At 68.8% G+C, this 45689-nt stretch carries 28 protein-coding genes (1 of these 28 only partly in view); 15 read left to right on the plus strand and 13 right to left on the minus strand.

What is annotated here, in order from left to right:
- The 4 genes from VFK57_18015 to VFK57_18030 form a co-directional block, all read left to right on the plus strand.
- Window positions 1-809, plus strand: the 3' portion of a protein-coding gene (locus VFK57_18015; GenBank protein HET7697616.1) for an SMP-30/gluconolactonase/LRE family protein. The gene continues 148 nt to the left of window position 1, outside the view; only the last 809 of its 957 coding nucleotides appear in the window; its start codon lies beyond the left edge, outside the window; its stop codon occupies window positions 807-809.
- Between the two features lie 222 nt (window positions 810-1031).
- On the plus strand, window positions 1032-2549 hold the full coding sequence (locus tag VFK57_18020; GenBank protein ID HET7697617.1) for an alkaline phosphatase PhoX: 1518 nt from the start codon (window positions 1032-1034) through the stop codon (window positions 2547-2549).
- A 99-nt stretch (window positions 2550-2648) separates the two neighbouring features.
- Entirely contained in the window at window positions 2649-3056 is a 408-nt protein-coding gene (locus VFK57_18025) for a hypothetical protein (GenBank protein HET7697618.1), read from the plus strand.
- 27 nt (window positions 3057-3083) lie between these two features.
- Window positions 3084-5735 (plus strand): PAS domain S-box protein, encoded by a 2652-nt coding sequence (locus tag VFK57_18030; GenBank protein ID HET7697619.1) that lies wholly within the window; start codon window positions 3084-3086, stop codon window positions 5733-5735.
- Window positions 5736-5762: 27 nt separating this feature from the next.
- Here the strand turns inward: VFK57_18030 and VFK57_18035 are convergent, their stop codons facing one another.
- Window positions 5763-6287 (minus strand): hypothetical protein, encoded by a 525-nt coding sequence (locus tag VFK57_18035; protein ID HET7697620.1) that lies wholly within the window; start codon window positions 6285-6287, stop codon window positions 5763-5765.
- Window positions 6288-6524: 237 nt separating this feature from the next.
- On the opposite strand from VFK57_18035, the gene VFK57_18040 reads away from it, so the two are divergent.
- The 4 genes from VFK57_18040 (at window position 6525) to VFK57_18055 (ending at window position 15083) form a co-directional block, all read left to right on the plus strand.
- Complete coding sequence (locus tag VFK57_18040) at window positions 6525-7364, plus strand: OmpA family protein (GenBank protein ID HET7697621.1); 840 nt, start codon at window positions 6525-6527, stop codon at window positions 7362-7364.
- Between the two features lie 104 nt (window positions 7365-7468).
- The gene (locus VFK57_18045) at window positions 7469-10525 is read left to right on the plus strand and encodes a protein kinase (protein ID HET7697622.1); all 3057 of its coding nucleotides are present in this window, start codon (window positions 7469-7471) and stop codon (window positions 10523-10525) included.
- Window positions 10526-10628: 103 nt separating this feature from the next.
- Complete coding sequence (locus VFK57_18050) at window positions 10629-13274, plus strand: protein kinase (protein ID HET7697623.1); 2646 nt, start codon at window positions 10629-10631, stop codon at window positions 13272-13274.
- A 39-nt stretch (window positions 13275-13313) separates the two neighbouring features.
- Window positions 13314-15083, plus strand: a complete 1770-nt coding sequence (locus VFK57_18055; protein ID HET7697624.1) for a S8 family serine peptidase — start codon at window positions 13314-13316, stop codon at window positions 15081-15083.
- Between the two features lie 152 nt (window positions 15084-15235).
- Here the strand turns inward: VFK57_18055 and VFK57_18060 are convergent, their stop codons facing one another.
- The 10 genes from VFK57_18060 to VFK57_18105 all read right to left on the minus strand — a co-directional run bounded on the left by VFK57_18060 (window position 15236) and on the right by VFK57_18105 (window position 30295).
- Window positions 15236-16192 (minus strand): MBL fold metallo-hydrolase, encoded by a 957-nt coding sequence (locus VFK57_18060; GenBank protein ID HET7697625.1) that lies wholly within the window; start codon window positions 16190-16192, stop codon window positions 15236-15238.
- 39 nt (window positions 16193-16231) lie between these two features.
- Window positions 16232-17467, minus strand: a complete 1236-nt coding sequence (locus tag VFK57_18065) for a serine hydrolase domain-containing protein (GenBank protein ID HET7697626.1) — start codon at window positions 17465-17467, stop codon at window positions 16232-16234.
- Between the two features lie 5 nt (window positions 17468-17472).
- A complete protein-coding gene (locus tag VFK57_18070; GenBank protein ID HET7697627.1) occupies window positions 17473-19329 on the minus strand; it encodes a pyrroloquinoline quinone-dependent dehydrogenase in 1857 nt (618 codons plus the stop codon).
- Window position 19330: 1 nt separating this feature from the next.
- On the minus strand, window positions 19331-20671 hold the full coding sequence (locus VFK57_18075) for a Gfo/Idh/MocA family oxidoreductase (GenBank protein ID HET7697628.1): 1341 nt from the start codon (window positions 20669-20671) through the stop codon (window positions 19331-19333).
- Window positions 20668-22476 (minus strand): amidohydrolase, encoded by a 1809-nt coding sequence (locus tag VFK57_18080; GenBank protein HET7697629.1) that lies wholly within the window; start codon window positions 22474-22476, stop codon window positions 20668-20670. Before VFK57_18080 ends, VFK57_18075 begins: the two co-directional genes overlap by 4 nt.
- Window positions 22464-23543, minus strand: coding sequence for a hypothetical protein (locus VFK57_18085; protein ID HET7697630.1), 1080 nt, complete (start codon window positions 23541-23543; stop codon window positions 22464-22466). Before VFK57_18085 ends, VFK57_18080 begins: the two co-directional genes overlap by 13 nt.
- On the minus strand, window positions 23530-24570 hold the full coding sequence (locus tag VFK57_18090) for an NAD-dependent epimerase/dehydratase family protein (protein ID HET7697631.1): 1041 nt from the start codon (window positions 24568-24570) through the stop codon (window positions 23530-23532). The genes VFK57_18085 and VFK57_18090 overlap by 14 nt, the downstream gene beginning before the upstream one ends.
- Window positions 24571-24586: 16 nt before the next feature.
- Entirely contained in the window at window positions 24587-27982 is a 3396-nt protein-coding gene (locus VFK57_18095; GenBank protein HET7697632.1) for a TonB-dependent receptor, read from the minus strand.
- Window positions 27983-28111: 129 nt separating this feature from the next.
- Complete coding sequence (locus VFK57_18100) at window positions 28112-29413, minus strand: amidohydrolase family protein (protein ID HET7697633.1); 1302 nt, start codon at window positions 29411-29413, stop codon at window positions 28112-28114.
- A gap of 9 nt (window positions 29414-29422) precedes the next feature.
- Entirely contained in the window at window positions 29423-30295 is an 873-nt protein-coding gene (locus tag VFK57_18105) for a GNAT family N-acetyltransferase (GenBank protein HET7697634.1), read from the minus strand.
- 105 nt (window positions 30296-30400) lie between these two features.
- Here VFK57_18105 and VFK57_18110 point away from each other — a divergent pair, with 105 nt between their 5' ends.
- From VFK57_18110 to VFK57_18120, 3 genes are read left to right on the plus strand one after another with little or no spacing between them, the layout of a single operon-like run.
- Window positions 30401-33607: a DUF1553 domain-containing protein gene (locus VFK57_18110; GenBank protein ID HET7697635.1), complete on the plus strand. Its 3207-nt coding sequence runs from the start codon at window positions 30401-30403 to the stop codon at window positions 33605-33607.
- The gene (locus VFK57_18115; protein ID HET7697636.1) at window positions 33604-35049 is read left to right on the plus strand and encodes a DUF1501 domain-containing protein; all 1446 of its coding nucleotides are present in this window, start codon (window positions 33604-33606) and stop codon (window positions 35047-35049) included. Before VFK57_18110 ends, VFK57_18115 begins: the two co-directional genes overlap by 4 nt.
- A 45-nt stretch (window positions 35050-35094) precedes the next feature.
- Window positions 35095-35832: a sulfite exporter TauE/SafE family protein gene (locus VFK57_18120; GenBank protein ID HET7697637.1), complete on the plus strand. Its 738-nt coding sequence runs from the start codon at window positions 35095-35097 to the stop codon at window positions 35830-35832.
- 74 nt (window positions 35833-35906) lie between these two features.
- Here the strand turns inward: VFK57_18120 and VFK57_18125 are convergent, their stop codons facing one another.
- Entirely contained in the window at window positions 35907-37895 is a 1989-nt protein-coding gene (locus VFK57_18125; protein HET7697638.1) for a hypothetical protein, read from the minus strand.
- 124 nt (window positions 37896-38019) lie between these two features.
- Between VFK57_18125 and VFK57_18130 the strand changes: the two genes are divergently transcribed.
- The 4 genes from VFK57_18130 (at window position 38020) to VFK57_18145 (ending at window position 42778) form a co-directional block, all read left to right on the plus strand.
- Window positions 38020-38853, plus strand: coding sequence for a hypothetical protein (locus VFK57_18130; GenBank protein ID HET7697639.1), 834 nt, complete (start codon window positions 38020-38022; stop codon window positions 38851-38853).
- 59 nt (window positions 38854-38912) lie between these two features.
- Window positions 38913-39500 carry an ECF-type sigma factor gene (locus VFK57_18135; GenBank protein HET7697640.1) on the plus strand — a complete coding sequence of 196 codons (588 nt, stop codon included), beginning with the start codon at window positions 38913-38915 and terminating at the stop codon, window positions 39498-39500.
- The gene (locus tag VFK57_18140; protein HET7697641.1) at window positions 39497-41998 is read left to right on the plus strand and encodes a serine/threonine-protein kinase; all 2502 of its coding nucleotides are present in this window, start codon (window positions 39497-39499) and stop codon (window positions 41996-41998) included. The genes VFK57_18135 and VFK57_18140 overlap by 4 nt, the downstream gene beginning before the upstream one ends.
- A gap of 189 nt (window positions 41999-42187) precedes the next feature.
- Window positions 42188-42778 carry an FISUMP domain-containing protein gene (locus VFK57_18145; GenBank protein ID HET7697642.1) on the plus strand — a complete coding sequence of 197 codons (591 nt, stop codon included), beginning with the start codon at window positions 42188-42190 and terminating at the stop codon, window positions 42776-42778.
- 28 nt (window positions 42779-42806) lie between these two features.
- On the opposite strand, the gene VFK57_18150 is transcribed toward VFK57_18145, so the two are convergent.
- Window positions 42807-45485 (minus strand): protein kinase, encoded by a 2679-nt coding sequence (locus tag VFK57_18150; GenBank protein ID HET7697643.1) that lies wholly within the window; start codon window positions 45483-45485, stop codon window positions 42807-42809.
- Between the last annotated feature and the right edge of the window lie 204 nt (window positions 45486-45689).

Genomic DNA, 45689 nt, shown 5'->3' on the forward strand with positions numbered 1-45689 from the left:
GCGGCGAGCAAGGGCATCTGCTCTTCTCGGACGTGCCCGGCAACGCCATCTACAGCTGGGACGGCAAGCGGACGACGGCATTCCTGGCGCCGTCCGGCTATCAAGGCTTCCCGATCCCCGCCACGATCCGCGAGGCCGGCTCGAACGGCCTGGCGCTGGGCCGCGGCGGATTGCTGATCGCCGACAGCGGCACTCGGGCCCTGGCGCGCGTGGACCTGGCCACGCGTCAGAAGACGGTGTTCGCCCAGTCGTACCAAGGCAAGCGCTTCAACAGCCCGAACGATCTCGTGCTCGCGCGCGACGGTTCCGTCTACTTCACCGATCCGCCCTACGGGCTGACCGACGTGCAGAAGTCGCCGCTGCGCGAGCTGACCTTCACCGGCGTCTTCCGCGTGACGCCCGACAACCAGGTGCACCTGATTGCCGACAACCTGTTTCCGAACGGGATCGCGTTGTCGCCGGACAACCGCACGCTCTATTCGACCGACAATTCGGGCTGGGTGGCGATCGATCTCGATGCCTCGGGCAAGCCCACGGGGCAGCGGCCGTTCGTCCCCAGCGAACGCGTCGGCGGCGCGCGGGGTGACGGCATGAAGGCGGATTCGGCCGGCAACATCTGGGCGAGCGGCCGCGGCGGCATCTACGTCTTCTCACCGAAGGGGGAACACATCGGCTTTGCGCCGATCGCCGGTCGCGTGTCGAACTGTGCGTTCGGACCGGGGCGGTATCTCTACGTCACCAACGACACGCAGGTCGTGCGCGGCCGCATTCGCGCCGATTTTCCCGGAGGGTCGCCGATCCAGTACTGACCGCTGCTGACCGCCGTCACCGGTCGCGCCCGGCCGCTCACTCGGTGCTCCCCATCGCGCGGACGCACTTCCAGCTGCGGTAACCCCATTCGACCGCCCAGCCGTCCCAGAACGTCACGTCTCTGATCTCGCCTGCTTTCCGATTCGGCTTGATCGCGGACGCGGCGCTGAGCAGAATGCCTGCTCACGACGGCGGACCTTTCCACTCTCCAGGGAGGCCACATGCCAGCCAATCCGTTCGACCTCGATAGACGGCAGTTCTTCAAACGCTCCGCGCTTGCGGCCGGCGCCACGACGCTCGGCGGCGGCATCTTCGACGCGCTCGTCGCACGATCCGCGCATGCGGCGGGTGCCGGGGGCGGCCGCGGCGTCGGGTACGGTCCCCTGCGCCCGGCCGGCGACGATCTGTCGCTGCCTCCCGGATTCCAGTACCGCGTGATCAGCAACGAAGGGGACTTGATGGACGACGGGTTTCCCGCGCCCAAGGCCATGGACGGGATGGCAGCGTTCCCGCTGCCGAACGGCAACGTGCTGCTGATCCGCAATCACGAAGACAACGAGGCTCCCAGCCGTCTTCGTCCGCGGCCGTCTGGCAGCACGTCGACGACGGCCGGCATCCTGAACGGACTGCTGAACACGCACTACGGACCGCGCTCGTACGCCTACGATGCGTTCGCGGGCGGAGGTACGACGTCGATCGAAGTGGAGCCGCACGGCCAGCGGCGCGTCGTCGCGCAGCACTGGAGCCTCGTCGGGACGCTGCGGAATTGTGCCGGCGGCCCCACGCCCTGGGGCAGCTGGCTGTCGTGCGAGGAAACGCTGGAATCAGCGTCCGCGACGGGCTTTGCGCAGAATCACGGCTACATCTTCGAAGTGCCGATGGCGACGGCAGCGGGCGCGCCGGCTCCCGCCGTGCCGCTGAAGCACCTCGGGCGCTTCGCTCACGAAGCGGTTGCCGTCGACCCGGCCACGGGAATCGTCTACGAGACGGAGGATCAAGGCGACGTCTCGGGTTTCTACCGGTTCGTGCCGGCGACGAAGCCCACGAAGCCGGGCGATCTGGCGGCGACCAGCGGCGCCTTCGAGATGATGAGGATCGCGGGGCAATCACAATACGAGATCGCGATCAATCAAACGATCGGCGTGCCGCTCCCCGTCGCGTGGGTGCCGATCGGCAACCCCGATCCGGTGCCGGCCGGCGCAACCATCGACGGGGCGGCGGGGTCGGCAGTCTTCGCGCAGGGGTTCGCCGCCGGCGGTGTGCGCTTCCGGCGGCTGGAAGGATGCTGGTACGACAGGGGGCAGATCTTCTTCGTCTCGACGAACGGGGGCAACATGGGACTCGGGCAGGTGTTCGCCTACGACCCCGCCGCCGAGACGCTGACGCTCGTCGCCGAGTCGCCGGGCGTCGACGTCTTCGACGGGCCCGACAACATCTGCAGCACGCCGCACGGCGGATTGCTGGTGTGCGAGGACGCGGGGGCCGCGCAGTACCTGCGGGGGATCTCGCCGGCCGGCGAGATCTTCGATTTCGCGAGAAACCTGCGCAACACGATCGAGTTCGCGGGCGCCTGCTTCAGCCCGGACGGGCAAACGCTGTTCGTGAATCTGTACGGCCGCGCGACGGTGCGCACGGTGACGCCGTACAAGGCGCCGCTGCAGATCGTGGTCGGACCGGAGCAATTCGAGCGGGCGGCCACGGTCGCGATCTGGGGGCCGTGGACCGCAGGTCCGCTCTAAAGACGCGGGAGCGATGATGGGAGGGCGAGGCGCGTGGCGCGATTTCAGAGAGCCACGGTCACGCGAGCGTTCCGACACTCCGGAGCGCACTGTGGACCATTGGGCCGGCTGACGTCGTACACCGGCTGCCTCGTCACTTCCGTCGTCCGCGCCGGCGTCGTCACGCGAATGATGACGGTCGCGGGCGTGAAATCGGAGAAGGACACGAAACAGGTGCCGGTCGCCGAGGTGCAGGTCGAGCTTCTCGACGAGCCATCAGGAGCGCTGACGACAACCGTCACCGGACTCTGCGCCGGCGCACCGGTCACCTCCACGAGCAGGCCCGTACAGCCGATCAGCGTGCAGCTTGGCCCGACGGCGCCGCACCCCGAGGCCACGGCGCCGGCGAGCAGCAGCGCGATCGCCGAAACTGTGCGAGGGATCGTCACGGGTCGAATTCTAGCAGGTCGTTGCGGGCCGTGGTGTATCGCAGCCGTCGCGGTGTGGCGCAGCGATCGGCGCGATTGACCTGAAGTACAATCCTGTCACGCAGCCATGGGCGTGGAACTCTCCCCGGCGCGGCCCATCCTTCGTTTCCCTCCGGCGACGACGGCGGTGCTGACCGCGCTCGTGTGCCTGGGGATCGCGTTGGGGCTGCGGTACGTGCTGAACGAGACGATCGGCAGTGCGCTGCCCTTCGTCACCGTGTTCGCCGCCACCGCCGCGGCGCAGTGGCATGGCGGCCGGCATGCCGCGATTGCGGTCGCGCTGCTCGGCCTCGTCGGATGCGTGCTGATGCTGCCGACCGTCGACGGCCGGACCCGCGTGGACGAAGTGGGCGGCGTGCTCGGCATCGGCGCGTTCCTGTTCACCAGCGCCGTCATCATCGGATTCGGCGACGTCGCCCGCGCCGCCCAGATCGCCGCGCAGCACCGCAGCGCCACGCTGCGCGTCACGCTGCACAGCATCGGCGACGGGGTGATCACCACGGACACCCGCGGGCGCGTCACCGGCCTCAACGCGGTCGCGGAGTCGCTGACCGGCTGGACGCATGCCGACGCGGTCGGGCAGCCGCTCGACGCGGTGTTCCGGATCGTCAACGAGCACACCCGCCGGGCGGTCGAGAACCCGGCCGCCAGGGCGCTCCGTGAAGGCATCGTCGTCGGGCTCGCCAATCACACCCTGCTGGTCCGCCGCGACGGCGTCGAGCAGCCCATCGACGACAGCGCCGCGCCGATCCGGGACGCGGACGGCCAGGTCTCGGGCTGCGTGCTGGTGTTCAGGGACGTCACGCCGCAGCGCCAGATGGAGCGCGAACGCGCCGGTCAGCTGCAGACCGCGCGCACGCTCGCCGCGATTGTCGACTCCTCCGACGACGCGATCATCCGCAAGCGGCTCGATGGAACGATCGAAACCTGGAATGCCGGCGCGGAGCGGGTGTTCGGTCACCGCGCGGCCGAGGCGATCGGCAGACACATCTCGCTGGTGATTCCGCCCGAGCGCATGGCGGAAGAGGAACAGATCCTCGCGACGCTCAAAGCGGGACGGCGGGTCAGCCACTTCGAAACCGAGCGGATCCGCGCCGACGGCTCGCGGATCTGGGTGTCGTTGACGATCTCGCCGATTGCCGACGAGACGGGTGCGATCGTGGCCGCCTCGAAGATCGTCCGCGACGTCACCGCGCGCGTCAACGCCGAAGCGGAGCGCGAGCGGTTCGTCAAGCTGGTGGAGAACAGCCAGGACTTCATCGGGCTGTGCGATCTGCAGGGCGTGCCGTTCTTCGTCAATCGCGCCGGGCTGGAGATGGTGGGCCTGGAGAGCCTCGACCAGGCCAGGCACACGCCGGTGGCGGAGTTCTTCTTCCCGGAGGATCGAGCGCGCGTCCTCGACGAGTTCTTCCCGCGCGTGCTGCGCGAGGGGCAGGGAGAAATCGAGATTCGGTTCCGGCACTTCAAGACCGGCGCGGCGCGCTGGATGGCGTACAAGGTCCTGACGCTCACCGATCGCAGCGGCGCGCCCACCGGCTTCGCGACCGTGAGCCAGGACGTCACCGAGCGGAAGGCCCGGGCGGACGAGCTGATCGAAGCCGATCGGCGCAAGAACGAGTTCCTGGCGATGCTGGCGCACGAGCTGCGAAACCCGCTGGCGCCGCTCAGCAACGCGGTTCAAGCGATCCAGCGGCGCCGGCCCGGCGACGAACACACGGTTGCGGTCGCCGCCGACATTCTCGATCGGCAGATCCGGCAGATGTCGCGTCTGGTCAACGACCTCCTCGACGCCAGCCGCATTTCCCGCGGGAAGATCGAGCTGCGCCGCGAGCGGGTCGCGCTGCGGCCGATCCTCGAAGAGGCGATTGAAACCGTCCGGCCGCTGGTGGCCAGGCTCGAACACACGCTGACCACCTCGCTGCCGCCCGAGGCGCTCTACGTCGACGGCGACGCCGGCCGCCTGTCGCAGGCGATCGGCAACCTGCTGGCCAACGCCGCCAAGTTCACCGACAAGGGTGGCCACATCTGGCTGTCGGCGGGGCGCGAGGGGGACGAGGCGGTGATTCGTGTCCGGGACAGCGGCATCGGGATCGCGCCTGAGCACCTTCGAATGCTGTTCGACATGTTCGTGCAGGTCGACACGGCGATTGAACGGTCGCGGGACGGACTCGGCATCGGACTGGCGCTGGTGAAGCGGCTAGTGGAGCTGCACGGCGGAACCGTCGACGCGCACAGCGCGGGACCCGGCCGCGGCAGCGAGTTCACGGTGCGGCTCGCGGCACTGCCGGCCGCCGCCGCAGGACCGGCGCCGGAGCGGCGGGCCCCGCCGGCGGTCGAGTCGATGGCGCGGCGCGTGCTGGTCGTGGACGACAGCGCCGACGCCGCCGCGTCGCTCGCGATGCTGCTGGAGTTCGAAGGCCACGAGACCTACAAGGCCCACGACGGCGCGGATGCGGTGCGGACCGCCGAGCGGGTACGGCCCGACATCGTGCTGATGGACATCGGCCTGCCGGTCCTCAACGGCTACCAGGCGTGTCGGCGCATCCGCGATCATGCGTGGGGCGCGTCGATCGTGATGGTCGCGATCACCGGCTGGGGGCAGGAGGAGGATCGCGAACAGTCACACGCCGCCGGCTTCGACCTGCATTTCGTCAAACCGGTGGATTACGAGGAACTGCTCCGCGTCGTCGGATCGGCGCATCCGCGCGCCTCGGCCTGACGCCCCCGCCCCTCGACAGCGGCGCGGCTATTTTCTCGAAGCACCGCCGAAGGCAATGCCCTGGGCGACGCGGAACTGCTCCGACCCCTGTTTACCAAAGGATTTGAACCACCGGGCATCCGTGCGCAGCGCCAGGTTGTCGCGCATTGGCATCTTCACGCCGCCGCCGGCATTCACCGTTGCCGCCAGCCGCGACTGGGTGCCGATCGGAGAACCGGCGGCGGAAAACACCGGCGCCCCGTACTGCGACAACCCGGCTCCGGCGGCGGCATACGGTGTCGCTCGCCCGACCCGCGGGAGAAACACCAAGAGACTGCTGCTGGTGCTCAGCGCGTGGATGCGCCCCTCGCCGCGGCGATATGCCGCGTCCGTCTCGAGACCGAGCGTCGACGTGACGGGGAACGTCACCGCGGCGCCGACGGGGGACGCCCCGGCGGACCCGAGCCCCACATACGGCGTGACTTCGACGCCGCGCGCGTCCTGCGCCGCCGCCGGCAGTGCGGCAACAGCGAACGCGACGACTGCGAAGACAGTGGATCGGTAGACGCGCATCGACACCTCCTCAGCCGCTTGGACTGCGGCCGTCGGGCATTAAGACCGCCGAACGCCGGTCCTGGTCTTGATGACGCCGACCGTGGCTCGGTGATTTCATCTTTGTCGCTCGACTGCCGACCTCGTCAGCGCTTCCGCGGCGCAGCCGGAACGACTTCGCCAAGTTGGCGGAAATAGAGCACTTGCGAGGAGCGCCCGGAGGGCACGCCGGCTGCAAGGCAGCCGCCCATGTCCAGAATGGCGCGTCTATTCCCCGTTGGGGCCCTGATCGCGATCGCCCTGTGCGTCCCGGCCACATCGGCGGCGCAGGGGCGGATTCCTGCCCACGTTCGCGTGCTGACCAAGTCCGAGCGGATCATGCGCTGGCTTGGACCTCAGACCGACGTGATCCTCGTCGTCGATCAAGGCACGACGCTCGAGGTCCTCGATTTCGATCACGACAAGGGGTGGTACTGGGTCATTCTCCCGCCCGACCTGCACGGCACGCGCAAGGTCGGGTGGATTCGCGCGACCGCGGTCGAGCCGGCGGCGGCGCAGGCGTCCGACGCGGCGCAGCCGGCCCCGGACCTCGCCCCGCCCGCGCCTGCGAGCGAGCCGCAGCGTGACAGTGCTCCGGCGCAGGCGTCCGTGACACCGCCAACCGCCGCCCCGGCTCCGGCAGAGGAGAGAGTCACCATCAACGTCCGGCGCGACGCGCCGGCCGCGGGCGGCAGCGACGTCGCGGGCGCGAAAAAGTCCTACGCGTTCGAGGACGTGCACTTCGAGCGCGATCATTTTTCCATTCGCAGCGAGGACATCGAGAGACTGCGCGCCGCCGCGGCCGCGCTCAAAGCGGATCCGTCGCTGGTCGTGACGATCGAGGGGCACACCTGCAGTCTCGGCACGGGGTCGTACAACCTTGCGCTTGGTACCCGGCGCGCGAACGCGGTGAAGGACTATCTGGTCAGCGCGGGAGTGCCGGCCGAACGGCTGCTCACGGTGAGCCAGGGCGAGGGGCACGCCGAGTACGACAACTCGCGTGAAGAGACCCGGCGATTGAACCGCCGCGTCGCGCTCGTCCCCAGGATTCAGCGCTGATCGACCCTGCGGCAGTCGCGGCTCGCGCATTCGGTCTCTCACCGGGTGCCCGGCGGAGCAGCGTCGCCCGCCGTTGCGACCGCGCGTATACTCTCCCCAACCCTGTGGGACTGATCGGCCGCCGCCTCTCGCACTACGACATCGTCGATGAAATCAGCCGCGGCGGCATGGGCGTGGTCTATCGGGCCGTCGATGCCAACCTGGCGCGGGAGGTCGCGCTGAAGGTCCTGCCCGAGGACCTGCTCCACGATCCCGACCGCCGCGCCCGGCTGCTGCAGGAGGCGCGCGCCGCCTCCGCGCTCGAGCACCCCAACATCGCCGTCATCCACGAGGTCGGCGAAGGCGAGGGGGGCGTCACCTTCATCGCCATGGAGTTGATCCGCGGCGAGAAGCTGAGTGACGCCATCGCGCGCGGGCCGCTCGCGCCGCTGCGCGCGCTGACCCTGGCCACCGAGATGGCCGAAGGCCTCGCGCGCGCCCACGACAAGGGCATCGTCCATCGCGACCTCAAGCCGTCCAACGTGATGATTACCGAGGACGGTCACGCCAAGCTGATCGACTTCGGCCTCGCCAAACTCGTGGAGCAGACCGGCCACGACGCCGCGACGGCAAGCGTGAAGGGGCCGCGCACCGGCGCCGGGGTCGTGCTCGGCACGGCGGCCTACATGTCGCCGGAGCAGGCGCGCGGCGCCTCCGTCGATGGCCGCAGCGACATCTTCGCCCTCGGCGTGACGCTCTACGAGATGATCGCCGGGCGGCCGGCGTTCCAGGGGCAGTCGAGCCTGGATACGATGCAGGCCATCCTCACCCAGCCGGTGCCGCCGCTGCCCGCGCTGGCGGGGCTGCGGGCTGACATCGGCGCCGACCTCCAGCGGATCATCGCCAAGTGCACGGCCAAGGATCCGGCGGATCGATTCCAGGGCGTGAAAGACGTCGTGGTCGATCTTCGTGCGGCGCGCCGGCAGCTCGAGTCCGCGGCGACACCCGCGCTGGCGTCCCCCGCCGCCACGCCGGCGGTCAACGCCGCGCCGCCAGGTGCCAGGACACGGGCCGGCGCCATCAAGCTGGCCGCCGTGGCATCCGTGGCGGTGGCGGGGATCGCGGCGTTCATCTGGTGGGGCCAGCGGGCGCCGCAGCCGGCGGCCCACGCGTCCGGCAAGCCGGCGGTCGCGGTCCTGTACTTCGACAACAACACCGGCGACGCCTCGCTCGACTGGATGCGCGTCGGCCTCACCGACATGATCGTGACGGATCTGTCGCAGTCGGTCGACGTGGAGGTGCTCGGCACGGACCGGCTCGTCCAGATTCTGCAGCAGCTCAAACGCGCCGACGATCGGGTGATCTCGGCCGACGTCGTCGACGAGATCGCGCGGCGCGCGGGCGTGGATCAGGTGGTCGTCGGCAGCTACGTGCGGGCCGGCGACACGATCCGGATCAGCGCGAGGCTGCAGGACGCCCGTACCGGCCGGATCGTCCGCGCCGAGCGTGTCGAAGGCACCGGCGAGTCGAGCCTGTTCTCGCTGGTCGACGAGCTCACGCGGCGGTTCAAGACGGCGCTCGCGACGCTCGGCGTCGCGCGGGCCGAGCCGCTGTTCAGGGCGCCCGGCGAGGCGCCGGCGGAGACGCTCGACCTCGGCCTGAAGGATGTGACGACCTCGTCGATCGAGGCGTACCGGCAGTATGCCGACGGGATCAACTTTCACGAGCGCGGCCTGTCGGACCAGGCCATTCCGCTGCTGGAAAAGGCCATCGCGATCGATCCCACGTTCGCCATGGCCCACGCGAAGCTGGCGGTCGTGAACGGCAACCTGAACGTACTGGACAAGCGGGACGCGCACGCGCAGCGCGCGCTGGAGCTGTCGGCGCGCCTGACCACGCGCGAACGCTATTACATCGAGGGCTATTACTACGGCACCCGTCCGGAGACGATCGGCCGCAGCATCGAGGCGTACCGACAGTTGTTGAAGCTGCACCCGGAGCATCACGCCGCGCGGCACAATCTCGCCGCGCATTTCTTCGACCTGGAGCGATATCGGGAAGGGATCGAGCAGTCCGAAGAGCTGCTGCGGCGGGGCAGCTCCACCCCGACCACCCACCAGAACCTCGCCTTGATGCTGATCGAGACCGGCAACGTCGCCCGGGCCAGGCAGATCGCCGAGGACTTCGTCCGCCGGTACCCCGACAGCGCGCTCGGACAGCAGATGCTGGGCGTGACGCTCGCCGCCGACGGACAACTCGACGACGCGCGGCGGGCGTACGAGCGCGCCCTGGCCCTGAGCCCCACACTGGTCCCCGCAATGCTGGGCAAACGGGCGGTGGCGGTGCTGCAGGAGCGCTGGGCCGACGCCGCCGCCGTGAACGCAGAACTGAGCGGCGCGCGAACGCCGTTCGCGCAGTTCGCAGGGCTGACCAACACGGCCCAGCTCTCGCTCCTGCGGGGACGCGGGCAGGCGGCACTGGCGGATCTGGAGCGCGCGACACGCATCGTGGGACTGCCGTCGACGCAGCGCTCGATCTCGCGAAACCGGATGGTGGAGCTGCTGCTGCGCCAGGGGAAGGCCGCATCGGCCGCAGCGCAGGCGGAGCTGGCGGCCGCCGATGCGCGCAATCGCAACACGGAATTCGAGTCGCTCCAACTCCTCGCGATCGCCCGGGCGGCGGCGGGCCGGCCGGCGGACGCCGAGCAGACCGTCGCGCTGCTCGAGACGCGTGCCCGCGTCCTTCCGGACAGCGTCAGGGAAATCCGGCGGGTCCACTGGGCGCGTGGAGAGATGGCCATGCTGCGCGGCGACGCCGCCGCCGCCGTCGAGGAACTCGGCAAGGCGGTGGCGATGCTGCCGCCGCGCGGCGCGCCGGCGCCGCCGCCCTCTTCGCATCCGGATCTGCTGCTGGCGGCGGCCGCGGCAAACATCAAGGCGGCGCGCGACGCCGAGGCCGCGGCGCTGCTCGAGCGCCTCCAGTCCGGCCAGGAGCGCCTGTTCCGCCTGGACACGTTCGTGCGCAGCCTCTTCCTGCTCGGACAGATTTACGAGCGGCGCGGCGATACCGCCCGCGCGCGCGTGCAGTACGAGCGCTTCCTCGGCTTCTGGCGCGGCGGCGATCTCGAGCCGGGCTGGGTGGCTGCCGCGGACGCGAAGCTGAAAGCCATGGCGCCACGCTGACCGTCCCGGCGCAGAACGCTCGAGAGCGCCGCGAACGCCCACGACCGCCGGGAAGCGGAACGCGGCCGATTCCTGCGACAAGGTAGAATCCCACCACTCTCACATGCCCCTGACTTTCGGCGCGCGCCTCGGGCCGTACGAAGTCGGCCATCTGATCGGTGCGGGAGGGATGGGAGAGGTGTATCGTGCGCGCGACACCGGCCTTCGGCGCGATGTCGCCCTCAAGCTGCTGCCGGACATCTTCGCGGCCGACCCGGATCGCGTCATGCGGTTTCGCCGGGAGGCGCAGACCCTCGCCGCGCTGAACCATCCCCATATCGCGCAGATCTTCGGCGTCATCGAGCAGCCCCCCGCGCTCGTGATGGAGTTCGTTGACGCGCCGGATCTCTCGCAGCGGCTGGCCGCGGGCCCCATGCCGATCGAAGAGGCGCTCCCGGTGGCGCGTCAGTTGGCCGAAGCGCTCGAGGCGGCGCACGAACAAGGGATCGTCCACCGCGATCTCAAGCCGGGCAACATCAAGGTCGGCGATGACGGGTCGGTGAAGGTCCTCGATTTCGGCCTCGCCAAGGCGCTCGACTCGAGGGCGGCCGACGCCGCATCCTCCGGTGCCGCCGGACTGGACGACTCCCCGACGATCACCTCCCCCGCGCTGACGCAGTTGGGCATCGTTCTCGGCACCGCCGGCTACATGGCTCCGGAGCAGGCGAAGGGAAAAGCGGTCGACAAGCGCGCAGACATCTGGGCCTTCGGGGCCGTGGTCTACGAGATGCTGTCGGGGCGGCCGCTCTTCGCGGCTGAAACGCCGTCCGAGACGATCGCCGCGGTTCTCCGCGCCGACATCGACCTGCGGCGGCTGCCGCCGGCAACGCCGCCAGCCGTCCGCGACCTGATCGCCCGGTGCCTCGAACGAGATCCGAAGCTGCGGCTTCGGGATATCGGCGAGGCGCGGATTCTCCTGTCGGCCGCGGCCGGCGACCAGCCTGCACGCGTCCGGCGGACGGGCCTCCTGCATGCGAAGGCACTCCGCTGGGCGGTCGCCGGCGCGCTCGCCGGCGGCGTGCTCGTGTGGCTGCTGACATCCGGACGCGCGACGGAGCCGCCCCGCGGCCTGCCGGAAATCGTCCTGCGGCGGCTGACGGAACTGCCCGGCGCCGAACTGCAGCCCGACATCTCGCCCGACGGCCGGCAGGTCGTTTATGCAAGCGCCGCTCGCGGCAATCTCGATCTGTTCCTGCTGCGCGTCGGCGGTGCGAGAGCGATCAACCTGACGGCCGACTCGCCGGCGGACGATCACCAGGCGGCGATCTCGCCGGACGGCGAGCGCATCGCCTTCCGCTCCGAGCGCGACAGCGGCGGGATATTTCTCATGGGCGCAACCGGAGAGTCCGTCCGCCGTGTCACGACCGCCGGGTTCGATCCGGCGTGGTCGCCCGACGCACGCTCGCTGGCCTATGCCACCGAGGGGGTGCTCGATCCGTACTCGCGCAACATCAGATCGCAGCTGTGGACGGCGGAGGTCGCGACCGGCAGAGTGAGCAAGGTGATCGACGGTGATGCGGTGCAGCCCGCGTGGTCACCCGACGGCGGCCGGATCGCGTATTGGGCGAACACTGGCGGCCAGCGCGACATCTGGACCGTCGACATCCGGGGCGCCGCGCCGGTGGCCGTCACGCACGACGCGGCGACGGACTGGTCGCCGGAGTGGTCGCCCGACGGCCGCTGGCTGTATTTCTCCAGCGACCGCAGCGGCAGCATGAACGTCTGGCGCGTCGGGATCGATCAGCGCACGGGTGTGCCGCGCGGCGCGCCGCAGGCGATCACCAGCAGCCTGACAGGCGTCGCCTACGCACGCGCCGCCGCCGATGACCGCCGGCTGTCGGTCATGGCGTACAGCCGCAGTTTCGAACTGTCGCTGGCGCCGGTCGACGCCGCCGCGGAGGTGCACGTCCGGCCCGCGCCGGTCGTGCGAAGCCCGTCGCTCGGGTGGTGCTCGCCGGCGCCACAGGCAGACTGGCTGGCCTGCACCGGCCGCACCGGCAACGAAGACATCTACCTGATGCGCCCCGATGGTTCCGAGACCATTCGCTTGATGGATGACGCCGCGAAGGACCGCAACCCGGCGTGGTCGCCCGACGGAGATCGCATCGGGTTCATGTCGACCCGCACCGGCGAGTGGGAGCTGTGGTCGGTCCGTCGCGACGGATCGGATCTGCGGCAGATGACCGACCTGCATTCGGACATCTACGAAGCCATCTGGGCGCCGGACAGGCGCCGCGCGGCAACGGCCGTGAGCACGCGGCCGCCGTTTGGCACCTGGATCTTCGACCTCGCGTCCGCCGCGACGCCCCAGTCGGCAACGTTCGTGAAGAACCCGCTGCCCGAGACCTTCAACGCGGAGGCATGGTCGCCCGACGGGAAGCTGATTGCCGGCTCGATTCTCGACGGCAGCGGCGTGCCGCACACGGCGGCGGTGCTCGATCCGGCCACCGGTCGCGCGCGGGTCTTTGCCGTGCCAGGCCCCAAGTACCAGTTCGGATCGGCCGTCGCCGGATGGCTGGGGGATTCGCGCCGGTTCCTCTTCATGTCAGGGACGGGCCTCGCGCTGGTCGATGCGATCGCCGGCACCTGGACACCGGTCCCGGTGCCGCTGTCCGGCGGCACGCGCTACCGGCTCACCCGCGACGCGCGATCGCTGCTGATCGAGCGCTCGGTGCTCGACGCGGACATCTGGCTGGTGGAAATCAAGTGACCCTGCAATAATGCCCCCCTTCATTCGACAGGGGGGGTTATGAGCAAGCTCCGTGCGCTCGGATCGTGTCTGGCCGCCGCGATCGTGGTCACGACGGTGCAGGCTTCCTCGGGTCCGCGCGTCCGGCCGGCCGATGGCATCGGCGCCGGGCTGCAGGCGGCGTTCGCGGCGCAGGAGGAAGTCACCTACCTCATTGTCATGAAGGAGCAGGGCGTTGCCGCGGGCGCTGCCGACAGCGCCCTCGACCGTGACACGCGCGGCTGGATGGTGTATCGCGCGCTGAAGGATGCCGCCGATCGCTCGCAGGCGCCGGTACTGGCGCTGCTCGCCGGCGAGCGCGCCGCCGGCCGCGTCCGCCAGGTCCGCCCATTCTTCAGCGTCAACGCGATCGCCGTCGTCGCCCGCGCGCTCCCGCCCGCGGCAATCGCCAACCACCCGGCGGTCGACTACATCGTGCCGTCGAGCGTCATCACCGTCCCCCCGCTCGAACAGGGCACCGCCGCGGCGCAGGTGAACGCCATCGAGTGGAACATCGCAAAGGTCCGCGCGCCGGAGGTGTGGGCGTCCGGCTTCAGAGGACAGGGGATCGTCGTCGCCCACATCGACACCGGCGCGCGCTTCGATCACCCGGCGCTCGTCGGAAAGTACCGCGGCAACCAGGGCAACGGCGCGTTCGACCACAACTACAACTGGTTCGATCCGCCACACGGATGCGGCAACCCGAGCCTCGCGCCGTGCGATCTGAACGGCCACGGTACCGCCACCATGGGCACGATGCTCGGCGACGACGGCGCGGGCAATCAGATTGGCATGGCGCCCGACGCGCGCTGGATCGCCTGCGACGCGCTGCCGAGCGGCAGCGGCACCACGGTCTCGCTGATCGCGTGCGGCGACTGGATGCTCGCGCCCACCGATCTGAGCGGTCAGAACCCCGATCCCGCCAGGCGGCCGGATGTCATCAACAACTCGTGGGGAAATAGTGGCGGCGACACGTTCTTCCAGACGATTCTGCAGAACTGGCGGACGGCCGGCATCTTCCCGGCGTTCGCCAACGGCAACAATGGACCGACGTGCCTCTCGTCCGGGTCGCCGGGCGACAATCCCGAGGCGTTTTCGGCGGGGGCGACCGACATCAACGACGCCCTCGCGTCGTTCAGCGCCCGCGGACCGTCGACGCTGTCGTTCGGCATCAAGCCCGACGTGTCGGCGCCGGGCGTGAACATCCGCTCCAGCGCTCGGACCGGCGGCTACGGGGCATTCACCGGGACGTCGATGGCCTCGCCGCACGTCGCGGGTCTGGTCGCGCTGCTCTGGTCGAAGTTCCCGAACCTGCGCGGCGACGTCGCCGGGACGGAGTCGATGATCCGTCCGGCGGCATTGATGATCAACGCGGGGGGCTGCGGCATCGGCCCGGAAGATCAACCGAATAACCTGTACGGGTGGGGCCGCATCGACGCGCGCCGCGCGGTGCAGGCGTTCCCCATCCACACCGATCGGTCGGTCTACAGGCCGGGCCACACCTTGACTGTGTCGGTGTCGCTCCTCAATCGCCTGCCGGCGCCGCAGAGCGTCGATCTCTATGTCGGCGTTCAGGGCCCCAGCGGACCCGCCGTGCTGATCTCGATGTTCACCACGACGATGGCGGCCAACCAGAAGACGCTCAACGTGCCGTTGTTCAACCACACCTGGACGTTGATCGATCCGGCCGGCCCGTACACGTTCTTCTCGATCATGACGGCGCGCGGCGTCAGTCCGGCGAACCCGGCGAACTGGTTGAGTGTCGACGCCGCCCCGGTGACGAAGTTCTAGGAGGACGGCTTACTCGGCCCGCAGCGCCTCGACCGGATGCATCCGCCGCGGCCGCGGCCGCGAGCGAGCACCACGGCTGCATAGGTCGGTGGATCGACGGGCTCGACCTCGAACGCGGAGACGCACGGCGCGGCGCGACCGTGGAGCTCGTCTTACTTGTTGGCTCGACGCACCGTGACATTGCTGCCGATGTCGATCGCCATCAGGTCCTCGCCGGCTTCGAGCGGACCCGAGTACGATTTCCGCGCCGGCGTGATGAGATCCGCATCCGAGATATGCGCGTAGACGGCAAGCTTCGGCTTCACGCGGGCGAACACGACGCCGGCCTCTTCGGCCGTGATGTGATGCGCGACGATGTTGTCGATCTCGGCTTGCGTCGCGGCCAGCCTGCTGAGCCGCGCGCGCACTTCCAGGGGATCGATGGCCTCGTGGATCAACAGGTCGACGCCCTTCGCGTGCTTTATCAGGTTCTCGGAGAACCGCGTGTCCCCTGACATGGCGACCGATCGTCCGCGGTAGTCGACACGGTATCCGAACGCGGGCTCGATCGGGCGGTGATCGACGTAGAACGCGGTGACCGCCACGCCTCCCTCTTCGAAGATCACGCCCTCCTTGATGTCGGTGCTCGACACCTCGATGCCTTCCTTGACGAACTTCTCGTCGACGTCGCGCCGGATCCGGATATCGAAGTCGAACGCCTTCACGAGGTGCGCCATCATTTCTTTCGTGCCCGCAGGGCCCCACACCCGAAGGGGTGTCCTGCGCCCCTGTGCGCCCCATCCCGTCAGGTACAGGTCCGGCAGTCCGATGATGTGATCGGAATGCAGGTGCGTCAGGAAGACGTTTCGCACCTGCCCCAGACGGATCCCGAGTTGTGCGAGACGGATGCTGGCGCCGCGGCCGCAGTCGAAGAGCAGCGTCTGGCCGCCGGCCTCGACGAGAATGCTCGGTCCGAAGCGCTTCGGGTTCGGGTTCGGCCCGCCGCCGGAGCCGAGCAACGTCACGGTGATCTCAGGGTTGGCGGCATCGTTCCGCTGCGCCAGGGCACCCGCACCCATGACGGTGACGGCGAGAAGAACGCCCGCACTGATCTTGTATGGCACTGGCATACCTGACAGCATTGATCGATTTCAGTGCGTCCGAGGACGCTACCTCTCCGCCGAGACCCGCGTGGCGATCTGCAACGCCACGTTCGCCACGGCGTTCCTCGAGTCCTGACCGCCGCCGAGGTTCGTGAACGCGCCCACGGCAACGTCCCGCGACGCCTGAATCGTGGCATACGCGACGTAGGCGCCATAGCTGCCGACGTGCTCGTGCGACTCGACACCGGCTCGCGGCATGACCGACCATCCCATCGCAAATCCCATCGACGGATCGATCGGCGCCCCTCTGCTGTGAAGCTGCTGAATCGTCGTGGCCTTCAGCACGTCATCGCGGCCTCTCAGACCGCGCAAGTGGAGCTGGAGAAAACGGCCGTAGTCCTGCGGGGAGAGCGATACGTCGCCGGCTGGCTCGATCGCGAGCGGTGTCGTGTAGACCGCGTCGGCGGGGGACACCTCGACGACCGTGCCGAGAATGGTTCGCGTGTGCCCCCACGGCTGCGGCGTGGCCGCGAGTCCGGGATTCCCGAATGCCGCGTGGCCTCCGAGGCGCGCGAACACCAGCTCCTGGACGAGCTGCCGGTACGGCGCGCCGCCGATCCGCTCGGCGATGGCACCGGCGATGGCGCCGCCGGCATTCGAGTATTCGTGCCTGGTCCCCGGCTCGAACCGCAACGGCTCGGCCAGCACGCGCTCCAGGAATGCGTATCGTTGTTCCGCGGGCGTGCCCTTCAGAGCCAGCATCGACTGCAGCGACTCTCTGGTGCGATACGGCGGCACGCCGCTGCTGTGCGTCAGCAGTTGACGCACGCTCACCTGCCGGTAGCCCGGCTGCATCTTCGCCGCCAGCTCGGGAAACGCCTGGCCGATCGTCGTCTCCAGCGTCAGCCGATGCTGGTCGGCGAGCGCTCCGATCACCGTTCCGGTGACGCCCTTGGTCAGCGACCCGAGGTGCATCAGGTCCGCTGGCGTGATCGGATCGCCCTTGCCGATCCGCCGTTCGCCGCTCACCAGAACCCGCGGCCGGCCATCGCTCCGGACGACGACAACGGCGAGAGCGGGCAGCCGCTGCGTCACTCGCGCCTCGTCGACGAAACCCTGCAGCTCCCCTGATCGTTGGAGCTGTTCCGGCTGCGGCGCCGCCACAGCACTGCAGGCGAACAGGATCACCGCGATCGCCGCGGTGTCCAACAACTGTTTCGCCTGCCACGGCCCCGACGAGCCACAGCGCAAGACGAAGCCCCACCTCGACACCCGTGAGATCGAGTTCGCCACGCGCGGCATGATCGTCACTTCAAGGTAAACGCGACCAGCGCGTCGGCATGGGTCGAGCTCAGATATCCGCCGCCCCCGGCGGCGATCGCGACGAACTGCGTGCCGCTGCGCGGACCCAGGTACGTCATCGGCGTCGCATGCCCGCTCGCCGGCAGCGCAGCCTCCCAGAGCACCGCGCCGGTGCGGGCGTCGAACGCACGCATGCGGGCGTCGTTCGAGCCGGCGATGAACACCAGCCCGCCGGCCGTGACGATCGCGCCGCCGAGATTCGGCGTCCCCGTGTCCTTCATCCCTTTCGCGGCCAGGGCCTCCACCATCCCGAGCGGCACGCGCCAGGCGATCGATCCGTCGTGGAGGTTCACCGCGTTGAGCGTGCCCCATGGCGGCTTCTGACACGGCCATCGCCGCTCGTCCCAGAACCTCGCGTACTCACCACGCGGCAGGTCGCTTCCACGCCGGTACCCGCCGGACGCGAGCTTCCGCATTTCGCCTACCGCGCCGAGCTCGTTGACGTTCACGAACAGGTAGCCGCTGCCTGGATCGAAGGCGGCGCCCGACCAGCTCGCCCCCCCGAGGTTCCCGGGAAACACGAGCGTCAGCTTCTCTCCATGCGGCGTGAACAGCCCGCCGCTGACGACGCGGTCGAACAGGGCCTCGCAGTACTGCCGCGCCTCCGGTGTGACATCGGAGAGGTCGTCGCGTGTCAGCGGCGCGATCCGCGCCAGCGCGGGCGGCTTGAGGGGAAATGGCTGCGTCGGCCACGCGGCCTCGCCGGGGACGGTGCTTGCCGCCACCGGCCGCTCCTCGATCGGAAACAGCGGCCGCCCCGTCTCGCGTTCGAGCAGGTAGACGAATCCTGTCTTCGACACCTGTGCCACGGCATCGACGCGACGTCCGTCATGCTCGACGGAGACGAGCACGGGCTGCGCCGGGACATCGAAGTCCCAGAGATCGTGGTGCACGGTCTGGAAATGCCAGCGCAGCCGGCCGGTGGCGGCGTCGAGCGCGACGATGCTGCTCGCGTAGAGGTTCTGACCGCGGCGATCGCCGCCATAGAAATCGTACGAGGCGGATCCGATCGGCAGGAACACCAGGCCGCGGACGTCGTCGACGGCCATCATCGACCACACGTTGGCGCCGGTGCGGCCTCGCCATGCGCCGGCCTCCCACGTGTCGTGCCCGGGTTCGCCGGGCCGCGGAATGGTGTGAAACTCCCACACCTGCCGCCCGGTGCGTGCGTCGAACGCCCGCACGTCGCCGGACGGACCGGACGCCGGAAACTCCGGCGCGGCAGATCCGACGATCACCAGGTGCTTGAAGACGGCCGGTGGAGATCGCAGGCTCAAGCGGGCATCGAGCTGAATCTGTCCCCGATCGCCGAACGCCGCTCTGGGCCTGCCGGTCGACGCGTCGAGCGCGATCAGCCGTCCGTCGTGCGTGCCGACGAAGATGCGGCGATCGCGGCCCGCTTCCCAGTAGGCGACGCCGCGGTGTCTGGGAGCGCCTTGCGCCGCCGTCAGCCTGGGATCGAAGGTCCACCGCTCGGCGCCGCTCTCCGCATCGAGCGCGATCACGCGCCCGCGCGGCGATGTGAAATACAGCAGGTCGCCGATCATCAACGGCGTCGACTCGAACGCCGGCCCCTCGCGCCCGGGCGCAGCGGCGGGCTCGCCGTGATGGTAGACCCATGCCTGGGCGAGCCGGGACACGTTGTCGCGCCTGACCTGATCGAGTGGTGAATACCGGGATCCGCCGGGATCGTATCCATACGATCGCCATTCGCCGGTCCGGGTGCGGGCGCGTCCGTCGAGACAGGTGCACAGCAGGAGGATCGCCAGTGCGGCGCGCGCGCAACGACTGCGGTCGAGCATCCTAGGGCCGCTCCGGCAGCAGATACGGCGCGCGGTAGGTCCGGCCGAGAAGCGCGTCCGCCTCTTCGTCGCCCACGAAGCGCTCCTTCGTGCCGTCGAAGGTCACCGATCGCCGCAGGCGGCAGGAGATGTTTCCGAGGTGGCACAGCGCCGTCGACAGATGACCGTCCGCGATCGTGGCCCCGAGGTTCTGCGGCTGGCGCGTCCGTATGCAACCGATGAAGTTCTCGAAGTGCGCCTGACCGGCGTCGGGTTCCTTTTCGACGGTCAGCTTGGGGCCGGGTTCATTCTTACGGCCGAAGTAGACCTGCGCGCCGTCGTCGCCGACCCTCATCCATCCCTTCGAGCCGAAAATGAAGATGCCCTGTGCTTCGGGCGGACCGCTGTACCAGTTCCGCACCTCGCACTGCAGCTGGGTCCCATCCGCGTACTGCCAGCTGGCCTGCTGTGTGTTCGGTGTGACCTGATCGGTTGGCGCGCCAGCCTCGTGCAGGCCGCCCATCGAGTGGGCGGTGCGGGGATGCTCGTCCTTGCCAAGCAGCCATCGCGCCGCATCGATCGAATGCACGCCGGTATTCCCCAGATCGCTGGTGCCGTATTCCCAGAACCAGTGCCAGTGGTAGTGGAAATGGTTGGCGTTGAACGGACGCGCGGGCGCCGGTCCGAGCCACCGATCGTAGTGAACCCCCGGAGGTACCGGACCGTTCGTCGCGACGCCGATCGGATCCCGGTAGCGATACATGATGGTCTTGCCGCCATAGAGCGTTCCCAGACCGCCTTCGCGGACGAACTGAACGGCTCTGGCAAGCGCCGCGCTGCTGCGCCGCTGCGTTCCCACCGCCACCACGCGGCCGTACCGCCTGGCGGCCTCGATCATCCGGCGGCCTTCGACGAGGTTGTGGCTGACGGGTTTCTCGACGTAGACGTCCTTGCCCGCCTGACAGGCCCAGATGGTCATCAGCGCGTGCCAGTGATCGGGAGCCGCAATCGTCACGGCATCGACCTCGCGGTTGTCGAGGATCCGCCGGAAGTCCGTTTCCGTCTTCGGATCTCCGCCCCACTTTCCCCTGACGAACGACAACGAGTCTCCGAAATGCCGCTCGTCCACGTCCACGACGTGGGTGATGCGGACGTTGGGAATCGCGGCGAGATGCTGGTAGTGATCCTGGCCGCGGCCGCGCGCGGTCCACGTCGGGTGTCCCTTGTTGTCGCCGCGCAGGCCGATGATGGCGACGTTGATCGTCTCGTTGGGACTCTTCTGCCCGCGTGCCCGCGCGGGGAACGCCGCCGCGAACCCCACGGTCGCGGCCGCGGTTTTCGACAGGAACACGCGACGATTCATGGCAGTTTTTCCTTTTCGAACACGACGTGTCCGCCGATTACGGTGAGGTCCGCGCGGATCGTCCGCAGCCGCTCGGCGGGCACGGTCAAGAGATGGTCGTCGAGGATGACGAAGTCACCCAGCTTGCCGACCTCGATCGACCCGCGATCCTTCTCGTCGAAGCTGAACCTCGCCGCGGCGCTCGTCATCATCCGCAGCGCCTCCTGTCGCGACACGGTCTCGCCGGGGCCGAGCACGCGGCCCGATTCAGTGCGTCGGGTGACCGCCGAATAGATGGTGAGCAACGGGTTGAACGGATTCATCGCGTCGTTGGCGTCGAGCCCGAACATGTGGTCGGTATTGATTGCGACCTCGACGCCGGCCTGTCGCCACGTGTTCAAGCCGATGAACCGCGCGAGCCGGTCGGCGCCGAGCGCTGCCGCCAGCGCGTCACCGTCCTTGTAGTGCCACGCCGGCTGTGTGTCAACCAGCACGCCCAGTCGAGCCGCGCGCGCGGCCGACTCCCGGTTGACGAAGTACCCGTGGATCACGGTGTGGCGGCGGTCCGCACCCGGCGTCGCTTTCTGCGCCGCTTCGATGCCGTCGAGGACGACGTCAACGCCGGCATCGCCGGTCACGTGCGCCACCATCTGCCAGCCGCGGCGGTGAATGACCGCGATGGCGGCGGCAATCTGCTCCGGCGTGAGCGTCAGGAACCCGCGATCGTCGGGATTGGCGATCGCGTACAACGCGCGGCCGCCGGGGCCGAACGGCTTGCGCATGAACGACGTGCCGATCAGGATCCCGCCGTCCGCGACCAGCTTCAGCGGACCCGTCTTCAGCCAGTCGTCTCCCTCGCCGAGCTTGAACGGCAGCCCATCGATGAAGCGCTCCACGCTTGCCGCGGCGGTCGCGTCCGGGACGCGAATCGTGACCGTCGCCCGGACGTGCAGACGTCCGGCCTGCTTCAGCGCGCGATAGGTCTCGAGCCCTGGCAGCGTGGCGCCGCGCTCGATCACGCTGGTGATCCCGACGGCCAGGTATTGCCGATGTACCCGCTCGAGCGTCTCCAGCGGGATTCCGCCGGATGCCGGCCGGAATCGCGCGATCAGCCCGCCCGCGTTCCGCAGGAGACCGGTCGGGTCGCCGGCCGCGTCCTTCACGATCGCGCCACCCGCAGGGTCGGCGGAGTCGCGCGTGATCCCCGCCGCCCGGAGCGCCGCGCTGTTCAGGGCGAACGCGTAGGCGGCGTCCACGACGACGGGGTGATCGGGCGCCGCCGCATCCAGTTCCTGACGCGTCGGAAACCGGCGCTCGCGCAGCCGCGTCGGAAACACCCGGGGCGTCCAGATCCAGCCCGCGGGCCGGCGCCGCGCTTCCGTGCGCACCCAGTCCTGCAGTTCCGGAATCGATCGAAGATTCACGAACGGTTGCATCGCCTCTGCGCTCGCGACGTCGAGCGCGTGCACGTGCGTGTCGATGAAGCCGGGCACCACGGTTCGTCCTCGCCCGTCGATGACGCGCGTCGCGGATCCGACGAGCGTGCGTACGTCGTCGTTCGTGCCGACCGCCGCGAATCGCCCGCCGCGCACGGCCAGCGCCGCCGCCGTGCGGAACGCGCTGTCGACGGTGAGAATCCGGGCGTTGGTCAGGACCAGATCGGCGGGGGTGACGCCGTCGCCAGGGCTTTGGCGCCCAAGGACGCCTTCGCCACGGGTCTGGCGCCCAGGCGCCGGCGGCCGCGCCGGTGTCGCCGCGAACGCCGCGATCAGCGCCAGCGCGGCAAGGGCGCGCGGTCCATGCCCCGCGAGTGTCATGACAGCCATCGGTGCAGGTGCTCCTGCACGAACCCGTCGTCGGTCAGGTGCGGGTACCGGGCGAGCACGCGATCGATCTCGTCCATCTGGCCGGGACTCAGATCCTCGTTCGGATCGAGGCACCACCGCCCGGCGAGCAGCCCTTGCCGCCGCAGCACTTCGTGCAGGCCGGGGATGCATCCGGCGAACCGATGCGCGGAATCGAACAGCGCGGCGTTGGCATCCGTCAGCTCGGCGCCGAGCGCCAGCAGCCGCAGCGGCTCGCCGCCGGCCTCGCCCGCGGCGCCGGTCGTGACGGCACGGCAGCGCGCCAGCAGTTCGACCGCCCGCTTCGTCCAGACCGCCCACTGCCCGAGCAGGCCTCCTGAGAAATGCAGCGGGCGCTCGGCGATCCTGCCGGGGAACGGCGTCAGCAGGTCGACCACGATCGCATCGTCATTGCCGGTGTAGAGCGCCACGTCATCGCGGCCGCTGTCGGCAAGTGCGGCGAGGACGTCGATCGTGCGGTAGCGATCGAACGGGGCCACCTTGACCGCCACCACCCCTTCGATCTCGAAGAACCCCCGCCAGAACGTCCGGTCCAGCGCGCGGCCGCCGACGGCGGGCTGCAGATAGAAGCCGAACACCGGCAGGACGTCGGCGACACGCCGGCAGTGCGCGAGCAGCTCGCGGTTGCCGGCATCACGAAACGCCGCAAGACTGAGCAGACCCGCATCGTAGCCGAGCGCGGCCGCCATCTCCGCTTCGCGCACCGCTTGCGGCGTCGTGCCGACCACCCCGGCGATCATCACCGGCCGCGATCGCGACCCGCACCACGCGGACGCCGTCCGCGCCGCCAGCGCCAGCACCGGCTCGAACAGATCGTGCGCCGGATCCCGGATGGCGAACTGCGTCGTGTGGACGCCGACGGCGATGCCGCCCGCGCCGGCATCGCAGTAATACCGTGTGAGCGCGGCCTGGCGGCGCTCGTCGAGCGTTCGCCTCTCCGTCAGCGCCAGCGGATGCGCGGGAATGACCAGCCCGCGCCGCAGCTCGTGGCGCAGCTTCGTCCTGTCGGCGGAATCAGTAGCGGCCATCGGTCACTTCGAAGTGCGTCGGCTTGTTCAGCGATGTGCCTCCGTGTGCGACCCAGCGGGCCACCCACTGCCGCAGCAGCGGCAGCGGCACGTCCGGGTCGCCGAGCAGAGCGCGACAGCGGCTCGCATCACTGAGCAGCGCCACCGGGCCTTCGGTGTTCACGAAGACTGGCGGGCGGCCGAAGGTGGATCCGAACCACTCGGCGGTGTCTCTGACGGAAATGCGCTCCGCGCCCGTCACGTTGAGAATCTCGGGCGGCGAGGAGCAGAGCTCGAGGCTGCGCAGGGCGTAGCTGTTGGCATCTCCCTGCCAGATCGCGTTGAAGAACCCCATCGTCAGATCCACCGCGTCGCCGGTGATCACCTTGCGGGCGATGTCCACGAGCGTGCCGTAGCGGAGGTCGACGGCGTAGTTGAGCCGGAAGATGAGCGCCCGCAGCCGGCGCTCGCGGGACACGAACTCGATCACCCGCTCGCGTCCGAGACAGGATTGCGCGTATTCGCCGGCGGGCGACGGCGGATCCGCTTCGCGCGAACCCGGACCCTCGACCCGCACCAGCGGGTAGACGTTGCCGGTCGAGAACACGACCATGCGCGACGGCGCGAATTGCTCGGCGACGCGCGCGGGCACGACCGTGTTCGTGGCCCACGTGAGGTCCGAGCGATCGAGGGTGCCGAACTTCCGGCCGGCGAGAAACAGGACGTTCTCCGCCGCGGGCAGCGCCGCGACGTGATCCGTGTTCAGGAGGTCGCAGGCGATGGTGTGAATGCCCTCTGCCTCGAGGCTGGCGCGGACGGCGGGCGTCGAGAATCGCGACGCCGCCAGAACGCGCCGGCGCACGCCGGCGCGGCGGATTGCGCGATGGATGCGCCGTGCCAGCGACGGCCCCATCTTGCCCGACGCGCCGATGACGAGGACGTCGCCGTCGAGCCGCCGTACGCACTCGACGTCCGCGTCGGACGGCTGAGCGAGGAGATCCTCGAGCTGCGCTTCATCGCGGACGTCGGCCGGAAAAGGGACCCGCAGCGCCCGCGCTCCTGCCCTAAAACCGCAGCCGCAGACCCAGCCGCACCACCCGGCCGACTGAAAAGCCCTCGGTGCTGCCCACGGTGTCGGCGTCGAGTACTGCCGTGTTGCCGTTCGCGGCCACGCCGTTGATCAGATAGTCGGTCAGGTCCATGAACCCGCCGGTGCCCAGCCCCACGGCGAACTGCGGGTGATTGAACGCGTTGTCGAGCAGCACGGTGAAGTCGGCGGTGACGGCGCGCGCACGCACGAGATTCTTGTAGAACGCCAGGTTCACGATCCACGTGCCGGGCCCCTTGACGCTGCCCTTCTTCGCGTTGCCGAGCGTGCCGGGGGCCGGCAGCGTGAACTTCGTCAGGTCGTAGAACTGCGTGCGGCTGCCTCCGGTGTTGGGATTGCCGGTGACGTCGGGACGCCACGCCTCGCCGAACTGTCCGACGCCGTCCAGGGTGCGCCCGGTGTTCGCCGGATAGATGCCGCCGGTGTCGCCGTAGGTGAAGTACGGCGTCAGGTTCGGTCCGCTGCGCGCCTGGAAGATCGTGGAGACAGTCCACCCGCCGGCGATCGCATCGGCCCATCGCGGCAGCTCGCTGCCGAACGCACGGCCGCGCCCGAACGGAATCTCCCACGTGCTGTTCATCACCACACGATGCTTGACCACGTTGGGATCCGGTCCGCGATCCTTCTCGATATCGTAGGGATCGTACTGGACGACGCCGATGGTGCTGTTGCCGCTGTCGGGCGCGTTGCTGTCGGACCCCGCCAGCGTATAGGCGGCGTTCACCGCCAGGCCGCCGCTGAAGCGGCGCTGCAGCTCCAGCTGGAGCGCGTTGAACTGCCCTTCGCCGCGGTTCTCGGTGATGTCCATGAACGTGCCGTAGATCGGAAACGGCAGCCGCGCTCTCGCCGCCGGGTCGCTGTCGACGTTGCCGAGCGGCACGGCGCTGGCCTGCACCGTGTTGTAGTCGCGGTGGACGAGCAGCTTCTTCATCGTCGATCCGATGTAGCTGACGCGGGCGCCGAGTCCGCCCGGCAGCTCGCGCTCCAGCGTCAGGTTGTACTGGTAGATGTCGGGCAGCTCGAGATCCAGCTGCAGACCCTGATTGCCGAACCCGAGCGACTCGGTCCGCGTGCCGGACGAAAAGCCCTGCTGCAGCCGCGGACGGCTGAACCTGATCGTGTATCGGAACGGGTTGCGCGACATGATGTCGCGCGCTCCCTGCGCCGCGCCGGTCGGATGGAAGATGCCGAAGCCGCCGCGCAGCACCGTCTTGTTGCTGTCGTCCAGGCGCTGGGCGAAACCGAGGCGCGGGCTGATGTTGTTCCGGTCGGTCCGGATCAAGCCGCGGCCGACATCGAACTGGTCCGAGGTCAGCGTGCGGCCGAGACGTACCGCGCCCGGAGGCAGCAGGGCCGCGATCGCGGAATTCGGCACCATGTGATGGCCGCCGTCGGTCGGGACGAAGTTCGCGTAGATGTCGTTCTTGTCGACGAACACCCCGATCACTTCGTACCGCAGCCCCAGGAACAGCGTCAGCCGCGGGGTCAGCTTCACGTCGTCCTGCGCGAAGATCGCCCAGTCATTCGAGAACGTGTCCATCGGCTGGTCGCCGCGGGTGTTGCGCTGCTCGCGAACCTCGTTCGGCAGTCCGAGGAGGAAGTCGGCGAAGGCGTTGCCGGTCGCGAATCCCGAGAAGGCGTATGCCCCCTTGGACTCGTTGGCACCGGTCGAGTAGCCGTCTTTCGCATAGTTGCGGCTGAAGATGCCGCCGAACTTCATCGAGTGGCGTCCTTTCAGCCAGGTGGAGGTGCTGCTGAACGACAACGACGATTGATCGAGATCGCGGAAGGTGTTCTGCCGCTGGTCGCGGATGTCGGACGGCCGATTCGTCCCGGAGAACAGGAACGACGGGAAGCCAGGCGCGCCCGCCGCCAGCGGTGGAATCTCGAGCTGGAACTGGGCGCCCAGCGCGCCGGCGACGAAGCGGCTCTTGCGGTTGCGCGTGTCCCTGCTGTAGCCGCCGCGAAATTCGCTGACCAGCGCGCCCGACCAGATCCGCGTCCATCCGCCCGCGAACGTCGTCGCCTTGGATTGACGATCCAGCAGACCGAGATTCGTCAGTCCGCCGCCGCCATTGCCGCCGGTGCTCTCGAAGGTGAAGGCGTCGGGATCGCGCCGCTGCCAGCTGAGCCGGCCGAAGAGCGAATCGCGCCCGGAGAGCTCGTGATCGAGGCGCACGTCCGCTCGATCGCGATCGCGGTTCAGCGGCAGGATCTGGCGAAAGGCGCCGTAACCACCGGCGGCCAGGTTCGGCTGGTTCGGCGCCGGATAGAAGAAATCGACGATGCGACGCGCGGCGGGATCGATTCGATCCGCGGGGATGCGGTTGCCCGGGAACTGCGTCCCGGTGAGCGGATCGCGGACGACGAACGTGTTCGCGGAGAAATCGCCGTTGCGCATGAGCGCGGTCGGCACGATCGCCTGTGCCCCGCCGCCGAGCGCCTTCAGTTTGCTGCCTTCGTAATTGGCGAAGAAGAACGTTCGATTGCGCGCGACCGGGCCGCCCAGGCTGACGCCGTACCGGTAGTCGTGGGTGTCGGCGTTGGGATCGCTGCGCGAGACGTTGTTGAGCGCTTGCGCGTAAGTGCGGGCGTTGAGCTCGTTCGAGTTGTAATCGTAGAAGGCGGTGGCGCGATAGCGGTTGGCGCCGCGTTTAGTCGACACGATGACGCCGGCCAGGCCGCCGTACTCGGCACTGTAGGAGTTCGAGAGCACCTGCACTTCCTGAATCGCATCGAGGCCGGGCGCCGCGTTGGAGAGCTCGCCGAAGATCCCGGCGCTCGACGGCTGGCCGTCCTGGATGTACGACGCGCCGTAGGTGCGGCCGCCGAGAAACTGAATGCCGTCGAAGCCGCCGACTACGTTCGGATTGAGCGTGAGGAAGTCCTGGATGTCGCGGCTGTTGCGCGGCAGATCGCGCAGCTGCTGCTCGTCGAGCCCGCGGGCGATGGCCTGGCTCTCGATGGTGATGTTGGTCCCGCCGGCAGTCACGGTCACGACATCTTCGAGATTGCCGATCGCAAGGCCCAGATCGATCAGCGCGACCGACGCCGCACGGAGGACCACCCCGGTCCGGCGCGCCTGGCGGAACCCGGTCAACGTCGCGGTCACCGTGTAGGTGCCGGGACGCAGATTGGGAATCTCGAACAGTCCCTGCGCGTCGGTGTGCGCCTCGCGCGTGACGCCCGTCGCCTCGTCGGTGACCACGACCGTCGCGCCCGGCACGACCTGCTGCTGCGGATCGAAGACCGTGCCTCGCACAGTACCGAGCGTGGTCTGGGCCGCTGCCGGGATGCCCATGAGCACCAGCAGACAGACAGCCCGGCCGGCGGCGTGACGAAGGCTGAACATCGTTCCTCCCGCGTTTGACCCAAAAACCGCCCCTCTTGTAGTGACTTTCACCGCACGATGTCAACGAACATCAACGGCTGAGGTTCAGGTGTTCTCGCCGAGGCGGGCCGGCTCGGCGCCTGCGCGACTCTAGTACTGTCGATACTTCGCAGTGTCGATCCACCGGCCTGCGACCATCACCCGGTCGACACTGCGGATGGCGGTGACGTCCCGGTCGGGTTGCCCGCGCAGGACGACGAGGTCGGCGTAGAACCCGGCGCGCAGGCTGCCGATCTCCTGATCGCGGTAGAGGAAGGCCGCGGCGGTGGAGGTCGCGGCGGAGATCGCGTCGAGCGGCGAGAATCCGCTCTCGACCAGCAGCTCCATTTCCCGCCACGGCGCTTCGCCGCGCGCGGCAAACGGCACCTCGGTGTGACCGCCAACGACGACCCGCGCGCCTGCCTGTGCCGCGCGGTGCGTGAGCTGTTTCATCCTGGCGAAGCCGGCGACGTAGATCGGCGTGAGATCCGGCTTGGCATCACCCCGCGGGCCTGGTCGACGCTCGAACACGGCAAGCGTCGCATCGAGAAACGGTTTCCGTTCGCGAAGTACCTCGTAGAGCGCTCGCGCGCCGGGTCCGTCCAGGTCGGCGCCCGCGAAGATGCGGTAGCGTCCATCGCGCCGGGCGTCGTTGTCCTTCAGGACCGCTTGCCGGTAGGCCTCCGCCTCGCGGCGCGGAAGCAGGCTGATGCCAAACGACGTGATGTGCTCGATGCCGTGCAGTCCGGCGGCAATCAACTCGCGCGCGTCGAGCAGCTCCAGGTGAGCGGTGCAAGGAATGCGGCGGGCGTCGCAGACGTCGATCACCGCTTTCGCGGCGGCGAACGGCAGCCGGTAGTAGATCTTCAGCGCGGTCGCGCCGCGTCTCACCGACTCTTCCGCGTGCCGCCGCGCCTCCTCCGCATCGCGCGCCACCACCGCGTCGGCCGGGTAGGCGGGCCCTTCGCCGTCGATGTGCGGTCCGGTGGTGAAGATGCGCGGCCCGGCGATGCCGTCCGCCGCCATCATGCGGCGCAGCTCCGCGAAGGCCTCGTCCCACTGGCCCGGATCGCGAAACGCCGTCACGCCATGACTGAGCTGCCGCAGCGCCAGCTTCGGATCCTTCTCGATGTGAAAGTGTGAATCGATCAGACCGGGGATGACGGTGCGCCCCGCGAGATCGACCCTCTCGGCGTCTGCCGGCGCCGCCGTCGTCGAGGACGGCCCGGCGCGAAGGATGCGATCGCCGGCGATGACGATGCGGCCGTTCTCGACCGGCGGGCCGCCGCTGCCATCGACGATGCGCACGTTCTCGAGTGCCAGCGGACGCGTCTGTTCCGTCGCGCCCATCCGGGCCCAGAGAAACGCCGCGACGCCGGCGCAGGCGATGATCCGTTGAAGCGATGGGTTCATGTGTCGTCCTCAGCCGAACTCGGGACCGAGAATCGCGTGCTCCTGTTCATCGTGACCGGTCCAGGCGCCTCGAGTCCCGGCTCGGCACATGCGAAACAGCGGGCGCGCGCCGTCGAACCCCCGGCTGCGGAGCCATGCGGCGAAACCGGCATGGCGATCGAACGCATCGACGACGACCCCGCGTCCGTGCGCCGCGGCCAGCGACGCGCTGACGAGCGCCCGCGCGCTCGCATCGTCACCCACCACCGGCCCGATCTGATCGAACAGGCGTCCGGTGCGCCCAAAACAGTAGTGTGCGCCAGCCGTGGTGTCGATCGCATGTGCGTAGTGCGGCGCGCCGTCGAGCAGCCACTCGAGAAGAGGGCGTCGCGTCGCGCCAAAGACGCGCTGGTCCTGCGCGAAGACGGCCGTCAGGTCGGCGGGTCCGAGCCTGCGAACCTGATGCGCCGCCCCGTGCGACGGCGGGTCCGCGGCCGGACGCGAGGCATCGGCCACATGACGCGTGAGCCGGCTCTCGTCTTCGAAGCCGTGGCGCCGATACAGCGGCCGGCCGAGCGGTGTCGCGTCCAACCGGATCGGCACGTCCGGCGGCACGGCCGCCATCGCGGCGCGCAGCAGCCGGGCGCCGATGCCGCGGCCGCGCCACGCCGGGTCCACGAGCATCATGGCGATCCAGCCGAACCTGCCGTAATCGATTCCGATCGCGGTGCCGACGATCGTACCGCCGGCGACGGCCGCGAACGCGCCCGCCGGCGCGAGCTGCAGCAGCATGCGCCAGTCGGCGATCCGCTGATTCCACCCGGCGGCCGCGCTCAGACCCATGGCGGCGTCCAGATCGGCCGCGGTCAATACCCGGATGACCGGATCCTTCGCGTCCATCATGCGCAGGTCAGCATACCCGTGGCGCTGCCGGCATTGCGCCGATGCCGTCGCAGGAAGCCGGATGCCGGCCGGAAGGGTGATCCTGTGGCAATATGACGGCTCCAGATGCCCCGCCACGTTCGCGCGTCCGTTCTCGCGACTGCCTGTGCCGCGGTCATCGTGAGCGTGACCGTCGCCGGGTCGCCGGCGCAGGACCAGGGCCGCCCGCCGGTCAGTTTCACCCGGGAAGTCCTCCCGATCCTCTCCAACAACTGTTTTGCCTGCCACGGCCCCGACGAGCAGCAGCGCAAGACGAAGTTCCACTTCGACACCCGTGAGGGCGCCTTTGCCAAGCGCGGCGTGATCGAGCCCGGCAACGCCGCCGGGAGCCTGCTCATCGAGATGGTCACCCATCCCGATCCGAAGCAGCGGATGCCGCCGCCCGAGTCGGGGCACACGCTGACGGATGCGCAGATCTCGGTGCTGCGCCGATGGATCGACGCGGGCGCCCCGTGGGACACGCATTGGGCCTACGTTCCGGCCGCGCGCCCGGATCCGCCGCCGACCAGGCGGGCCGGATGGACGCGCACTCCGATCGATCAGTTCATCCTCGCGCGGCTCGAGCGCGAGGGGCTCCAGCCGTCGCCCGAAGCGGACAAGGAAACGCTGCTGCGGCGCGTCACCTACGACCTGACCGGACTGCCGCCCACGCCGGCCGAGATCGACGCGTTCCTGGCCGACAAGGCGCCGGACGCGTACGAGAGGCGGGTCGACGCGCTGCTGCAATCGCCCCATTACGGCGAGCGGCTGGCGACGGGGTGGCTGGACGCGGCGCGCTACGCCGACACCCACGGGTACCACATCGACACCCCTCGCGAGATGTGGCCGTGGCGCGACTGGGTGATTGGCGCGTTCACCCGCAACCTGCCCTTCGACCAGTTTGTCGTCGAGCAGATCGCCGGAGATCTGATCCCCAACGCGACGCGCGATCAGAAGGTGGCGTCGGGCTTCAACCGCAACCACATGATCAACTTCGAAGGGGGCGCGATCGCCGAGGAATACCGGGTCGAGTACGTCGTCGATCGTGTCGAAGCGACGTCGAGCGCCTTCATGGGTTTGACGATGGGGTGCGCGCGGTGTCATTCGCACAAGTACGACCCCATCACCCACAAGGAGTTCTATCAGTTCTTTGCCTTCTTCAACTCCGTGCCCGAGCGAGGGCTCGACGGCCGTCTCGGCAACGCGGCGCCGATTCTGCCGCTGCCCTCGCATGATCAGCAGGCCCGGCTCGACGAGCTCGATGCGGCCATCAAAACGAGAACCGATGCGCTCGCGGACGCCGTCGTCGATCCGCTGCAGCGCGAATGGGAGCAGGCGCTGCCGCCGCTGGTCCCGCGCGGCCTCGATCCCGGCCCGCTGAACAACGACGGGCTGCTCGCGCACTACGAGCTGGACGGAAGCTTCTCCGACATCTCGGGCCGCTTCCAGCACGGGCGGATGATCGCCGGTGACCCGACGTTCGACGGCGGCCGCATCGGGCGGGCGGTGTCGTTCGACGGAGATACCGAGGTCAGCTTCGGCGACGTCGGGCGGTTCGATCGGACCGACCGCTTCTCGATCGCGTTCTGGGTGAAGCCGCGCGGCAACCTGCCGATCAACGTGCTCCAGAAACTGAATGATGCCCGGCGCGGCTACGCGTGGCGCTTCGACGACATCCTGCTCGTCGGGATTCAGCGGTGGGCCGGGCGCCTGACGGTCACGCTCGCCTCCGACTCCCCCGCCGGCGCGATCCAGATCAAGACGCGCGAGCGATACAGGTTCGGCGACTGGCATCACGTGGCCCTGACCTACGACGGATCGGGCAAGGCGGCAGGGGCACGCCTCTACGTGAACGGCGATCGGGCGGACGTCGAGATCGCCCGCGACACACTGGCGGGACCGATTGCCGCCGATGCTCCGCTGACGATCGGCCGCCGGAGCCTGGGCCCGCCGTTTCTCGGGCAGATCGACGACCTGCGGGTCTACGGCCGCGTGCTCGAGCCCGCGCAGATCGCCAATCTCGCGATTCACTACCCGGCGCGCGTCATCATCTCCGGCGTGTTCGGCAAGCGCTCGGCGGCGGAGGCCGCGGAGGTCCGCGAGTACTTCCTGACACATGCCGCGCCGGAGGCGCTCCGCAAGGCGCAGGCCGAGCTCAAAGCGCTGAACGAGGAGAAGGAGGACTTCGAGAAGACCGTTCCGACCGCGATGGTCATGGCCGACATGGAGAAGCCGCGCGACACCTTCGTGCTCGCGCGCGGCGACTATCGCAACCAGACCGAGAAGGTGCAGCCCGGGGTGCCGGCGATGCTGCCGCCGCTGCCGAAGGATGCCCCGCTCGACCGCCTCACGCTCGCGCGGTGGCTCGTCGATCCGAACCATCCGCTGACCGCGCGCGTCGCGGTGAACCGCTTCTGGCAGATGTACTTCGGCACCGGCATCGTCAAGACGCAGGAAGACTTCGGCGTCCAGGGGGAGCCGCCGGTCCACCCCGAGCTGCTCGACTGGCTGGCCACTGAATTCGTGCGTACGGGCTGGGACGTTCGAGCGATGCAGCGCGCGATCGTGACGTCGGCGACCTACCGTCAATCTTCCATCATCACGCCGTCCCTGCGTGAGCGGGATCCGGAGAACCGGCTCCTGGCGCGCGGGCCGCGGTACCGGTTCCAGGCGGAAACGATTCGCGACACCGCGCTGGCGGCCAGCGGGCTGCTCAACCGGCAGATCGGCGGCCCGAGCGTGCGTCCGTACCAGCCGAATGGACTCTGGGAGGAGATGGCGTTCGGCGAAGGCTACTCCGGCCAGTCGTACGAGCAGAGCAGCGGCAAGGATCTCTACCGCCGCGGCATGTATACGTTGTGGAAGCGGACCGTTCCACCCGCGTCACTCGCGATCTTCGACGCGCCCGATCGGGAGAAATGCGCCGCCCGCCGCGCCCTGACGAATACGCCGCTGCAGGCGCTGACGCTGATGAACGACCCGACCTACGTCGAGGCGGCGCGCGCCCTGGCGCAGCGCGCGCTGCTCGAAGGCGGCAAGAACGACAAGAGCCGCGTCATCTACGCGTTCCGGCTCGCGACGGCGCGTAAGCCCACGGGCAAGGAAGTCGGCGTCCTGCGCGATCTGCTCGAGGGACGGCGGAAGTCGTTCGCCGCCGACCGCCGATCGGCCGTGCGGCTCGTCGACGTCGGCGAATCGGGGCGCGACAGCCGGCTCGACGCGGTGGAACTGGCGGCGTGGACGACGGTGGCGAGCGTGATTCTCAACCTGGACGAGACCATCACCAAGCAATGAACGAATTCGATCTTCATCTGACGCGGCGCCAGTTGTTCGGGCTCACCGCGCGCGGTATCGGCGCCGCCGCGCTCGGCGCGCTGATGCGCGACGACCTGTTTTCGCCCGCCTTCGCCGCAGGCTTCGGCGAGGCAGGCCAGATCCCGCACTTCGCGCCGAAGGCGAAGCGGGTCATCTTCCTCCACCAGTCCGGCGGCCCGTCGCAGCTCGAGACCTTCGACTACAAGCCGGCGCTGGCGAAGTTCCACGGCACGCAGATCCCCGACTCCGTTCGTCAAGGGCAGCGCGTCGCGCAGACGATGGGACAGTCGGCGCTGCTGGTGACCAGGCCGCAGTTCGCGTTCAGCCGGCATGGCCAGTCCGGAACCTGGGTCAACGAGCTGCTGCCGCATACGGCGAAGATCGTCGACGACATCACGGTCATCAAGACGATGACCACGGAGGCGATCAACCACGATCCCGCGATCACGTTCATCCAGACCGGATTCCAGCAGCCGGGCCGGCCGAGCATGGGGGCGTGGCTCAGTTACGGCCTGGGCAGCGAGAACCAGAATCTCCCGGGTTTCGTCGTGCTGTTGTCGCAGGCCAACGCGCTCACCGCCGACCAGCCGCTGTTCTCGCGCCTGTGGGGCAGCGGGTTCCTGCCGTCGGCGCATCAGGGGGTCCGGTTCCGCGCCGGCGCCGCGCCGGTGCTCTATCTCGACGATCCCCCCGGCGTCAGCAAGCCCACGCGGCGGGCGATGCTCGACGCCGTCAGGAAGCTGAATGCGATGAAGCAGAAGGCGTACGGCGATCCCGAGATCGAAACGCGGATCGCGCAGTACGAGATGGCCTACCGGATGCAGACCTCGGTGCCGGAGCTGATGGACCTGTCGAAGGAACCGGACTCGGTCTTCGAGCTGTATGGGCCGGACTCGCGCAAGCCGGGCACGTACGCCGCGAACTGCCTGATGGCGCGGCGGCTGGCGGAGCGGAACGTCCGCTTCATCCAGCTCTATCATCGCGGGTGGGATCAGCACTTCAACCTTCCGCGCGACATGGCGCTGCAGTGCAAGGGCACCGATCAGGCGAGCGCGGCGCTGGTGACGGATCTCAAGCAGCGCGGACTGCTCGACGACACGCTCGTCGTCTGGGGCGGCGAGTTCGGCCGCACCGTGTTCTGCCAGGGGAAGCTGATGGACACGAACTACGGCCGCGATCATCACCCGCGCAACTTCTGCATGTGGGTGGCGGGCGGCGGCACCACGCGCGGCGCCGTGCTCGGCGAGACCGACGACTTCAGCTACAACGTGGTGTCGGATCCGGTGTCGGTACACGACCTCCAGGCCACGATCCTGCACCTGATGGGGATCGATCACACGCGGCTGACCTACCGCTTCCAGGGTCGCGACTTCCGCCTCACCGACGTGCACGGCGAGGTCGCGAAGAAGCTGCTGGCCTGACAGGAACCCGGAAAATCGCTGCACGCCCGCCGCACGACGCTACAGATGTCGATTGGCGAATGGATCCTCGCGTTCTTGGCCGCCCTGGGCGTGGGCATCGGGAAAGCGGGGCTCTCCGGGATGGGCCTGTTCCACGTCCTGATCTTCGCTTTTCTCTTCGGCGCGCGTGCATCCACCGGAGTGGTCCTGCCGCTCCTGCTCGTCGGCGATGTGACCGCAGTCCGCAGCTTTCATGCGCACGCGCGATGGACCTACGTGCGCCGCATGCTGCCGCCGGCATGCCTCGGTGTCGTGCTGGCCGCATGGCGCATGCGGGAGCTGGACGAGACGTTGTACCGGCCCCTCATCGGGTGGATCACCCTGATTCTGTCGATTCTGCAGTTCGCGCGGATGTACCGGCCCGACTGGTTCGGCAACGTGCCGCACGCGCGATGGTTCGCCTGGACGATGGGCATCCTCGCCGGGGCGGCGACGATGCTGGCGAACGCGGCAGGGCCGGTATTCGCGGTCTACCTCGTCGCCGTCGGTCTGCCGAAGATGGAGTTCGTCGGCACGAGCGCGTGGTTCTTTTTCATCATCAACCTGTTCAAGGTGCCGTTCAGTGTCGCGCTCGGACTGATTCGCGGTCCGACCCTGATGTTGAACGTGATCCTGGCGCCAGCAGTGCTGGCCGGCGTCCTCGCCGGGCGCTGGCTGCTCGAGCGGATCCCGCAACGCGTGTTCGAGCACCTGCTGCTCGCATTTGCCGTGCTCTCGGCGATCAAGCTGATGGGCGCCTTCTGAAAGACCGGCGCGGGCAGCTCGAACGCCTGGTTCGTCACGCTGGTCGTGGTGTGGCGAGAGGTTCGCCTGCGCCGCTAGCGCTTCCCCTCCCTGAAATCGAAGCGCCCCGTCGGGTGCCACTTGATCACCGCGCGCTCGGAACACAGGAACTCGAGTTCCCCTTTCTGATTGACTGAGACCGTCGCGGAGCTGCGGTGGTGGCACGACTCGTTGTTCTGCGACTGGCGTGCCGTCTGGATGTGGACCAGGCGCGGCTTGTCAGGGGAACCCTCGAGCCGGGAGAGCCGCCAGTAGCCGTTTCCCTTGAGAGCGTATTCGCCGGTGGTGTGAATGGTATAGATGTGGCCGGTCCCGCATTCGGTGATGGCCGAGAGATTCTCCGAGTAGGCGCGAGGGCTGTCCGGTCTGGCACTCACACCGTCGTGCGTCCACTCGCCGAGGAAGACCATCTGCGGCGTGGCGGCGAAGGCGTTGGGGAGCATCTGATAGACCCGCGTGTAGCGCGGCCGTTCGTTGTCCTCGCGCGCAGCTTTGGTCGCGCCTTCGCGAAACCCGCCGCCCGGCGCGGTCACGATCAGCAAGGTCGAACCGTCCGCGAGCTTGGCCAGTCCGACGCCGCCGCCACCGCCCTGCAGCCCCCGGCCATCGTCTCCGGGGTCGATGCTGCGGTTGACGTCCGACTTCGGCACGGTGAATCGGTCGTCCTGATCTTTGCCGGCCGAGCTGACGCGGAAGCGGCGCAGGTCATCACCCTCGGCCACGAACACGCCATCCCCCAGCACCGCGACGCCGCTTGGGTGATCGTGCTCGGACCTGTAGATCGAATGGAGCCTGTTCGCGCCGCCGTCGCGCTCGACGAAGAAGATCGATCCGGTGCTCTTGTGACTGTGGCTCCCCGCATAGGGAATCCGGCTCGAGTTCGTGCGCACGAACGTCTGAATATGCTTCGACACGATACCCGCCTGGCCGCCCTCGCCGTATGGACTGAACACGACTTCCGGTTTCAGTTCATCGGGCGGATAGCGGTCGTTTCCTCTGAAGCTCCACGATCGGTCGTCCCAGCCGATCCAGGGACGATGGCCGGTTTCGAAGGCGAGCTTGAACTGCGTCGCGACATCGGCTGCGCACGTGTTGCAGTCGGGATCGCCGTACGAGCAGGTCGTGTCGCCGCGCAGTGTCCTCAGCCCCGCGGTCCCGGCCCGGGTACCGACGCGGATCGGCGGCGCGGAGGGCATGCCAACGGCCAGGCCGGTCAGCGTATGCGTGGCTTGGAGTCGCTTCCAGCGCGCCGCAAGCTGCGCGGCGTCGAGCGGTACGAACGACGTCGTGCTGGTGCTTGCGACCAGGGGTCCGGCGGCGGACGAGTCCCGCCAGACGCCGAGAAAACTCCACTGCCCGCCCGACTGGAACATGTCGAAATCGATCAGCTCCTGCGTCCTGTCCAGCGACTCCTTCATCCTGGCGAACTCCCTCCAGTCGTCCATCAGGTACAGAGCGCCGTTGCCCCGGCCCGGCCGCCAGACGCCGACGTACTTGCGCGTGCCGCCATCCATGTATGTCTCGACGTCGGCCAGGTAGGCGCGCGACGCGAACTCCTTTCGCTTCGCCAGCAGCTCCTGCCAGGTGAGTCCCGCGAGCAGGCCGCCGTCGCCGCCGCCGCCCTGCTTGTGTCTGAACACGCCGAGGTACATCACCGTGCCGTCGCTCTCGTAGACCTCGAGATCGATCAGGTCCTGCGCATCCTTCCATTCCGTGAACTTCCTGGCGAAGTCGGCCCAGGGTGATGCCCACAGCGCCCCATTGCCGCGGCCGATGCGCCACAGGGCGGCGTAGCGCCGCTGCCCGTTCACCTCGTAGACCTCGACGTCGGCGAGGTACTGATTTCCCGCGCCGAGCTCTTTCCAGCGTGCGACCAGACCATCCCAGCTCAAGTCGTAGAACAGGCCGCCCGTTCCACCCGCTTCCTTCTCGGACCAGAACCCGGCGAAGGCCGGCTGCTGCCGCGCTGACGGACTCTGGGCGAGTGACCAGGCGATGAGGACGCAGATCGTGATTCGGCGCATCGAGACCCCTCTCGCTCGCAATAGTCGAAAACGCCCGGGACATCCCGCCACCTGACGTCGGCCCCACCCGAGTGGCGGGCGTGCCGCGGCGTTTCCGACTTTGGAGTGCAGGAGTGGAATCACCATGACCCTGCGTTTCATCGCGGCGTTCCTCGTCTGCGTCTGCCTGTCGGCACGTCCGCTCGCGGCGGCCGGCCTCTCGAACGACATGCCGGCTACGCCGATGCCGGATTTCAAGGGCTGCTCGTCATCACAGATCGCGTTCCTCAAGGACGCCTGGCGACTCGCCCACGTCTATACCTGGCGCGGCGCCCGGCTGCTCGACTACATCCGGTCGCGGCCGGCCGGCGAGCGCGGCGACCTCTGGCGGATGGATCACGTCGCCGGGTCGAGCACGGCTCCGTCTCCGCGCACCTGGTTTGGACCCTACGACTCCGAGCGTGCCGACAAGGCGCGTGCGGCGCTGGAGAAGGCGCTGGCGCGATTCGAGGAACGAGGGCAGGTCGTCACCCGCATCGGCACCATCCGCTGCGGCCGGCCGATCGCCCCCGCCGCCGACGTGAATGTCGACAAGTGTCCGTCGAGCAATCCCGGCGGCAGCGGGGCGCCGAGCGCCTACCACTTTCCAATCGGCACCGTCGTCACCTGTGAGGAGTTCTGGAACAACCTCAATGGCGATCGAGAGGCAGCGCTGTCGCTGTCGGCCAAGATCCTGGTGCACGAGGTGTTTCACTGGCTCTCGGTGAACGGCAAGTACGTGACCGACTACCACGGGGACGGCGTCCAGGGGATGCCGGACCAGAAGTACTACGGGGACGCGAACGCGCTGATGCTCGCGGAGCAGAAACCGGGCTGGGCCGTCTACAACAACGACAATTACGCGAGATTCGTCCGACGTGTCGGGCAGTCATGGAACACGCTCGTCGCGCGGTGGAAGCCGCTCGGCGGGACGGAGTAGACTCGGCCAGCGTTGCCGGCGCGTGCGCTCCTGCGCCGGGCGCCCGGCGGAGGGCTGGCGTGGACGGCACCGAAAGGGTCGGCGAGATCACGGCGTTGCTCCAGCGGCACCATGCCGGTGACCGCCAGGCGTATGACGATCTGCTGTCGCTCGTGTACGACCATCTGCGCGCGATCGCGCGCGGCCAGCTGTCACGCGGCTGGCCCTCCACGACGCTGACGCCGACCGCGCTGGTGCACGAGATTTACGTGCAGTTGGCCGGCGAGACCGGCATCGATTGGCAGCACCGGGCGCACTTCTTCGCGATCTCGGCGCGGGCGATGCGGCGCGTCCTGGTCGATCACGCGCGGGAGCGCTTCGCGCAGAAGCGCGCCGGACGCCGTCCGCACCTGCCGCTCGACGAGATCCAGATCGGCGTCGACACACAAGCGGACCTGATCGTCGCCGTGGACGAGGCGCTCGCGGCGCTCGAACAGTTCAACGCCCGGCTCGCGCGCGTCGTCGAATGCCGCTACTTCGCCGGGTTGACGGAAGAGGAAACCGCGAGCGCGCTCGGATCGTCGCTGCGCACCGTGCAGCGTGACTGGATGCGCGCCCGCGCCTGGCTGTTGAAAGCGCTCAGCACCGAACCGTCTGGTCTGCCATGAACGAGAGCCGCTGGTCGTACCTCGACGCGCTGTTCGACGAGGCGCTGGCGCTGCCGCCGGAATCGCGTCGTTCCTTCCTCGACCTGCGCTGCGCCGGCGATCCGGCATCTCGCCGCGAGCTGGAGGAGTTGCTCCGTCTGGCAACGGAGCCGTCGTCGCTGCTGCAGCCCGGCACGGTGGCGCCGGCATTCCTGCGCGACGCCCTGGCGCGGGTGGAGCCGGCGGCGTCGGGCCCGCTCGCGGCCGCCGAGAAGGTCGGAGTCTGGCGCGTCCTGCACGAGATCGGCCGCGGTGGAATGGGGACGGTCTACCTGGCCGAACGCGATGATGGGGAGTTTCAGCAGCAGGGCGCGCTCAAACTCGTCCACGCGTCGGTGGCGCCCGAGGAGATCGCGCAGCGGCTGCGGCGCGAGCGGCGGATCCTCGCGTCGCTGACGCACGCGAACATCGCGCGCCTGCTCGACGGCGGGCAGACCCGCGACGGCCGGCCCTTCCTGGTGATGGAGTACGTCGACGGACGCCGCATCGACAGGTATTGCGACGAGGAGCGCCTGGGGATCGAGCAGCGGCTGGATCTCTTTGGCCGCGTCTGCGCCGGGGTCCAGCACGCGCACCGCAACCTGGTCGTGCATCGCGACATCAAGCCGTCCAACATCATCGTCACGCGCGACGGAGAAGTGAAGCTCCTCGATTTCGGGATCGCTCGACTGCTCGCTGCCGCGGATCGGCTCGACGATCCGATGACCCAGCCGGTGATGCGGATCCTCACGCCCGAGTACGCCAGCCCGGAGCAGGTGCGCGGCGAGGCGGTTGCGATTGCGTCCGACGTCTATCAGCTCGGGCTCCTGCTCTACGAGCTGCTGACCGGCCGCAAGGCGCAGACCATCAGCGGCACGTCGCAGGCGGAAATGGAGCAGGCGGTCTGCGCGGCGCAGCCGCCGCGGCCCAGCAGCCGGGTGGCGGGCGATCAGCAGGCCGCGCAGGCTCGCGGCGTCACCGCGACGACGCTCGTGCGCCGCCTGTCCGGGGATCTCGACACGATCGTTCTTTACGCGCTGCGCAAGGAGCCGGACCGGCGGTACGCATCGGTCGACGAGTTGGTCGGTGACGTCGAGCGGTTCCGTCTGGGACTGCCCATCCGGGCGCACGTCGACAGCTTCCGCTACCGCGTCCGCAAGTTCGTCGGCCGGCGGCGGGCGGCGCTCGCCTGGAGCGCGACGGCGATCGCGATCGCGGCGATCGCCCTGCCGGCGGTGATCGGCGAGCGGCTGCGCAGCGCGCGCGAGTCAGCACGAGCCGAGCAGATCGAAACCATTCTCGCGGACATGTTCGCGTTTGCCAGCCCGCGGGTGCTCGTGCCGCGGCCGACCGCGCGGCACTACGTGGACCACGCAGCGGCGCTCGTGCAGCGGGAGCTGCACGGGCAGCCGGCCAGTCAGGCGCGGCTGCTGTTCAAGATCGGAGACGTCTACAACGCGCTCGGCGAGTACGGCGCGGCGATCGAAGCCGTCACCGGTTCCCTCAAGCTGCGCCGCGATCTCTACGGGCCCGACAGCCTGCAGGCCGCCCATGCGCTCGCCACCCTCGGGCTCAGTCAACACTACGCAGGCCTCTACGACGAGGCCGAGGCCAGCTTTCAGGAGGCGCTGGCCGGCCTGCGCGCGCGCAGCGGCCCGACCGCACCCGATACCGTCGGCACGATGGTCGAGTTCGGCGACCTGTTGCACACGCGCGGACGGCTGATCGAGGCCGAGCAGATGCTGCGCGGCGCCGTCGGACCGCTGCGCACCTTCGTCCCCGGCGACGGAGACGACGCGTTGCCGCGCGCGATCATGTATCTCGCGAACGTCCTCCGCGATCGCGGCAGCTTCGCCGAGGGGGAGGCGCTGTACCGCGAGGCGATCGACGGCTTCGTCGGCGTACATGGCCGGCACAACCAGCAGGTCGCCGTGGCGCAATCCTACCTGGCGCGGCTGCTGGTGATGCGGTCGGACGTCACCGCAGCCGAGCCGCTGCTCGACGAAGCGCTGCGTGTGCTGCGCAACACCTACGACGGCAATCACCCGCTGGTCGGCACCGCGCTGCGGGAGCTCGGATATCTGCGGATCGAGCAGGGCCGCTTCGCCGACGCGGCCTCGGTGCTCGACGAGTCGATCCGCATTCATCAGCGGCTGCTCGGATCGCACCACTCGCTGGTGCCGCGCACGCGCGCGCACCAGGCGGAGCTGGCGCGCCGGCGCGGCGCGACGCGCGAGGCGGTGGCGGTGGCCCGCGAGACCGTCGGCGAGTTCGCACGCATCGGCCTGTCGGATCACCCGTCGGCGCTCGATGTGCGCGCCACGCTCGGCGAGGCCCTCGTCGCCATGGGCGATCGTCCGGCAGGCGTGCGCGAGCTTCGTCAGGCGCTGCTGGCCGCGCAGCGGCAGTTCGTTGCCGGCGATCGCCGCATCGCGCGGCTGCGCGATGCGCTCACCCGGGCGCAGCCCGCCGAACGGTAACTCTCAGCGGGCCGGGTGAGCGTCACCGCTTGCACCGGGAGTGGCGCACAGGGGACATCGCCGCCTCTCGCGGGTCTCCCGTGCGTCAACGCGCATCTTCGGCGCGAGTACACGGATCGATCGTGTTAGGCTGCGTCCGTCAGGCGACGTCAGGTGTGCGCTGACGAGGGAAACATGACGACTGGTCGAATGCCTGCCGCGGCAATCGCGCTGAGTATTGCGTTCGGATTGGTTGGCGGCGCCGGCCCGACGCAACCTTCACCGAAAGACCAGACCCCCTCCGGCACGATCGCTGCCAAACGGATGGCGGACGGCAAGGAGTGGACGACCGCCAACCTCAACGTCAACACGTCGTCATCCTATTGTTACGGCGACGCGGAACCGAACTGCGGTCGATATGGCCGCTTGTATACCTGGGAGTCCGCGCAGCGCGCGTGTCAGTCGCTGGGCGATGGATGGCGGTTGCCGACCGACGCCGAATGGCGTCAGATGGCGACGCACTATGGTGGACTGGGGAACGATGCGCCTGAAAAAGGCAAAGCGGCCTACACGGCACTCCTGAGCGGAGGGACGTCAGGCTTCAATGCCGTCCTGGGTGGCAATCGCTCCATCGACGGACAGTACGACCGGCTGGAAGCACACGGAATCTACTGGACGGCGTCCGAAAACGATTCGACCACCGCTCCGCTCTATAACTTCGGCAAGGGCAGTCAAGCGCTCTTTCGCGGGCCCCAGGGCCAGAAGCGGATGGCGGTGTCCGTGCGTTGCGTCCGCGAGTGACCGTCGCGTCAGCGGCCTGGAACTCGCGTCACTGCTTCAGCAACGCGGGCCAGTTCAGGATCAGGCTGATCGAGGCGGGAGCTGCGCGCTGCACTTTCGGAACAGTCGTCAGGAACCGTCCATCCGCCGTTACGTCCCAGCCGCCCCCGCCGCTGGACGGGAACAGCCGCTGCGGGATCCCGCTCTCGAAGTCCGTGCCCTTCGCATTCACGGATACGGCCATGACGGGAGTGCCGGCAAGCCACGGCAGCCCGGCACTGAAGAGGATTTCTCGATCCCCGCGCCACACCGGCCAGTTGCCGCCGCCTCTGGACACCTGCCACTTTCCCTTACCCAAGGCCGGCGTGCCGGAATCCGAAACGGTGAAAGGGCGCACGAAGATCTCTCCACCACCGGTTTCCATCGACACGTAGACGATCCAGCGCCCGTCAGGCGAGAACTGTGCACCCCACTCATTGAAGGTTTCGCCCAGCAACAGGACTGGTTTCCGCTCGCCCTCGAGAGGCAGGACCCACACGTCATAGCCGGTGTTCGGCGCGTTCTGGGTGTGATAGAGCAGGAAACGGCCGTCGCGCGACCAGCCCGTCACGAAATGCCGCGTCCCGGCTTCTTTGAACAGTTGGATCTCGTCGGCGGTCCCGGACGAGGCCTTTACGTACAAGGTGTCCCCGAGGTTCCCGCCGGCGTACGCGATGCGTGTGCCGTCGGAGGACCACACTCCCGGCGAGTAGTTGTTGCGGCGGAACGTGAGACGTGTGCGTCGGCCGTCGGACAGGTCGATGGTCCACAGATCGCCTGGGACGTCATAGTCCGCGTCACGAACCACGGCGCGCTTCCCATCCGGGGACAGACGGATCGAGTCGTCCGCGCCTGGTGGTCCGACCGTACTCAGCGCTTTCCCTTGACGGTTGACCCACGTCAGCTGACTGCTTTCGACCGGTAGCGCGGTCGCATACGCCAGCGCGCCGCCGGACGAGACCGAGGACACTTGCGTGCCGTACCACGTGGTTTCGATTGCGTCGGCGATCGCCACCGGAGTACCCGCGAGTTGAAGCCGCTCACGGTCGAACGGCTGCGCCATGATCGTCGTGGCGCGCATGTAGAACAGGTGCCCGTTGGCGTAGTTCGCGGTCACCTGGGTGGCGAGAATCCGTGTCTGCGACTGCTCGGCGGGCTTGACGTCGAGAGACCCCGCGTAGATGCCGGCGACTTCCGGAGGTCCCGATCGGAAATATAGGAAACGTGTGCCGTCCTCCAGGAAGGTCGGCCAGGTGTGGTACCGCTCGCCCTTCGAGATATTGACCTCCGTCAGGGCCGTCGCGGTGCCGCCGTCCTGCGACACTCTCCATAAGGGCCCCCCGGCGCCGCCACCCCAGCTTCCGAAGATGATCACGCCGTCGCGGTTCCAGGATCCAGAGGCCACCGTACTGCCGGGAACGGTGCAAAGAGTTTCGGGCGGCCCGCCAGTCGTGTCGATTTTCTTCAGTTCGGCGCCAACCACGAAGGCGACGTATCGGCCGTCGGGCGACCAGAAAGGGTTCTGTCCGCCTTCGGTGCCCGGCAAGCGGCGCCATTCGAGCGATCCAAGATCCCGCACCCAGAGTCCACTGGGCGGCCCCGCCGTGATCATCACCTTGCGGCCGTCCGGAGACACCGACACGTAATCGCCGCGCGTCGTCCCTTCGGGGAGCGCGACGTCGACGCGGCTGGCTGGTTGGACCGCACCGGGCTGGAACAGCCACGCCGCAAGGGCGAGGGCGATCAGCGTCACGAGCGCGGCGATCGCCTGCCACAGCCGAAGGGATCGGACGCCGGTTCGCGACGGTCGCGGCGCATGTCCGAGCGGTTCGCGCAGCGCCTCGTCGATCTCGAGCCGTGCGTCGGACGCCGACGCCAGCCGTCGCTTGGGGTCTTTGTCGAGGCATCGGCGCAGCAGCCGCTGAATCGGCTCCGGAGTATTCGCGGGAAGCTTCGTCCAATCCGGCTCGTTCGTGAGAACGAGCGCGAGCGTCTCGCTGATGTCCTCGCCGCGGAAGAGGCGCGCGCCGGAGAGCATTTCGTAGAGGACGACGCCGAACGCCCAGATGTCGACGCGTCGATCCACCGCCTTGCCTCGCGCCTGTTCGGGGGCCATATACGCCGCGGTCCCCAGGATCACTCCCGCACGCGTCGCGTGCATGGTCAGCGTCGGTGAGTTCGTGTCGCTGCCGCTCTGCGATGCTGCGGGATCGAGCGCTTTGGCAAGACCGAAATCCAGGACCTTCACCGCACCGTCCGGCCGGACCTTGACGTTGGCCGGCTTCAGATCGCGGTGAATGATGCCCTGCTCGTGCGCGGCTTCGAGCGCTTCGGCGATCTGCCTGGCGATCGGCAATGCGTCGGGGATCGGGATGGGTCCCGCCAGGATGCTGTCGGCCAGCGTCGGCCCTTCGACGAGTTCCATCACCAGGGCCGGCACGCCGGCGGCGTCCTCGACGCCGTAGAGCGACGCGATGCTGGGATGGTTCAGCGAGGCGAGGATCTGTGCTTCACGCTCGAAGCGAGCGAGACGATCGGCGTCGATCGCCACATCGCGCGGAAGCACTTTGATCGCGACGTCGCGGCCGAGCCGGGTGTCCCGGGCGCGATACACATGGCCCATGCCACCCGCGCCGATCGCCGCAGTGATTTCGTAGGTGTGAATCCGGGTGCCGGGGGTCAACTCCATGCAGCGTCTCGCGGCATTATACGGACAAGCTGCACGTCGATTCAGTCTCGCGCTCGGGCCCGTCCACGGCCACACGCTGATGCTGCCTGCCGGAGCGGGTCCCGCAACCGATCGTCGAGCACCTCCTGCTCGCCTTTGCGGTCCTCGCGGGGATCGGCGTCGAGCACGACCTCGGGCATCCGCAGCGTCTCGATGTTGCCGCGT

It is taken from the genome of Vicinamibacterales bacterium (assembly GCA_035699745.1).
GTDB lineage: Bacteria > Acidobacteriota > Vicinamibacteria > Vicinamibacterales > 2-12-FULL-66-21 > JAICSD01.

Coding starts and splice junctions, on each gene's coding strand:
- VFK57_18020 (HET7697617.1), top strand. CDS start 1,032: ATGCCAGCCAATCCGTTCGACCTCGATAGACGGCAGTTCTTCAAACGC.
- VFK57_18030 (HET7697619.1), top strand. CDS start 3,084: ATGGGCGTGGAACTCTCCCCGGCGCGGCCCATCCTTCGTTTCCCTCCG.
- VFK57_18035 (HET7697620.1), bottom strand. CDS start 6,287: ATGCGCGTCTACCGATCCACTGTCTTCGCAGTCGTCGCGTTCGCTGTT.
- VFK57_18040 (HET7697621.1), top strand. CDS start 6,525: ATGGCGCGTCTATTCCCCGTTGGGGCCCTGATCGCGATCGCCCTGTGC.
- VFK57_18050 (HET7697623.1), top strand. CDS start 10,629: ATGCCCCTGACTTTCGGCGCGCGCCTCGGGCCGTACGAAGTCGGCCAT.
- VFK57_18055 (HET7697624.1), top strand. CDS start 13,314: ATGAGCAAGCTCCGTGCGCTCGGATCGTGTCTGGCCGCCGCGATCGTG.
- VFK57_18060 (HET7697625.1), bottom strand. CDS start 16,192: ATGCCAGTGCCATACAAGATCAGTGCGGGCGTTCTTCTCGCCGTCACC.
- VFK57_18065 (HET7697626.1), bottom strand. CDS start 17,467: ATGCCGCGCGTGGCGAACTCGATCTCACGGGTGTCGAGGTGGGGCTTC.
- VFK57_18070 (HET7697627.1), bottom strand. CDS start 19,329: ATGCTCGACCGCAGTCGTTGCGCGCGCGCCGCACTGGCGATCCTCCTG.
- VFK57_18075 (HET7697628.1), bottom strand. CDS start 20,671: ATGAATCGTCGCGTGTTCCTGTCGAAAACCGCGGCCGCGACCGTGGGG.
- VFK57_18080 (HET7697629.1), bottom strand. CDS start 22,476: ATGGCTGTCATGACACTCGCGGGGCATGGACCGCGCGCCCTTGCCGCG.
- VFK57_18085 (HET7697630.1), bottom strand. CDS start 23,543: ATGGCCGCTACTGATTCCGCCGACAGGACGAAGCTGCGCCACGAGCTG.
- VFK57_18095 (HET7697632.1), bottom strand. CDS start 27,982: ATGTTCAGCCTTCGTCACGCCGCCGGCCGGGCTGTCTGTCTGCTGGTG.
- VFK57_18100 (HET7697633.1), bottom strand. CDS start 29,413: ATGAACCCATCGCTTCAACGGATCATCGCCTGCGCCGGCGTCGCGGCG.
- VFK57_18105 (HET7697634.1), bottom strand. CDS start 30,295: ATGATGGACGCGAAGGATCCGGTCATCCGGGTATTGACCGCGGCCGAT.
- VFK57_18110 (HET7697635.1), top strand. CDS start 30,401: ATGCCCCGCCACGTTCGCGCGTCCGTTCTCGCGACTGCCTGTGCCGCG.
- VFK57_18115 (HET7697636.1), top strand. CDS start 33,604: ATGAACGAATTCGATCTTCATCTGACGCGGCGCCAGTTGTTCGGGCTC.
- VFK57_18120 (HET7697637.1), top strand. CDS start 35,095: ATGTCGATTGGCGAATGGATCCTCGCGTTCTTGGCCGCCCTGGGCGTG.
- VFK57_18125 (HET7697638.1), bottom strand. CDS start 37,895: ATGCGCCGAATCACGATCTGCGTCCTCATCGCCTGGTCACTCGCCCAG.
- VFK57_18130 (HET7697639.1), top strand. CDS start 38,020: ATGACCCTGCGTTTCATCGCGGCGTTCCTCGTCTGCGTCTGCCTGTCG.
- VFK57_18140 (HET7697641.1), top strand. CDS start 39,497: ATGAACGAGAGCCGCTGGTCGTACCTCGACGCGCTGTTCGACGAGGCG.
- VFK57_18145 (HET7697642.1), top strand. CDS start 42,188: ATGCCTGCCGCGGCAATCGCGCTGAGTATTGCGTTCGGATTGGTTGGC.
- VFK57_18150 (HET7697643.1), bottom strand. CDS start 45,485: ATGGAGTTGACCCCCGGCACCCGGATTCACACCTACGAAATCACTGCG.